This is a genomic window from Anaerobiospirillum sp. NML120449 (assembly GCF_023051105.1).
Classification (GTDB): Bacteria; Pseudomonadota; Gammaproteobacteria; order Enterobacterales; family Succinivibrionaceae; genus Anaerobiospirillum.
The window spans coordinates 1-57,671 of sequence record NZ_JALKIL010000002.1 but is presented as its reverse complement, the minus strand read 5'-3'; the positions used below and the strand labels follow the sequence as shown (position 1 = coordinate 57,671).

The following is a 57,671-nucleotide window of genomic DNA, read 5'->3' as shown; positions in this document are numbered from 1 at the left end:
CGGTAGCATGTGCTGATATCGGCCGCTGCTGTAGCTGCACTGATCTGCACTGCACTGAACAGCATTTAACTGTACAGCCACAGGTGCCCAGTCTTAAGGGACCTGCAGTACAGGAGGTAAGGGCAGCGTTGCTTATGCGGCCGGGGACGGCATGGCTGCCTGAATGTCTTCCATGCAGCTCAGTCCGGGCAGTCTGACTTGAAGTTTTTGATATGGCATGTGACCTGATTGTATCAGATAGCAATGTACATGGCCCATAAGAACGCCATTTGCGCACTGCAGGATGCAGACTGCTTCACAAAATCCCGTACCCCGGCACTATGAGCAGGCTTCCCCATCCTCAATGCCCCTGAGGCCGCAGACGCCGTCACGTCCTGACGCCTGGCTCCTGCCAGAGTGGAGCCGGGCGCAAGAGCGCCGGGGAGCCTTGCAGTTTTGGAGTCTGGCGCAAGGCGCCGTGGAGCCGGGGTGCATAGTATAATGACCGCAGCTGTGCCGCACTTGCCTGTCATGCCTGAGGCTCTGCGGCGCCAGGCTTTTTATCTGCGTATTAACCGGGCGTATTTATGGCTCAATTCAAGATCCTTCCGACTACCTGGCTGCTCTCTCCTCTGACCTGCTTTTCCCGTAAAAGGCTGTTTGAGGAGATTTGCTCCATGGTATCAACCATTACTGATATCAGTCCCAATGTTCTGCTCAAGGCTCTCAATGAGCGTGAGGCCATGGGATCAACTGTCTGTGCCCGTGGTATCAGCATTCCTCATGCTGTGGTCGAAGATCTCGAAAGCTCTTTGATGGTACTGACCATTTTGCACGACGAGGTGTCCTATAACCCTGTGGATACAGACTATATGGGTGTGGACATGGCTCTGGCCTTTTTCATCTCTCCCAAAGATGACTATGAAACAGTGGAGCAGATGCTGCGCCTTGTCAGCAAGGAGCTGAACAATACCGAGCTTGCCAACTCCATACGCCGTGTCTGGCAGGACAATGCCAAACTGATGCTGATGATGCAGAAGCTCGATTCCCTGCTCTATCAGGAGCTCAAGGACAGTGTGGCCGAAAAGCAGTCCTCCGCTCCATCAAGTGCCACCAATGTGATCATGCAGTTTATTTCTGATGCCATTAACAACTGACGCCAGGCTGGCACAGTCGCCGCTACAGCCACATCAACAGCTGTGGCTGCAGCAGCTGCTCCAGCTGCCCTGGCTGCGGTCGCAGCGGAAATACTGGCCGGTATGGCCCATCGGTAAGCCGGTGCAGCTGTTTCCTGCCGGCCGGTACTGCCTGGGTGAGCTGCAGTGGGGCGGGCTGCAGTGGGGCAGGCAGGGCTGGCTATTTTGGGGCAGATCGCTTTTTTAACTTACAGTGTGGGGCATATAACCTCTAATTAACCAGGCGCGCATACAATAGATATCAGTTAGAAACATGAGGTACTGATTATGAAGGGGACAAAGGTCAGACTGGTTATTATTTCCGGCCGTTCGGGCTCAGGAAAGACTGTGGCATTAAGGGCTCTTGAAGACCTTGGTTATTACTGCATCGATAATCTTCCTGTGGTCTTTTTAAAGGAGCTTACTGCCATAGCCCCTGATCGCTACCCGCGTCTGGCTGTGTCCATTGATATCCGCAATATCCCTGAGGACGACGGCTATCTGGATGACATTATTGGCGCCATCAAGATAGACCATGGCATCAAGTCCACAGTAATTTACTGCGATGCCGACGATGAGGTTCTGGTCAAGCGCTACTCTGAGACCCGCCGTCTGCACCCTCTGTCCAAAAACTCACTTTCCCTCAGTGAAGCCATTGTGCTCGAGCGTACCCGTCTGTCATCTTTAAGCGGCTACGCTGATCTGCGCATCGATACCTCAACTCTTTCCGTCCATGATTTAACCCGTGAGGTGGTAACAGCCATTTCCGGATCCCCTCAGCGCCGTCTGGTCATGGTCTTTGAATCCTTTGGCTTTAAAAACGGCATTGCCCGTGATGCTGACTTCGTTTTTGATGCCCGCTTCCTGCCTAACCCTTACTGGGAAAAGGAGCTGCGCAATTACACCGGCCTTGATCAGCCGGTCAAAGACTTCTTTGCCCGCTATGATTCAGTGGCTGCCTATGCCGATCAGATAGAGAATCTTATTGCCTCATGGCTTCGTGATATCGAGTCGAGCAACCGCAGCTACCTTACCGTCTCCATAGGATGCACCGGTGGCTGCCACCGCTCAGTATTTATCGCCCAGCTGCTGGCTGAGCGTTTCCACAGTCGTGGCATCAGCGTACAGGTGCGCCACCGCTCCCTGAACATCACCAGCAGCTACACAGTTGATGATGACGCCAGCTGTTCCCTTGACGGTCAGGCTCCACTGCATGGCGGCTGTTGCCCTGAGTAGCATGGGCAGCCCCGGCTCCACTGCATGGGGGCTGTTGCCCTGAATAGCATGGGCAGCCCCGGAACCGCAGCTTCCTTTGCCAGCGCTTTCAGGATCTCTGCCACCGGATGAGCGCAATGCATATGGGCAAAAAGCGCGCAGTTACGGGCTTTGAGCATGGATTTAACCAAAAATTAAAAAAAATTGGATTTTAGTGTTGACAGCATGGGGAGTCGACTGTAAAATGTGCATCGCTTTCAGGCACTAAGGTGTTTGCAGGCAATTTGTTTGATGAAGTTCCTCCTTAGTTCAGTCGGTAGAACGGCGGACTGTTAATCCGTATGTCGCTGGTTCAAGTCCAGTAGGAGGAGCCAAACAAACAAAGCACTTTTTATTTTGGAGTTCCTCCTTAGTTCAGTCGGTAGAACGGCGGACTGTTAATCCGTATGTCGCTGGTTCAAGTCCAGTAGGAGGAGCCAAAATAACCCCATCTGATAATCAGCCTCGAGCTGATTTTTTTGTTTTTGCGCCCTGCAAAAATAAAACAGGCCCCATCATGAGGCCATCCCCATCCTACCCATAAGCCACCTGCTTTGCACTCCCTTTCCCCATCAAAGTCTTTCTGCCCGCAAGTCCGGGATATGCCTTATTGTGCCCATTGTCTTTACACTAAGCCCAGGCTCCCCGTGCTCACGTGCTGAATCCGGCCTTATGGCCGGCCGCTGCGCGTGGCGACCGCTGCCTGTGCCGACCGCTGCGTATGGCGGCAGCCAGGTCTGGCAAGGCCTGCTGTCCCGGCCAGCTGCGCCGGGGCAGATGATGGCTGGCCTGGCATCAGGATGCTGTGTCTGAGCTTTGGGCCTCTTTGAAGTGGCTGCGGCGCTGGTACCAGTAGAAAATAACGGTGGCGATAAAACCGACCAGACACAGCCAGCCCTGGAAGAAGAAAGCGTTTTTGAGGTCTCCGCCATCAAGTTCGATAATGCGTCCGGCAATGACAGGGATAGCGGTCATGCCCGCTGCAAACAGAGCCTGGAACAGGCCTATGGCCGAGGATCGGCGATACTGCTCTACACCGACAATGGCCTCGCTGGTGGCTATGGAGAACACAAAGCCAAAGCTCCAGCCCAAAAAGACCTGAATGATGATGAGCAGGTAAATGTGGGTCACTATCACGGACAGGAAGCAGTAAAGTCCCAGCAGAGCCAGAGCCGAACTTACCATGAAACCCTGAGAGATACGGGTAAAGGGAGGTTTGCCTGAGTAGTAGCTTGAGACCACATTCATAAGAATAAAGACAATGGTCATAACGCCCATTTCATAGGAGGTACCGCCAATACGCAGGGCTGCCTCATTGGAAAAAGACATGATGGTGGTCATGGTTACGCCCTGCTGAATGGAGGCCAGAAAGGCAAAGAACCAGATGCGCTTGCGTGCTGCCACCATCAGCAGGTCTTTTACCGGTGGGCGTACCTTCTGTTCATCAGGCTTCTTAAGGTGAGCACAGGCAGGATCATCTTCCTTTAGAGTAAGGGAGAGCAGTACACCAAGACCGCCGGAAATGGCCGAGCACCAGCACAAAAAATCCATGCCCATGCTTTCAAAAGCCACAGCTGAGGTAATAAAGGCCAGCATGATGCCAAAGTTATTGGCTGCAAAGAGATATCCTATCTGAGTCTGCATGCGCTCAGGGCTGACGTATTTGGTGCTCAGAAGCATAAAGCTGACCCATAGCGATGAAGCCACGCCCGAGAGTACATTGGCAATAAGAAAGCCATTGCCGGTGCTTTCCATAATACGAACCAGAGAGGCGCTGCCAGAGAAGGCGCAGCCGGCCACAATAATAAGCTTGTGACGGCCCAGCCAGTCAGCCAGCATGCCCATAGGAAAGCGCAGACTCATCTGCACGCCGCCGTAGATACCCACAATAATGCCTACGAAATCGGCAGTTACTTTCTGGGCCAGCAGATATGGTGCGGTATTAGGCACATAAATGTACTGGGCAAACCAGAACAGGGCGATGATTATCAGCAATTTGGTGTTCTGACTCATTGGAACTCCCAGATCAGAGGACAGTATCCGCAGCAGGCTCAGAGGATGACAGTGAGCATCAGAGGGCGGCATGGAAGGCATGGGAGCACCAGGATCCCTTGCCGGCAATAGCCACAATGGTCAGGCCGGGCTCAGGGCCGCATGCCATAAGGGAGGATGTAAACGTGACGGTGCTCCGGCCTGTTACTGACAGTAACAGGCCAGGCAGCAGCACGCCCTGGTGCAGGCGCAGCTGATGACAGGGGCTCAAGTGCGGCTGACGCTGCAGTGAGCTGGTGAGGCTGACGACAGGGTGCGCAGGCGCAGGCGTGGCTGATGCCTGTGGTGAGCTGGCACCGGCGTCTGTCAGACGGCGGCCCCTTTGCGGCGCAGGTGGCGGCGGCGCATGTAGTAGACAGCTGTGGCAATGGCACCGCCTACGGCCAGGACAGACTGGAAGAAGAAGGCCGTATCAAGTGAGGATGTTTTGGCAAAGAGGTAGCCGGCCACAATAGGTACGCCTGTCATGCCAATGGCAAACATGGACTGGAAGATACCAAGGGCTGTGGAGCGTCGGTAGCTTTCAATCTGGCTTAAGGCCTCAGATGAACACCAGGAGAACACAAAGCCGCCTGTAGTGCCCAGCAGCAGCTGGACAGGGATGAGGGCATAGACATTATCAAGCGATACCATCAGCACGCAGTACAGCGCCATACAAAGCTGGGAGGCGGTCATGAGTATGCCAGGTCCGATTCTGATGGCAAAGTGGGTTGAGGACATAAAGCATGAGGCTGTGTAGCTTGCCGTCATGGTCATGGTCATAATGCCTATCTGCCAGGCTGAGGCTCCCAGAGAGTGAGCCACCTCATTGGAAAAGGACATGGCCGTGCCCATCAGAATGCCCTGCTGGATCATGCCTATGACGGAAAAGAACCACAGTCTTCTGTTCCATGCTACATGAAGCAGATCGCTTATCCTTGGTACGCTGATGGAAGTGTCATGATGCTCTTTCAGGGTAAGGGCAAGGACAGTAGCTGCAGTGCCGCCGCATACGGAGAGCAGGCACATGAGGAACATGCCATAGTCCTGATAAAGGGCGGCTGAGGCCAGAAAGCCCAGCAAAATACCGCTGTTACAGGCAGCCAGCACATAACCCATGCCGCGCTGGAGATTTTCCGAGGTCAGCATCTTGGTATGGAAGAGGATAAAGCACATCCACATGGAAGATGAGAAACCGGAAATGATATTGGCAATGAGGAAGCCCTCGCCTGTAGGCATGTACAGACGGATCATAGACGCCAGAGCTGCTGAGGCGCAGCCGGTAATAATCATGGGCTTGTAGACGCCTATTCTGTCAGAGAATATGCCTACAAAGATGCGGGTAAAGAAAGGAACGGCACCATAAAAGCCTACCACCAGACCTACAAAATCAGCGCTTATCTTCTGTGCCAGCAGGAAAGGGGTGGTATAAGGCACATATACGTATTGGGTAAACCAGAACAGTCCAATAATCAGCAAAAGACGAGCTGTCTGACTCATGATGACCTCTCGGGCGGCAGCCCTTATGAAGCATAGTTTGAAAATCCGCAGAAAATACGGCAGGTACCTGTTTTCAGGATGCCTAGACTAACAGCAAAATGGACAATAATCCATAGCGCTTATCATACCTTTCAATGACGCTTTATTCGTGGGCATGGATGCCCCCTTACGCATCAGGTAACGGACTGTGCAGGCGTAAAAATGGGGCAGCTGATGTGACGGGGCTGTGCGAGCCAGGCAGGCTATGAGTATTATGGCAGTCGCCGCTCGCCGCTCGAAGGGGCAGTGCATGCTGGCGGAGGAGCTCTGGCTCAGGCACAGGCGCGGGCTGGGCTGTCGGCGCGGGAGGGACCTGAGTTTTAGATGGTGGGCAGAAACGAAAAAACCCGCCTGCGGCGGGTTCTTTCCTCGAATATCAGGAGGCGGGGCCTCCTGCTGTGTATAAGGATGACTTTTTGCTGGTCCGGGATAGTTCCCGGATTTCCCGGCTGGGAAACTGTGGTCAGTCTCATCACCGCAGACATCGGTAACGGGAGTATCTGAGACCGTCCTGAAAGCTGGTCCTTACGGGGCCCTGGTGAATAACAGTGGTTGCTTTCCCTGAGAGGGTCTTTGGTACGCGGTACCCGGGGTGCTCAGCAGGGGTTACTGTCTGTCCGCTTCAGGTGGTGGCGGTATGCCCCGTTTTCCTAATGTCCGGGACGGTGCCGCTTCAGCCATTACTCTGAGCCGGAACTGTGTTTATTCGTGCTTTTCCTTATACTTGACAAGCTGACGATCAACCTTGTCAATTAAGGCATCGATGGCTGCATACATGCTCTCATCTTCTGCTTCGGCGTGAAGTGTGCCACCAGCTACACTGAGATCGGCTTTTGCAATCTGTAAGAGCTTCTCTACAGTTAAGGTAACAGAGATGGAAGTGATAACATCGCCCTTGCGCTCGAGCTTGTTGAATTTGTCGGTGACATATTCATGAAGAGCGTCTGTGACCTTGAGTCCTACACCTTGGATGTTAATCTGCATATTTTGATCCTTAATCCAAACTTGTTGGATACCGAAAGTGAGGCTGACGTCCACCGCTGTTATCATGCCTGAGCATTAAATAGTCCAGAGAAGATATGGTTGGGTGCAGTATGAAAAAGGACTATCCGTAACAGTGGTTCCTACTGCTGGAAACTATCACTCAAAGCGAAGCTTTAAGGCAGTTGGTTGCCTGGTATTCTCCCGTAGTCGCAAAACTGTTTGAAAAATCATAGTCAGCGACGGTGATACCGCAGGCTAATGGGCTCGTCGTGCCCTGGGGGTGTATTGCAACCTGTAAGTCCATATTAACCAAAATATGCACCTTGTGTACAAATATGTTCGCAAGATTTGATGTATGTCTCAATATGGTCAAATTGCCTGAAACTTTTGACGAGGCCCGCAGCTGCGCCTTTTGGCCCTCAACTGTGCCTTTGATATGCCAGTTATACCAGCAGTGATAACAGGCTCAGACCAGGAGGTGCGCTCCCGTGTTTTCCTGCAAATACAGTGATGCTCTCCAAAACAGAGCAGTCTGCACCAGTCCGGTCAGAGCAGGTGCCTGCCAGGCACAGCAGTCTGCATAGGGGGCAGGTGCCCATAGGGCAGAGCAGGTTCATTGGTCATAGCATGTACCCATAGCCTTAGCCTGAGTATGAGCGCAGCGGGCAAAGCTGGTACACGGGGTGGCAGCCGGATCAGGCAGCCACCAAAAACAAAGAGCGCCATAAAGGCGCTCTTTGTTTTAGGGTGGCAGGTCGGGATTTATACCAGACGCTTGCGCTGTGAGGATGAGCCAATACCCAGGGCCTCACGGTATTTGGCAATGGTACGGCGGGCTACGCAGAATCCTTTTTCCTTGAGCAGGCTTGCAATCTGGTTGTCCGAGTATGGACGGCGCGGATTTTCACTGCTGACAAGGGACTTGATCTCGGCACGGATAGCAGTTGAGGAGGCGGTACCGCCGCTTTCAGTGCTTACGTGGCTGGAGAAGAAGTACTTGAGCTCGAAAGTACCACGCATGGTGTACAGATATTTCTCTGTAGTCACACGGGAAATGGTGGACTCGTGCATGGAGATTTCCTGGGCAATATCATTGAGCACCAGCGGCTCCATACGGTGTTCACCATAATCAAGGAAAGCCTTCTGATGGTCAACAATACAGCGGGCTACCTTGAGCAGAGTGTCATTACGCTTGGCCATACTCTGGATGAACCAGTTGGCCTCCTGCAGATTGGACTTGAAGAACTCCTTTTCGCGCTCATTGCGGGCATAGCAGGCAAGGGAGCGGTACTGCTCGTTAAGGCGCACACGTGGCAGAGCATCAGGGTTGAGAATAACGTCGTAATCTCCGTCCTTGTCCTTTACTACCAGCACATCAGGCACGATGTAATCAGCCTTTTCTCTGATGGCGGTGCGTCCCGGGCGTGGAGTCAGGGACACAATGACGTCATTGACCTTCTTTAAGACATCTTCCTTGACGCCCAGCTTGGAGCACAGGGAGCGGTAATCGTGGTTGGACAGAAGATCAAGGTACTTGGAGACCACTTCATTGGCCATGCGTACCTCTTCGCTATGATCACGGGTCATCAGATCCTTGAGCTGAATGAGCAGACACTCCTGTACGGAGCGGGCGCCTACACCCAGAGGGTCGTAGTTCTGAATGAGCTTGAGGACGATATTGACGTCATCAATGGTGGCCTCTGGCCAGGTGACATTGATAAGAGCGAGCAGATCATCAAGGCTTTCAGTCAGATAGCCTGAGTCATCAATACCGTCAATGATAACTTCAGCAATATAGCGGTCACGGCCCTTAAGCGGAGAGCAGTCGAGCTGCCAGGTCAGGTGATCGTGCAGATTGATCTGAGTTTCACCCTCGTAGGCACCGTCATCGTCCATTACGGCACCCTTGCTGCGGGTGCGGGCGCTGTAATTGTCCTCACGGCTCAGATTATCAAGATTCTCCTGAGTGGAGGTGCTGCCCGGATCGATCTCAGGCATGGCCAGTTTGTCCGGCAGGTCACCGCCACCGGTATCAGTTACCTGGCTGTAATCGCCCATAGCTGCCAGATCAGCTGCCATATTATGGTCAGCAGATGAGAAGTCATCAAAATCGCCGCCACCATCGTGATCAGGAGCGTACTCGATGCTGCTGCTGCCACGCATGGTGCTGTCGCTGCCCATAAGCTCATTTACCGAGGCAATTTCGCTCTTACCGTCATAGCCGGCCATGTCGATATCAGCACCCTGGAAGGAGGCATCGTCGTTGAACGGGTCATAGACCTCACTGTCGTTCTCCATGCGCTCACGCTCAGCCATGGCATCAAGAGACTCCAGGTTGGCATTGGCAATGGACTCATCAATCTCCAGAAGGGGATTGGTTTCAACGGTCTGCTGAATCTCCTGACGCAGATCAAGAGTTGATAACTGCAGAAGACGGATAGCCTGCTGCAGCTGCGGTGTCATGGTTAAAGTATGGGTCTGGATTGCTCTTAACTGGAGCGAGTTTCTCAAACCGGCCATGGTTCTGATCCTATAAAGAGAAGTTCTTACCCAAGTAGACTTCCTGAACTTTCTTGTTGTTCAGTACTTCCTGTGCCGTACCCTGGGCAATAATTTCTCCAGCGTTCACTATATAAGCTTTGGCACATACGTCTAAAGTCTCGCGGACATTGTGGTCTGTGATGAGCACGCCAATGCCACGGTCTCTCAGGTGCTTGATAATATCTTTGATGTCGGAAATTGATATCGGGTCAACACCTGCAAAAGGCTCGTCCAGCAGGACGAATTTCGGGTTGGCTGCCAGGGCGCGGGCAATTTCCACGCGGCGGCGCTCGCCGCCTGACAGGGCCATACCTGAGCTCTTGCGGATATGCTCGATATGGAATTCTTCAAGCAGCTCGTCTACGCGCTTTTGCATTTCAAGACGACTCTGCTTTTTCTGCAGCTCCATTACACTGAGGAGATTCTCCTCAACGGTAAGTTTGCGAAAAATGGAGTTTTCCTGCGGCAGGTAACCAAGACCTGCCTGGGCTCTTTTGTGCATGGGCATGTGAGTGATATCGACGTCATCGATGGTCACATTGCCGTTTTCTGTAGAGATAATGCCCACAATGATGTAGAAAGAAGTGGTTTTACCGGCGCCATTTGGTCCAAGAAGACCGACAACACTGCCACTTTCGATGCTCAGACTTACATCATTGACCACCACACGGTCCTTGTAGGTTTTTTTGAGGTGATTGGCTTGAAGGAGACTCATAAACGACCTTTCTTGTAACAGGTTATGAGGCCCGCTGACCTTAGGCGGAGCGGGCTTTCAGGAAGGGTCCTTACTGTTTGTTCTTATCTCTGGAAAAATCAGCAGGTACGAAGGTACTTGAGACGCGTCCGCCCTGACTGTTGTTGTTTGATGCTCTCATTTTCTGAGTGCTGATATTATATTCGATACGCTCGCCTGTCATGCGCGACTCACCCTGCCAGATAGAGGCACGGCCAGCCAGAACAATGCGTGTTTCCTCAGGAATGTAGCTCAGCGTACTGGCGCGGGCTTTTATAACGCGTCCGTCATCCTGTTTCTGTTCAAAGGTGACCGGGTTGCCGTAAGCCACAATGGACTTGAGCGCCCCCTTGGGACTGCGTGTTACCTCTACCTTGTCTGCCTTGAGTTTGATTGAGCCCTGGGTGGCTTCCACGTCTCCGGAAAACAGCAGTTTATTGGCCTGAAGATCAGCACTCTGCTCTACTGACTGAACGTTGATAGGCTGAGTATGATCGCTTTTAAGAGCCCAGGCCGGGCTCAGACTTAACACGGCGGCAGCCAAAATAACCCTGCTGCTATGGGTAATAAACTGCATGAGGTCTGTCCTTGATCACAAAAGTCTTGCGGTTGAGATCCACTGAGTAGTCCGATCCTTCATTAACGAAGTTCTGACCTTTGATGGTAATTTTCGATGTCGAACTGATTACATTCTTCTCCATGTCAAAGTAGACATAGGGGGTAGTGATTTCCTTGATGGCAGCCGTAGGAAAGTTGGGCGTCATACGGATATTGCCGTGGAGTGAGGCCTTTTTGTTAAATATAACCTCTCCCTGGTCGGCCCTGAGCTGCCAGCCCTGGGAGACATTGTTCTTCTCGTTATTGTAGAAAAAGCCTATAAGACCGGTGGTCCTTACCAGATCACGGTTTTTGTAAAAACTTACACTGTGGGCAAATATGCTGTGGGTAATAGTACCCTTGTCCGTGTATACCTCGGCAGTGAAGTCACGGGCTTCGAAGGTAGGGTAGCGTACCTGAATTTCGGCATTGCTCAGCTGTCCTGTCAGGGCTGAGTAGCGGTACATGAGTCCGGCTACAATGGACAGCAGGGCGGCAATGATAATAGATCTGAGAGTAACGCTCATTAATGCTGCTCCTGGAGTACAGGTAAAGAACAGAAAAACAGGAGCTGTAAGGTGAGCTGCACGGCAAATGGGACATGGCCCGCATAAAAAGGGGCTCCTTATGATAACCGACCGTGATTTTCAGTCTCATCCTCGTGATATGACAGGATGGTTCATATTTCTCCAACAGGTCACTATTCTAGCTAAATTTGACAAATTTTTGGCCCAGAATTTGCCTTAATTTGGGAAATAAAATTGCCCCAACCATGCCTGAAATTCATCTAAACACGATAAATATCAGCTTTAATGCGATTTTTTGAACTTGCTGATACTTGATCCTCATCACCTTTTCTTTATGCTCTTTTCAGGCTCAAACCCCCACCCAACTCGTCATACGACTTCAATTTTGCTCCTTTAAGAGCTTTTGAATTGTGTTTTGATGCTTCCGAAAATAACAAAAGGGGGACGTTATGCTAACGTCCCCCTTTTGTATTGTATCTGCACCTGCAGAACCCTTAGCCCTTAGCCCTGCAGCCTCAGCTGCACCGGCTGCCCTGCGGCCGCAGTCGCTGAGCATCTGATGTCAATGCAGGAGCAAGACCGGCAGGCAGTGCTGCAGGTGTTTACTGGGCTGTGGGTTTGTCATCGCCTGTTTTGCCCAGCAGCAGGTCTGGACGGCCGTCAGTGCCCACATGGCCTTGAGCCATCAAAATGAGATCGCACAGTTCGCGGGCGGCACCCTTGCCACCACGGCGTGTCAGTCTGATATCGGCTTTACAGAGCATGTAGTGATAGCCATCTGACGGGCTGGCACTGATGGCGGCATTATCAAACAGAGGAATATCGTTGATATCGTCGCCCATAACGGCTGTCTGCAGGGAGCTGAGGCCGGTTTTTTCCCAGATCTGAGCCAGAGCTGTGGCCTTGTCATGAGAGCCCTGAATGATGTGGGCAATGCGCAGCTCACGGGCACGACGCTCGGTAAGAGGAGAGTTGCGTCCGGTAATGATGGCAACCTCAATGCCTGCCTTATTGAGCAGGGCTATACCCATACCGTCCTGACAGTTGAAGCATTTGAGCTCATTTTCACCGCGATCAAGGAAAATGCCGCCTTCGGTCAGGGTTCCGTCGACATCAAATACTACCAGTCTGATGTTCTTAAGTCTGGCAGCCACGGAGGCATCAATGGTCTGATAGAAGGTAACCAGCGGAGCCTGCTCAGTGCAGTTGTCTCCAGCATTACAGCATTCTTTACTCATCAGTCAGTCTCCTTACTTACATTTCAGGCCGGCCTTATGGCCGACGGGCAACAAAAAGCCATGTTCAGGCTCTGCATGCTGCCGGCCGCCACCTGCGTGACCATGGCAGCTGCCAGCAGTACTGGCTCAGCATGGCCAGCAGAGCTGGCGTGCAGCATGACGTTCGCGCCGCAGAGCTGGCGCATCATTGCAGGCGACCAGCTGGGGGCGCAGTGCCAGGGCAGCTGAGCCAGCTGGCGTCCGGAGGATTAGACCAGTCCGGCGCGCAGCAGATCGTGCATGTTAAAGGCGCCAGTTACACGGCCATCTTCATCGAGCACTATCATGGCAGAAATCTTTTTCTGCTGCATGATGTTCAGAGCATCGGCAGCCAGGCAGTCAGGGGCAACGCTTACGCCGCCGTGAGTCATTACGGCGCTGAGGCTGTCATGAACTGACACTTCCTTTTCCAGGGTACGGCGCAGATCGCCGTCGGTATAAACGCCCTTGAAGTGCATGTCCTCATCTACCACGGCTACCACACCAAGGTTCTTGGCTGTCATTTCCAGCAATGCTTCCTTGATGGTGACCTTTTCTGAGCACACTGGTATTTCATCGCCTGTGTGCATGATGTCGCGGCAGCGAACCAGAAGACGGCGGCCCAGTGCACCGCCTGGGTGGGACATGGCAAAATCTCTTTCAGTAAAGCCACGGGCCTCGAGCAGGGCAATGGCCAGAGCGTCACCAATGGCAAGTTCAGCTGTAGAGCTTGAGGTAGGAGCAAGGTTTAAAGGACAGGCTTCCTTGCTTACGTGGGCATTAAGGGCCACATCAGCGGCACGGGCCAGGGATGATTCCATCTTTCCGGTAATGGCGATAAGTGGAATGCTGCGACGGCGCAGCAGAGGGATCATCAGCTTGAGCTCTGAACCTTCACCTGAGTTGGAGATAGCGATAACCACATCGCTGTCGCCAATCATGCCAAGGTCGCCGTGAGCGGCTTCGCCAGCCTGAACAAAGAATGACTGGGTGCCTGTTGAAGCCATGGTAGAGGCTATCTTGGTGGCAATATGACCTGATTTGCCCACACCGGTTAAAATCACCTTGCCTTTGCAGTTGATCAGCAGTTCGCAGGCTTTGACAAAGCTGTCATCAATTGATGGTACCAGCTCCAGAATGGCTTCAGCCTCTTCTTTCAGCACCCTTTGACCAGCCTTAATACAAGTCTCTTTAAACATGACTTCCGCCTCAAATTAAAATGCTCATGCCGGGAATACATTTTATCGCCCCGGGTTTATAATGCTAAGCTTTGTCCGTCCGGAAGTCTCTGCCACCGTCCGGAAGCGCCCCATTATAATATTCACAGAATTAACTGTGGCCTTAAATGAGTAATATAGCCGCAAACAGACATCAAATAACAAGGCTGCTCTGCTGATGTCAACAGCAGCTTTATCCCAGGTTCCAGCCGCATTTTGTGCGCTATAATCGCAGCCCACGAACCGGGCTTACATCAACAGATTGCGTAATACTGCTCATTATGCGCATAAGGCCACCAGCCCACCAGCCCGTCAGACCAAACATCAAGAGGACCATAAATCAGGCTGAAAGGCCAAAGGTCCTCAAAGGCTCATAAAGCCGCAAGGCTGTAAGCCATGAGCCATAAGCCATAAGCCATAAGCCACAAGCAATCATGCCATCAATACTATGGCCCATATGCTCAGGTCTGTTCTCGATGAGCTTAATATAGACGTGAGTCTTATTCTTACCCCAGAATCAGGGCTGTATACTTGCTGCAGACCTGACAGCGGCCACAGTCAAGTACGGCACGGCCCGGGACCACATACACAAAACTTTTGCTCATACATTTCTGACTCAGCCAATATCAGCAAAGCAACGACGTACAGACTGCACGCTGAGATTATGACTGAGAACAATGCAGAATACATGGCAGCAAATGAGGACGGGCCTTAAGACACAATTGCAGACTGTGCGCTGTGCCTGATGCAGAGCATCAGACTGTCTGTAAGAGCTGAGTGCACAGAGGTGCATGCATTTCAGACCATCTTGTTCTGTCATGATTTTTGGCTAAGGCTGTATTTTCGGTTTTGTAAAGGATTTTTTATATTTCAAACTGATGCCCCCTCGTGCGACATGCGTTGCGCAGCTGTGCTCGCAACAGTGCGCACTGAATATGGCATGCAATATAAGGCGCACTGCTGACAGCAATGGTACTGTGAAGCGCTGTCAGTGTGCTTGCAGGCAGCTCTTCTGGGCATGGCTGCCGCGTTTTGATTATCAGATTTTTCCGGGAGTATTCCCGGTTTGTATGGTCTCTTTGAAAAGAGGAGACTGATTGATATAAGTCTTCCTGCCAGGGCTCATGAGTCTGCCTCATGGTGCAGATCTGTTTGTGAGTATGCAGGACAGTTGCGTGGAAAGCATTATGCTGGATATCAAAGGTGATGCACGTAAGGAAAGTGCCGGGGACGTTCTGATAGATGTCCAGGACGTGCACTTTTCCTATGGTGGACGCAAGATCTACAGGGGCATGTCTCTTACCGTTCCCCGGGGAAAAATCACCGCTATTCTGGGACCTTCAGGTACCGGTAAGACTACTTTGCTGCGTCTTATCGGCGGCCAGCTGCGCCCTGACAGCGGTACTATTCACTTTGACGGAATTGACGTTCACAAGCTGGTGCGCAGTGAGCTTTATGAGCTGCGCAAGCGCATGAGTATGCTTTTTCAGAGCGGTGCACTCTTTACCGATCTCAATGTTTTTGAAAATGTTGCCTTCCCGCTGCGCGAGCATACCAGGCTTCCAGAGGTTCTCATTCACGATCTGGTGATGATGAAGCTTGAGGCTGTAGGTCTGCGTGGTGCTGCTTATTTCTCACCAAATGAGCTTTCAGGTGGTATGGCCCGCCGTGCTGCTCTGGCCCGTTCCATTGCTCTTGACCCTGATCTCATCATGTACGATGAGCCTTTTGTAGGTCAGGATCCGATCACCATGGCCGTTCTGGTCAAGCTTATAGCTGAACTCAACGCTTCTCTGGGACTGACCTCCATCATCGTTACTCACGATGTCCAGGAGGTGCTTTCCATAGCCCATAATGTAGTGATTGTGGCTGACGGTCGTGTTATCGGCTCAGGTACCCCTGATGAGGTGCGCAACAGCTCTGATCCAAAGGTGGTTCAGTTCATTAACGGTGATTACGATGGCCCTTATGCCTTTAATCTCAAGGCTGAAAAGGATTATTTAGAGGATCTGTAATGTTCACTTTTGTAGGTCAGCTTGGCCGGTATGCGATTTCCAAGGTCACCTCTCTTGGTCGCTCCACAATCATGATGTACCACGCTCTGGTAGGTAAGCCTGATTTTGCCAAGCACTTTCCCCTGCTTATCAAGCAGATCTATTTTGTAGGCGTGCAGTCCATTGTCATTATCCTGGTATCAGGTCTTTTTATCGGCATGGTGCTGGGTCTGCAGGGCTTTAACATCCTGAAGGACTTCATGGCCACCAGTTCGCTGGGCCCTCTGGTAGCTCTGGCCATTATCCGTGAGCTTGGTCCTGTGGTAACAGCCCTGCTCTTTGCAGGTCGTGCCGGATCTGCGCTGACCGCTGAAATTGGTCAGCTCAAGGCATCCGAGCAGCTGTCCTCCATGGAGATGATGGCTGTTGACCCGCTGCGACGTATTATTTCCACCCGTTTCTGGGCCGGTGTTATTTCCATGCCGCTGCTGTCTATTCTTTTCTGTCTGGTAGGCATTTATGGCGGCAAGCTGGTCGGTGTTGACTGGCTGGGTCTTGATGACGGTACTTACTGGTCAGGTATGCAGGCATCCGTAGATCTCTTTGATGATCTGGGCTGCATGATGATCAAGTCAGTAATTTTCTCCATAGCCTGTGTATGGATTGCACTGTTTAACGGCTATGACTCCCGCCCTACTTCCGAGGGTATTTCCAGCGCCACTACGGCAACTGTAGTTCAGTCTTCCCTGGCTGTGCTGGGACTGGACTTCGTTCTTACCGCCCTGATGTTCTAAGGGCCAAAAGTTTTCTGTAATTCATGTTTCCCGGGGGTAACCGGGCAACCTGAGGTATTTTTAGATGAAATTTAGCAAGATTGAGTTTGGCGTTGGCCTTTTCATGGTGCTGGGCATCTGTGCTGCCGTAGTCATGTCCTTACGTGTTGCCGGTCTGGTGCTGGACAGTTCTTCAGACACTTATACCGTTCAGGCAAAGTTCGACAATATCGGCTCTTTGAAGTTACGTGCACCGGTACGTATTGGCGGTGTAGTTATTGGCCGTGTTGACGGTATTTCCCTTGATAAGGAAGACCTGGTTCCTGTTGTGACCATGTCCATTCAGAAGCGCTATGACAACCTGTCCTCCGAGTCCAAGGCTTCCATTCTGACCTCCGGTATTATCGGCGAGCAGTACATTGCCATTGCTCCGGGATTCTATGATGAGGAGCTGGGCTCCACCTACCTCAAGGACGGTGACTTCATTACCGATACCGGCTCTGCCGTAGTGCTTGAGGATCTGATTTCCAAGTTCCTGTACAACAGCAGCGTAGCTGATGCTGCCGACGCTGAGGATAAGGCCGGTGCCTCAGGTGATGACGATGCTGAGGGCGCCGCTGAGGAAGCTGCCCAGACTCAGGCTGCTGTGGACGCTGCCGACAGCGTTGACGCAGACGCCTAATCCCGTCAGCCGCAGCTGCAGCAGCCACATGGCAGCCGCAGCCGTAAAGCGGCCGCTGCCACCATCGACTGCCTGCAGCAGCAGCCGTAAGGCGGCCGCTGCCTGCAGCAACTGCCACCAGCGACTGCCTGCAGCAACTGCCACCAGCGACTGCCTGCAGCAACTGCCACCTTTGACAGCCGTGCTGCGTGGCTGCGTACAGCCGTTTTTAAAGTCAGTCACCGGACAATTACCAGGCGCAAATGCTCAGTCAATCCCTTAAATGAGCCATACAGCGCATCCTGTCCGGGACAATTTCCAGCTAAGTTTTCTCTGATAACCTGATACTGTCAGCAAGCCTGACAGCTATGCGAGGACCCGCCAATGAAAAAGTTTTTAGCCGCTGCCGTCCTGATGATGGCATCTGTATTTGCAGTCAGCTCCGTTCAGGCTGCCGATGTGGATCTTAAGGATCCATACAAGATGGTAACTGCCGTCGCTGATAACGCTTTCCAGAAGCTCAAGGCCAACAAGGACAAGATTTCTGACGTCAAGTTCCGCAAGGATCTGGTACGTAACGATCTGCTCCCTTATGTTGATACCCGTTATGCCGGTTTCAAGGTAATGGGCACCAATCTCAAGAAGGCCTCTGCTGCTGAGCGTGATGCCTTTGTTGACGCTTTTGCCGAGTACATCGTTGCTTCTTTTGCCGAGGCTCTGGCAATGTACAACAATCAGGATCTCGTAGCTCCTGAGTACAAGAAGGTTTCTGATTCTGCTACCCAGGTTAATGCCAAGTTCCTCATTCGTGAGGCAGGCAAGAAGGATCTGGAGCTGGTATTCAAGCTGCGCAAGAACACCAAGACCGGTGAGTGGCGTGCCTTTGACCTCGTATCTGAGGGTATCTCCATGCTGACCGCCAAGGAAAACGAGCTTTCCCCTCTTATCCGTGAGCGTGGCATCAAGGCCGTTACCGACCTTATCAACAAGCACAACCAGACCGGCAGCACCGAAGCTATCAAGTAAGCCTGTCTGATGGTCCTGTGCCTGAAAAAGACCCCTATCTCAGCCCTGTTCCGGCAGCGCCTGTAAGCGACAGGAGTATGCCGGTTCAGGGCTGAGCCCTGTTCAGGTGCTGTCAGGCTCAACTGCCGATACGTCCCGGAACAGGGGCATTACCTCAGCCGCCTGCCATGGAGCAATTAACAGCAAACTGTTCACGTTAACCTCACAGAGTGCAGGAGAAGCAGGCAAGTGCGGGGAATGCATATTATTTCGTTATCTTTGCGTAATGTTGAATATGGCTATTGATGTAAAGAAAATGACCCACGTTGAAGTGGCTCAGCTGTGGGAGCAGCGCTCTGAGATTTTCAAGAGCAGTGAAATTGATCTCAGGGATAATCAGGAGATTGATTCTTCAGGAATCGCCTTTCTGGTTCAGTGGGCCAAGAGCAATGGCAACAGGCTTACTGTCTACAATGCCTCAGAAAATGTGAAGTCACTGATTAAGACTTTCAAGCTCAGCCCTTTATTTGTTATTGCTGAGCGCTGATATTAAGTCGTTCTGACAGCTGTACTGCATTGCCCGGTAAAGCTGTCCGTGCAATGCAGGCAGGTCCTGATGTACTCAGGGCAGAGCGCCACACAATGGCGCATGGAAATCACAATCCTGGCACGGGCCAGGATTTTTTTTGTCATAAAATTCCGGGCTTTCAGGTCTATTATGTAGCACAGATTATCAGGTGCCTGATATTGATAAGAATCAGGGACCATGGCCTTAACTCAAAACAATGCGCATTGGCGGGAGAAAAACATGAGCAGGGAAGAAAAGCTGCAGGACCATGAGTCTGCAAGTCCTGACAGGACTGCACCACTGGCACAGGATGCTGCATCATCGCAGCGCACCGGCTCCGCCGCAGCCGCAGCCTCCGTAAGCGCAGCCGCTGCAGAACCAGCTCCGGCCGCCTCCACCGCCACCACACCAGCCCAGGCACAATCCGCCGCACCGGCTGCAGCGGCAGCTGCTCCTGCCACCATGACTGCCGGACAGCGCATCATGCGCCTTATCAAGCTCAATATCCTCTTTATCTCCATCAGCCTTGGCCTGAGCACCTACTTCATCTTCCACTATGTGAGCTTTTTACAGCCCATCAAATACCCGATCAAACACTTCTTTGACGGACTGGTGCCATATCTGATTTTTACCCTGCTGTTTCTGGCCTTTTCCAAGGTGGAGCTGCGTCGTATGAAGCCACGCCGCTGGCATCTTGTCCTGATTACTTTTCAGATAGGTGTGCCTTTCCTGACTGCTCTGTTGATGGTTTACTGGCCAGAGGGTGAGGCAAAGTATCGTCTGGAGCTTGAGGGTATTATTGTCTGTGTTATCACTCCTACAGCAGCTGCTGCCGCAGTTATCACAGGCAAGCTCGGAGGTGATGAGTCATCACTGACCACCTATACCCTGCTTAGCAATCTGGGTGCAGCTGTTGGTATACCTCTGATCTTTCCTCTTATCTCCGCCAATGCCCAGAATGGCTTTTTCCAGGAGTTCATGATCATCATGAACCGTGTTTTCCCTCTGATTGTTCTGCCTCTGATTCTGGCTCAGGGAATACGCTATCTGGTAAAGCCGCTCAATACCTTTATCTGTACCCGTCTTCGTGAGTTTAACTTCTATCTGTGGGCCTTTACCCTCAGTACCATTTCAGCAACTGCCATCTCAAATATGATGAACTCAGGTCAGAGCTCTGAAACTCTGACCAACCTTGCCCTGGTGGGACTGGTATTCACAGCCATACAGTTTGCTTTTGGCAAACTCACAGGCCATCTTGAGGGCCAGCGCATTACCGCAGGTCAGGCTCTGGGCCAGAAGAACATGGTGATAGGCATATGGATCACCCTGGCCTATCTGACCCCTGCTGCATCCATTGCTCCGGGCTGCTATATCCTCTGGCAGAATGTGGTTAACTCCTGGCAGCTGTACTGGCGTGAGTCACGCAAGCTTACTTACACCGACAAAATGTAGCGCATGCCCAAGTCCATAGCCATGCCCTGGCACATGGCCCTGACCATTGCCCTGACCATGGCTGACCGCGTCGCAATGCATCGTGTGGTGCTGAGTTCAGACGCAAAAGAAAAAGGGATGACCTGACGGTCATCCCTTTTTGTATGCTCATAACAGCGCAGTGCTGAACTTATTTGGTGTCTTCTTCAGTGAGCTTGTCGAGCTCGGCTGCGGCTTTGGCAGCGGCGTCTGCTGCGTTTTCATTTTCAAAGATGTCAGCAGCGCAGAAGTTGAAGTTCTTGTCCTGCTGGAGTGGCAGCAGAGCCAGAGCAATATTGTTCTGCTTTAAAGATGGAGCCCAGTCCTTTTTAAACAGGGCCAGAGGAAGCTCTACCATCTCGTACTTGCCCTGGTAGTCATCTGGTGCGTTTTCCAGATAGTACTCAACAAAACGTGGGTGGCACCAGACAGGCAGGAAAATGTGAGGGGAATTGCTGTCATCGCCTTCATCTGGCTGATCTTCAAACATCAGCGGCATGCCCTCATCGCCCTTTTCCTTTAACAGGTAGAGAGTAGCCTGCTCCTGGCAGTGCTTCAGACAGAAAAACTGGCGGTAGTCATCATCAAGAGTTAAGACAGCGTTATACATTTGCTCGGTCAGTTCTAACATCTCTAAACCTCTGAAAGAAGAAGTAACACATGTCAGCCTCTGACATAAAGTGCAGGGCTGGAGCCTGGCAGGTCCGTGAACTCACGGACGGAAAAACAGTGCCCATTATACTTAAGCGGCGAAAAAATTATGACTGTGCGGTGAAAGTTCCCCTGATTCTTTACAGAAAGACCATAAATTCGCTGCCGTTGTGGTGTCCGTTTTGTAAAGCGAAATCAGCGGTATGTTGGAGCCGGCTGTTGTAGTGAAATATTCAAATATGCATGATTTTATGTACGCCTCCTGGACACATCGCAGGTAAGCTTACGTTTCTTTTCTGTCAGAATGGAAAGCTGATGAAATAAGGCTTTTCAAATATTTCAACTGTGCCTTCCATATATTAATACAAGTAAATATGGAACTGTTTTAAGCAAAATTTGTCGCATCTAGTCTGATTATGATTTTGCATGTTTTTAATATGTTTATATTTCGATTACGCTCCATTGACAATCAATGTATTCGCCCGTTGGTCCTTAATGACAGTTGATTCCATGGGTACAAAAGCTCACGTGCAATCACTTTAACTATGCGAAATTTGAAGTAGAAAAAAGGACCTGATCATGGCTGTATATGTAAATACCAATGTGAGCTCACTCAACGGACGTCGCTATCTCAATAATGTCCAGAATCAGCTGACTACTACCTATCAAAGACTCTCTTCCGGCCTGAGAATTAACAGTGCCAAGGACGACGCAGCTGGCCTCCAGATCAGCTCCCGTCTGACCACTCAGATTAATGGCCTCAACCAGGGTAACCGTAACGCTTCTGACGGTATCGCTTTTGCCCAGACTGCTGAGGGTGCCATGGACGAAATCACCGGCATGCTTCAGAAGATCCGTACTCTGGCTGTTCAGGCCAGCAACGGCACCAATACCACCGAAGACCGTCAGGCTCTCGGTAAGGAAGCTACTGCTCTGGCTCAGGAAATCACCCGTATTGCCAAGCAGACCACCTTTGGTGGCAAGTCCATCCTCGACGGTGCAGGCGCCACTGCCATGCTGTCAAAGTCTGGTAATGCTAAAAACAATGAAATTGGTACTCTGGTATTACAGGTAGGTGCAAACAAGGGTGATACCATCCAGTTTGACGTTAACAGCATGAAGTTCTCCCATATTCTTTCTATGGGAAACGTTGTTGAAGCAGATCGTAAGGGATTCTGGTCTGCAGCTAACGGCGGTCTGATTTCATTTGACAGCGTAACTGAGGTTCAGAAAGCCATTACTGCTATGGACAAGATGATTGGCGCTGTAGATGCTCAGCGTGCCGGACTGGGCGCTATCCAAAACCGTTTGGAGAGCTCCATTAGAAATCAGGCAAACGTTTCTGCCAACCAGGCTGATGCCCGCAGCCGTATTCGTGACGCAGACTTCGCCGAAGAGTCTGCCAACCTGTCTCAGCAGTCCATCATTCAGCAGGCTGCTTCTTCCATGCTGATGCAGGCTAACACCCGCCCACAGCTCGGTCTGTCACTGTTAGGCTAATCTTTCATACAGAATAATGTATGAGGCTGCTCGCAGGAGTAGCCATAAAAAGGCCCTCAGGCATTTTGCCTTAGGGCCTTTTTGTTTCTGATGCGCTTATGTTCTGATCTGGTATGCACAGATCTGCTATGAGTTTGCGAGATACTGGGATGGTAAGAATCAGTAAATATACGGTATTTGTTAAAGAGTTTGTTATATCTATTGCGTTCTTTATTGTTGCATGTTTATAACTTTTTTATATTTGCTATTATCCATCTATGTGTCATGTTCATAAGCCCGTTGATTCTTAATGACAGTTGATTCCATGGGTACAAAAGCTCACGTGTAATCACTTCACTAAGCGAAATTTGAATTAGAAAAAAGGATCTGATTATGGCTGTATATGTAAATACCAATGTGAGCTCACTCAACGGACGTCGCTATCTCAATAATGTCCAGAATCAGCTGACTACAACCTATCAAAGACTCTCTTCCGGCCTGAGAATTAACAGTGCCAAGGATGACGCAGCAGGCCTCCAGATCAGCTCCCGTCTGACCACTCAGATTAATGGCCTCAACCAGGGTAACCGCAACGCCTCTGACGGTATCGCTTTTGCCCAGACTGCCGAAGGCGCCATGGACGAAATCACCGGCATGCTTCAGAAGATCCGTACTCTGGCAGTTCAGGCCAGCAACGGCACCAATACCTTAGAAGACCGTCAGGCTCTCGGCAAGGAAGCCACTGCAATGGCCAAAGAGATTACCCGTATCGCTGAGCAGACAAAGTTTGGCGGTTCACTGATTCTTGATGGTGCTGGAGCTAATTCTTTACTTACCAAGGGTGGAACTGGCCAGCAGGCAGTAGAGTATATTGGTAAATTAACTCTGCAGGTGGGCGCTAACAAGGGAGATACTATCGACTTTAATATCAACTCAATGAAGTTCTCCAGAATTCTTTCCATGGGTGGTGTTAAAGCTGATCAAGATGCTAAGGGATTCTGGTCAAAGGCAGGCGGTGGTCTGATTTCTTTTGATAACGTAGCTGAAGTTCAGAAAGCAATAGATATCATGGACAAGATGATTGGCGCTGTCGATGCACAGCGTGCAGGTCTGGGCGCTATCCAAAACCGTTTGGAGAGCTCTATTCGCAACCAGGCTAACGTTTCTGCCAATCAGGCTGACGCCCGCAGCCGCATTCGTGACGCAGACTTCGCCGAAGAGTCTGCCAACCTGTCTCAGCAGTCCATCATTCAGCAGGCAGCTACCTCTATGCTGATGCAGGCTAACACCCGCCCACAGCTTGGTCTGTCACTTCTTGGCTAAGGATTAATCACGTATTCATGGGAGACATGATGATGTCGATCTCCCTACATGTACTTGATCAAGAATTAAGATTTAAGAGGTACAACCATGGCTGTATATGTAAATACCAACATCAGCTCACTCAACGGACGTCGCTATCTCAATAATGTCCAGAATCAGCTGACTACTACCTATCAAAGACTCTCTTCCGGCCTGAGAATTAACAGTGCCAAGGATGACGCAGCAGGCCTCCAGATCAGCTCCCGTCTGACCACTCAGATTAATGGCCTCAACCAGGGTAACCGCAATGCCTCGGACGGTATTGCTCTGGCTCAGACTGTTGAAGGCGCCATGGACGAAGTCACAGGTATGCTTCAGAAGATCCGTACCCTGGCTGTCCAGTCCGCTAACGGCACCAATACCGCTGAGGACCGTGCTGCACTTAACAAGGAAGCAAACGCACTGGCCCAAGAGATTAACCGTATTGCCGGCCAGACCAAGTTTGGTGGTAAGACCGTCCTCGATGGCGCAGGCAACGGCGACGACATCTACGGTGCTCCTGCTGCTAACCCTCCTGGTGGTGCTGGTAATAAGACAGAGAAAGGTACTTTAACCCTGCAGGTAGGCGCCAATAAGGGTGATACCATCAGCTTCGAAGTTAATTCAATGCGTTTCTCTGCAATTGCTACTCTTGCAGGTGTTAAGGCTGATTTGGCCAATTTCTACGATAAGGACAAGCAGAATGTAAAAATCAGCACTGCTGAGAATGCCAACAAGCTGCTCGAGAACATTGATAAGCTTATTGGCGCTGTAGACGCTCAGCGTGCTGGCCTGGGTGCTATACAAAACCGTTTGGAGAGCTCCATCAGAAACCAGGCCAACGTTTCTGCCAACCAGGCTGATGCCCGTAGCCGTATTCGTGACGCAGACTTCGCCGAAGAGTCTGCCAACCTGTCCCAGCAGTCCATCATTCAGCAGGCTGCTACCTCCATGCTCATGCAGGCCAACACCCGTCCACAGCTTGGTCTGTCACTTCTTGGCTAAGGATTCATCACGTACTTATGGGAGACATGATTAGGCCGCTCTCCTTACAGATACTTGATATCCAGGATTAAGATTTAAGAGGTACAACCATGGCTGTATATGTAAATACCAACGTTAGCTCACTCAACGGACGTCGCTATCTCAATAATGTCCAGAATCAGCTTACTACTACCTATCAAAGACTCTCCTCTGGCCTGAGAATTAACAGTGCAAAGGATGATGCTGCAGGTCTGCAGATAAGCTCCCGTCTGACCACTCAGATAAATGGCCTTAACCAGGGCAACCGCAATGCCTCTGACGGTATTGCCCTTGCTCAGACTGTTGAAGGCGCAATGGACGAAGTCACCGGTATGCTTCAGAAGATCCGTACCCTGGCTGTTCAGTCCGCTAACGGCACCAATACCGCAGAGGACCGTGCTGCTCTTAACAAGGAAGCAAACGCACTGGCTCAGGAAATTAACCGTATCGCTGGCCAGACCAAGTTTGGTGGTAAGACCGTCCTCGATGGCGCTGGCAATGGTGACGACATCTACGGTGCTCCAGCTGGCGGTGCTCCGGGTGCTGGTGGTGGTAAAGCTGATAAGGGCACTTTAACTCTGCAGGTAGGCGCTAATAAAGGCGATACTATCAGTTTTGAAGTAAACTCAATGCGTTTCTCAGCAATTGCTACTCTTGCAGGTGTTCAGAATAAAATAACCGATTTCTATGATAAGACTACCCAGTCAGTAAAAATCAGTACTGCTGAGAATGCAACCAAGCTTCTTGAGCATATTGATAAGCTCATTGGCGCAGTCGATGGTCAGCGTGCAGGCCTGGGTGCTATACAAAACCGTTTGGAGAGCTCTATTCGCAACCAGGCTAACGTTTCTGCCAATCAGGCTGACGCCCGTAGCCGTATTCGTGACGCAGACTTCGCTGAAGAATCAGCCAATCTGTCTCAGCAGTCCATCATTCAGCAGGCTGCTACCTCTATGCTGATGCAGGCTAATACCCGTCCACAGCTCGGTCTGTCATTGTTAGGCTAATCTTTCGTACAGAATAATGTATGAGGCTGCTCGCAGGAGTAGCCATAAAAAGGCCCTCAGGCATTTTGCCTGAGGGCCTTTTTGCTGCAGCTAAGACATCCTGTTAAAGGAGTGGTTGAGCTGCATTCGTCTGATAGTGCTTATTCAGCCTTTTTGCGGGAGCGGCTGCCTGTTCTGGTTTTGGTTTTTGTCTTGCTCTCATTAACCTTAGCTGCTGCTTCATCATTTGCTGCAGTTTCCGCAGCATCGCTCTTCTTGCGGGTGCGGCGGACCGGCTTTTCAGCTGGCTCATCCTCAAGCTCCACAGCTGTCTTTACTTTCTTTCCAGACAGGGAGGTCTTCTTGCGGGGGCTGGCAGCTTTCTTTGCTTTAGCTGGAGCTGATGTTTCAGCCGCAGCTGCTGCGTCATCAGTATCTGAAGCGGCGGCATCTGAGGCGACAGCTTCTAATGCGACTGCATCTGCAGAGGGCTCAGTAGCCTTGGATGCTGGTGCCTTGGATGCAGGGGACCTGGATGCGGCGGCCTGGGTTGTGGTGGTGAATGCGGCCATGGCTTCCTGGTCGGCCATGGTGCCAGCCTTTTCCAGAATAGGCCTGAGGAACCGTCCGGTGAAGGACTGGCTCTGGCCGGCAACTGTTTCAGGAGTGCCGGTGGCAATGATCTGGCCACCGCCGCTTCCGCCCTCAGGTCCAATATCAATCAGGTAGTCAGCGCATTTGATGACATCAAGGTTGTGCTCAATCACGATAACGGTATTGCCGTCATCACGCAGGCGCAGCAGCATGTCCAGCAGCTGGCGTACATCGTGGAAGTGCAGGCCTGTGGTTGGCTCATCGAGCACATATAGTGTGTTCCTGGTTGAGACGCGGGAGAGTTCCTTGGCAAGCTTGATACGCTGAGCCTCACCGCCCGAGAAGGTCAATGCTGACTGACCAAGAGTGATATAGGAAAGACCGACATCCATAAGGGCCTGAAGCTTGCGCTTAATGCGTGGGATAGCCTCAAAGAAGGTGTAGGCCTCCTCCACTGTCATATTAAGCACTTCGCTGATGTTCTTGCCCTTGTAGGTGACCTCAAGTGTTTCACGGTTATAGCGCTTACCCTGGCAGTGCTCACACTGTACGTAGACATCAGGCAGGAAGTGCATTTCTACACGAATGGTACCATCGCCCTGACAGGCCTCACAGCGGCCGCCTTTGACGTTAAAAGAGAAGCGTCCTGCACTGTAGCCACGTGCTCTTGAGGTTTCAGTCTGAGCAAAGAGCTCACGTATGGAGGTGAAGAGATCGATATAGGTTGCCGGATTGGATCGCGGAGTACGGCCAATAGGGCTCTGGTCTATACAGATAAGCTTGTCAAAGTTCTCAAGGCCGGTGATTTCCTCACAGCCAAAACCGCTGTCCGGATCATCAACTCCAGTATTGCGGATATGAGCAGCAACGGCAGGCACCAGGGTGTCGTTAACCAGTGTTGATTTGCCTGATCCTGATACACCTGTGACTACAGTAAAACAGCCGGCCGGGAAAGATGCGGTGACGTTTTTGAGATTGTTGCCTTTACAGCCGCTGAGGGTCAGCCAGCCTTTAGGAGCATGACGGCGTCGTGGTACAGCAATGCTTTTGCGTCCATTGAGATAATCTGCAGTAAGGGAATCAGGACACTTCATAATATGTTCTGGAGAGCCTGCAGTTACAATGTTACCGCCATGGACACCGGCGCCTGGACCGATATCAATAATGTAATCAGCCTGTCTTATGGCATCTTCATCATGCTCTACCACAATGACGCTGTTGCCCAGATCACGAAGTCTCATCAGAGCATTGAGCAGGCGCTGATTGTCGCGCTGATGCAGGCCAATGCTTGGCTCATCAAGTACATACATAACGCCGGTAAGTCCTGCGCCAATCTGGCTGGCAAGACGGATACGCTGGGCTTCACCACCTGAAAGAGTGTCAGCAGATCGGGCCAGATTAAGATAGCCAAGACCTACATTCTTAAGGAACATGAGGCGCTCGCGAACCTCTTTTAAAATACGCTCTGCAATCTGACCATCCTGAACACCAAGGCTGAGCTCAGAAAAGAACTCATGGCACTGACTGATGGACATCTCATTGATTTCAGGCAGAGATTTACCGCCTACAAAGACATTGCAGTATTCCTTTTTCAGGCGGGCACCCTGACACTCAGGACAGATACGGGCTGTCATCAGACTCTGCAGCTGGCTCTGATATGACTCAGAGTCACTTTCACGTGCCTGGCGCTCAAAATAGTGGATTACACCCATAAAGCTGTGGCCATTGAGTGGCTCACCAGCTGTCTGTGCAGACTGTGAAGAGGCGGCTTTTTCCCTGTTACTATCCCCCTTAGCCTGAGAGCTGGTGCCGTTAATGCCTCCTGAGCTCTTTCCTGAGGTGCCGTAGAGCACCAGTTCCTGATGGCGGCGTGGCAGATCCTTAAAGGGAGCGTAGATATCAATGCCCCAGGCATCGCAGGCAGGAACGAGCAGACGGTAGAAAGACCAGGAACGCTTATCCCAGAGGGCAATGGCACCTTCTTCAATGGACTTTTCCGGATCCGGTACAACTTTGCTCTCTGAAAATACCATCAGCTTGCCCAGACCATCGCAGCATGGACAGGCTCCGTGAGGGCTGTTGAAGGAGAAGTTGCGAGGCTCAAGTTCAGAAATAGAGTAGCCACACTCAGGGCATGAGTACATGGATGAGAGGAGTACCTCATCTTCAGGACGGTGGTCGTCCATCGGTACTACCATGGCAAGACCGTTGGCAGTCTTAAGGGCTGTTTCAAATGATTCTGCAATACGCTGCTTAACATCAGGTCTGACCTTGAAACGGTCGACCACTACCTCAATAGTGTGCTTGATGTGCAGCTTGAGATCAGGAGGATCGCTTAAGTCGCAGATCTCACCGTCAACACGGGCGCGAACAAAACCCTGCTGGGATAGCTCAGCAAAGAGCTGACGGTACTCACCCTTACGTCCTCTTACCACCGGAGCCATAATCATGAGTTTGGTGCCCTCTGGCCAGGCAAGGGTCTGGTCTACCATTTCTGAAACAGTCTGAGCCTTGAGCACTGTGCCGTGCTCCGGACAACGTGCCTGACCAATGCGGGCAAAGAGCAGACGCAGATAATCGTTGATTTCGGTGATGGTACCTACAGTAGAGCGGGGATTGTGAGAGGTTGATTTCTGCTCAATGGAAATGGCAGGTGACAGACCATCAATAGAGTCCACGTCAGGCTTGTCCATAAGCTGCAGGAACTGACGGGCGTAAGATGAAAGTGACTCTACATAGCGGCGCTGACCTTCGGCATAAAGGGTATCAAAAGCAAGAGATGACTTGCCTGATCCTGACAGACCCGTGATAACGCAGAGCTGATCACGCGGTATGGAAACAGTAAGGTTCTTAAGATTGTGGGTGCGGGCTCCGCGAACAACTATTTTGTCCATATGTTCTACCTGTCAGGTAATTAAAGGCCCTGAAAAAGGCCGTCACTGCCATAGTAAGCACAGCAACTGCCCTTTCGGGCTTAAGGATGATGCCGTGTATGCGGTTAGTAATTTTAGGGCAAATATCATAAGGTATTGCATCCCTGGCAATACAGCTGATCAAAAAATGGCAGAGGTACCTCTTTTCAGTATTGATTCAGGCGTAAGCGTCCAAAGCTGATGCTAAGAATGATTCATCAATGATGGGCCCAAAATGATGAATGCTTCATAATCAGGCATTCAAGCTGGATGCATGCGGGAACGGCTATAGCAACCAGGAACAATGCGGGAGCGGCCATAGCCACCACGAACGGTGCGGGAGCGGCTATAGCAACCTGGAACGATGCGGGATCGGCCGTGGCAATATGCATTCATTTATGCAAGTTAGTCCTGGGCAACCTGGATGCGTCAGGTATGAATACCTGGGATGTCGGGAAGTGCCTGGAGAAAGACCAGGGGTTGCAATTAAGGATTTTCCAAAATGGGCATGACTTTGGCTGGGCAGGGCTGAATCATGCCTTATAAAGCTTGAATTTAAGGGATCTGACGTTAAAAAGATCCTGCTTTTTATCCCATGATATCCGAATTTGCCAGCTGTTTTTTGTCAAAAGCTTGCGCTAATATTGTTGCACGTTTGGCGGCCGCTCAACTGTCTTTACAGCTGTTGAAGACCAGTGTCAAAGCTTAACTTTGAGGCTCATCAGGACAGGTACTTCTGATGTACTTGTCGTCAGCTCTGCAGCAGCCGGACGTTTCCTTGGATAAGGAAGTGTTTCCTGGTTGTGCTGTATACAGCCGCCCGTTTGTAATCGCGCCTGTCAGGTGCTAAAAAAGGACATTCCCTATGGCAAAAAGTCTTAACAAAGTCATGATTATCGGCTACACCGCTGATGAGCCTACGATTCGTACTTTCCCAAGCGGAGGCAAGGTTGCTCATGTGACAATAGTAACCAATGAGTCCGTTCAGAACCGTGACACCGGTCAGTGGGAAGAAATTCCTGAGTGGCACCGTGTTACTTTCTGGAACAAGAGTGCCGACAGCATTGAGCGTTATGTCAACAAGGGCAAGCGCATGTATGTTGAAGGCCGCCTGAAAACCTCTTCTTATGTCGATAAGACTACCGGTACCAAGCGCTACTCTACTGAAATTATTGCCAATAATTTCCTTTTCCTCGACGGTGGCCGTCGTGATGATGGTCAGGGGGGCTATAACGGTGGCGGTCAGTATGGCGGTGGCCAGTACGGCGGCGGTCAGTATGGTGGCGGCGGCTACAATAATGGCGGCCAGTATGGATCCCAGGGAGGATATGGTCAGAACCGCGCTCAGTCAGCCAATCCTTATGGCAATGAGTGGGGACAGGATCAGGGAGGCGGAATGCAGCCTCAGGGGCCAGCTTCTCAGGGCTATGACAGCTTCGGTGGCGGCCAGCAAGCTCCGGCTGCTTCCCCATATGGCGCTCCATCTCAGCCAGCTGAGCCACCATACCAGCCATATAATGCAGGTTACGGTGCTGTAGCCGGTGCTGCAGCTGCTGCAGGCGGTGTTGCGGCAGGTGCAGCTCCAGCTTCACCTTATGGTGCCCCAACAGGCTCTCAATATGATGCTCCAGCAGGATCTCCTTATGCTGCACCAGCTGCCGACGGCGGTGTTCCACCAGCAGCTCCTGCCGGTGCTGCTCCAGCTGCCCCTGGTATGGAAACTGGCGGTGGTGAAGAAGATATTCCGTTTTAATAATCACTGTCTGACACACTGTTCAGACTTGCTGTAAAGACATAAATCGCCCTCAGCAGAACGCAATGCTGTTCTCTGAGGGCTTTTCTCGTCTGCTGTTCTGGAGTCTTTTTAACAAATGGATTAAGCCCAGGTACTTTTTTGAGAATATCTCTGCATCAGTGACCATATTCAGCTTTGATGCTGTGCAATTGAAACAGCCTCTGTCACTAAGTCCTGCTTCATATAATTCTCTACTCCCATCCCTCCCAAAGCCATCTCACCCCATCCAATCTCATCTGCCGCATACCATCTCACCCCATCCAATCCCATCTGCCGCATACCATCTCACCCCATCCAATCTCATCTGCCGCATACCATCTCACCCCATCCAATCCCATCTGACCCATACCATCTCATATCGCACCATTCCATCTCCTCATCATTGTATGGCTGATGCTTTTCGTATCTGTCGAGGGGTTACTAATAAATTTCCTGTTATAAATATTGTGTTGTGATGTGCAACTCTTGCAGGATGATGATGGTTCGGCATGGCCGTGCGCGCGGGCCTGGTGGGGACAGCTGTTATTTGGCGGGCTTATATTGTCATATATAAATGTTCTGCGCTCAGACAGTAGCAAGAGCGGCGCCTGTGCACCAGTTCAGCAAGCATTTTTATGTTTGTCGGTGCAAATGCGATAAATAAGCGGTAAGAATTATGAGTCATGCCCGCTATCTATTGTCAAATTTGTTGTGATAGTGCTAAGATCTTTGGTATTGCTAATATAGGGTCCAAGTGCCCCTGCAGCACGGATTTTTTATTAAATACCGTGCCTGTGTGCACCGACACTTCGCTGCAGAAAAGCACTGTGCCAGCAATGCCCGGAAGCTGATGTTTATGGGCGTGACTGCACGCGTGTGCTATACTTTGCAATTGCACCTGATCTTAATAAGTATGTGTAAGGTCGCTGATTATGGGCCTCCTGTCGGAGGGTGAGTTTTCAGCAGATATTACACAGCTGCATTTCAGTTCAGGGTGCGGCCTTTTTCTCATGAACACATCTGGTGGTGAGTACAGCCTCAGGCTGATATGTGCACCAGAGCACATCGAAGATGTGTGCAGATATGCCCGCAAGGGTGGTGATCTGGATGCCCGCTGGTTCGGGATGCTGGGAGGGAGAATATGGCTGGTGCCTGGGTGAAGTAATACAGGGTCATATGCATATGCCGGTACTGCAGGTATTGGCAAAGGGCACGACCAGCCCTGCCTGGAAGGAGCGCAAAGCACTTTCTGGCTCAATCCCGCAAGGGAATGTCGAATAAGTAAAACCTAAAGTAGATTGAAAGCATTCTTTGCTCAGCCTGACTCAAAGCAGTTTCAGTCTGAATGCGCTCATGCCTGAAAGCACAGAGCATGGAGCCGGCAGAGAGCTATTTATTTCGGATGCATCAGGTACTTATGTCTCCTGACTGCCGCCCGTTTATCCGTCATCATGATGCTGTTTGCAGACAGTTTGTTGCAGTGCATCTGCTCCGCATGGGATCGCGCAAGATGCGGAATGGTTTTACGGAACTGAATTTATCTGTGAAAAATGCTGCTTTAATCCGGCCTTATATATGAGCTGGTGTCCGGCAAGGTTCTGCTCGAGGGACGAACCTGCATCGCAGTTGGTGTAACCTTTCGTCTGTTTCATTTTATGAAGTGGATATGTGGTTAATGACGGATGTGGAGATTTGGGCTCGTCAGACAGCGTTCAGGATGGTACGGCCATGAGCAATGGACGGAAATAGGGCATGAAACAGGGAATTTATCGGATCCGGAAACCTTTCTGGTACTTGCAGGTCTGAAAGAGATCAGACACAGCTTGCAGATTGCAGAGCTTACAGGTACGTGTTGAGAGAACAACCGGTCGCCAGAGGTGTACATATGAGGCTGATCCTCACGAAGTAAAAGCCGCTTGCCCGCACATGTTATGCCTGCTGACAGAAATGTATGTGCAGAAGATGGAACTGGCTGTTGCATTCACCTGAGTGCAGATGCACAGCTCTACCGTTAGGAAGGGACGTGTTGAGGCCACCTTGCACTGTATCTGCCGGCAGCTGATGCTGCTGTTTATATGCAATGAAAGGAAGCCGCAGACTGCAGTTTAACTGTGGTATCCGTCAGCCGAGGTTCACTTGTATAACTTCTGATGCCGTATTGCCCGGTCTTCCAGGCTTTACGGCAACACGGAAAGCCATCAATACGAGGATTATTATTCAGAGGTTCACACCTGCCATGCTTGCGCATGGGGGACAATACAGCACAGCTTTAATCTTTATATATCTGTCCCACGTTGAGGTGAGCGACAGCTGCCCTGAAGGGCGAAATTCGATAAATCCGGCCTTTTAAAAGTATTTTTTTAAGGTGCAGGCATCCTTTTATCGTATGAAATCCTAAAGTGTCTCCTGGCAAGGCCATAAGGTCAAAAAGTTCGGGATCGGCGCTCGGATTTTCGTGTGTCCTGAGAACAACAAAACTCTTAGGTCTCACAGCTGTGTAAAGAGAACTTCTGTCTGTTATTCCAGACCCTGAATCTTCTGCACTGACTGTTCAGGCAGTTTCTCCTGTCAAGGGTTTCTCTCCCTGTAATTTCAAATCAATTCCGGCATAGCCAACTATCTTTCGATTTACCGGCCCAAGGTTTACACAAATGTTTAAAAAACTTCGCGCCATGTTCTCCAACGATCTCTCCATTGATCTTGGAACCGCAAACACACTGGTTTACGTTAAAAACAAGGGTATCGTTCTCAACGAACCTTCAGTAGTCGCCGTACGATTCGACAAGAACAGCGGTGCTCAGCGCAAAGTTGAAGCCGTAGGCAAAAGTGCCAAGGGCATGCTCGGTAAGAATCCTGACAATATCGAAGTAGTACGTCCAATGAAGGACGGTGTTATTGCCGACTTCCAGTACACCGCCATCATGCTCCAGCGCTTTATTGACAAGGTGCTGACCGGCTCTCACTTCTTCCCGTTCAAGCCTTCTCCACGTGTTCTGGTATGCGTACCATGTGGTGCTACTCAGGTTGAGCGTCGTGCTATTCGTGAGTCCGTTGAGGGTGCCGGTGCTTCTGAAGTATTCCTGATTACTGAGCCAATGGCTGCTGCCATCGGCGCCGGTCTGCCTGTATCTGAGGCTGCCGGTTCCATGATCGTTGATATTGGTGGTGGTACTACTGAGGTTGCCATTATCTCCCTCAACGGTGTGGTTTACTCAAGCTCAGTACGTATTGGTGGTGACCGTTTCGATCAGGCCATTATCAACTATGTACGTAACACCAAGCGTTACGAAATTGGTGAGGCAACTGCCGAGCAGGTCAAAATCGACATCGGTTCTGCCTATGCTGAGCAGGAAGTTCACGAGAAGGAAGTAAGAGGCCGTTCCGTTGTAGAAGGCGTACCTCGTTCCTTTACCCTGAACACCAACGAGATTCTTGAGGCATTAAGTGATCCTATCAAGGGCATCGTATCTGCCGTTCGTGTAGCTCTTGAGAAGTCTCCACCAGAGCTGGCTGCCGATATCGCCGAGCGCGGCATGATGCTCTCAGGCGGTGGCGCCCTGCTGCATAATCTCGACAAGCTGCTGCGTGAGGAGACCGGTATTCCGGTTATCGTTGCTGACGATCCTCTCACCTGCGTAGCCCGTGGTGGTGGTCGTGCTCTTGAGATGTACGACGCTCAGGACAATGAGATTTTCGACTAGGCCATGTATTTCAGGCAGTTAGCTGCCTGACAGTGATGTTGGGTACATCCTGCCGTGCCTTAAAAGCAAAAAGCCCGACCTGATTTTGTTAGGTTGGGCTGTTTTGTTTGATCGTACTGTATATGAGTTACGGTTAAGTGCGGGACAGGAGTGCGCTCAGGCATACAGTCGATACTGAGTTACAGGTAAGATAAAACCTGCTTTTCATAAAGCTTATGTCTGATCCTGAGGGCATATATGCCCCGATCCTTAGGGCATATATGCACTGTCCTAAAGGCATGCAGGTGCCGATCCCAAGGGACTGCATGCACTGATCTTCAGGCCATGCAGGCACTGAACCTCAGGGCCGCTCAATCCTCAGTGCAGGCATTCCCTGTCCTCAAGTTGCGCATCCGTAGCCGCAATTCAGCTTATCGCTGTTTCAGCTTGCCGCTGATACTTGATAAAGCCGGTTTAAGATGCTTAAGCCATGGGCCATGGCTGGCCTTGCTCGGGTGTCATGCTGTATCGCAGGTCACAGCCCTGACATCGTTGGGCTATCATGCCAGCCTCCTTCGGTCACTACGCTGTCAGCGCTCAGTTATCACTCAGACCATCAGTCAGATTGCGGAATTTTCAGCCCCCACAGAGGTGGATAATTTGAACAGAGCAGAAACTCCGACCTTGTTTATCACCATGCGTTTCCTGCTGGTAATGGTGCTTTCAATTGTGCTCATCTTTCTTGATGTGCGCATGAAGTTGCTCAGTGATTTCCGCTACTACATTGAAACCGCACTCTATCCTGTTCTGGTCTTTGCTGAGGCCCCGCAGACAGTATCTGAAGCTGTTTCCACACAGATTAAGACCCGTGCTGACCTCATAGAGGAGAATGAGCGCCTGTCCAATGAGAACTATCTGCAGCGCGTTGATATCATGCGTCTTCAGACTCTTGAGCAGGAAAACGCTGCCATGCGCAAGCTGCTCAACTCCCCTGTCCAGTCCAGCTCCCGCCGCATGTTTGCTGAGGTGATCAGCGTCGACAGTGACCCTTATCTGCAGCGTATTGTAGTTAACCGTGGCACCAGCAGTGGTGTCTATGAGGGCATGCCTGTTATTACCGATGAGGGCCTTGTAGGTCAGGTGGTAAGTGTGGCCTATGCCAGTTCCCGTGTACTGCTCTTTTCTGATCCTTCCAGTGCCATACCTGTGGTTAATATCCGCAATCAGGTTCGCTCCATTGTCTCAGGTACAGGTATGCACGATGAGCTTATCATCGATAACATGCCACGTTCCGTAGATATCAAGGAAGGCGATCTGCTGGTAACCTCAGGCCTAGGTGGCATTTATCCTGAGGGATACCCTGTAGCCATTGTCAGCTCTGTTGGATTCTCCGATGATCAGCCTTTTGCTCAGATCAAGGCAAGACCGGTAGTAGACAGTGACAAGATCCGTTATGTGCTGATGTACTTCTATCAGACCAGTCAGAACAAGGACACTGAGGAGCTTCAGCCTAAGGAGCAGACTGACAGCAAGCGCAAGCTCAGACAGGAACGCATCAGACGTCTTATCGACAGTCTTACCGATGTGGACCGTACTACAGGATACCGCCCGGCTGAGAAGAAAAATGACAGCAAACAGCAGCTGGGAATGCTTTATAAAACTAAAAGGTTTACTGTTGAGCACAGAGTGCATGACAGTATGAATGATTCTGCATCTGGTCTGTACAGCGGACTTGTGCATATGGCACTACCTGGCCATGCTGCAGGGCAGGGGCATTATTTCTTAAGTGAAGGCAAGACTGCTTCTGTGATGGGTATTTCACCAATGGACAATAGTATTGTGGAGGTTGGTCGTGGCCGCTAATAAAAAGGTCAGTTACCGCAGCTCCTACATGCTGTTCTTTCCGCTGGTTTTCGTCATGATGATCCTGGAAATCATGCGTCTTCCGGCCATCATCGCCGCTTACCGCCCTGATTTTACCGGCATGCTGCTTATATTCTTTGCCGTAGCCGATCCACGTCGCATCAATGTAGGTGCTGCATGGCTCACCGGTCTGGCAGTTGATCTTCTTACCGGCGCACCGCTTGGCATCAACGGTCTGGTACTGGCCTTACAGGTTTACATCATAGTAGCTCACTTCAAGACCTTTTCCACCTTCCTTATCTGGCAGCAGATGCTGGTTATAGGCCTGGTGAACTTCCTCAGTAATGTATGCGTAAACTGGTTTGGTCATCTTATTGGTCAGGGCAGCTACGGCACCAATTTCGCCTGGCAGACTCTGATTACCATACTTACCTGGCCGCTCATGTGTATCTTCTTCAGAATGCTCTGGGATCGCCTGCGCATTTCAAGCTTTACTACCCGCTCAGAGCAGGAGCTGTAGTTTAAGTTTCAGTGCCTGATTTATGAGCATCTCCTGTCATGGAGAGTATCCACATGTGTATTAACTTCGGGGCCCAAACTTAGCTGCATGCTGAGCTTATCAGGCGGCCATTGACAAGAGATCACATGGTGAGCGGTAAAGTTGGGCGCGCCCATTGATATGAGCTCACATGCTGAGCGGTAAAGTTGGGCGCGGCATGCTGACATTCTTTATGATGATGCGTGGTGATTTTGCATACACTGCCGGGCCGGATGTTCACAGCGGCGCTAAGAGATTTATACAAGGCAGTCACTTGCCTGCCTTTACAGGCAGGTGATTGGCTGCTTTGATCTGTCTGCCGGATCCAGATAACTGTTAAAACGGATTTACAAATGTCCAAAACCCATGATTTGATTCTTGCCTCCAGTTCCCCACGTCGTAAGGACTTTATCAGCAAGCTGGGCCTGAGCTTTGAAATTATCAAGCCTGATGCTGATGAAAGTGTCATCATAGGTGAGAAGGCAAGCGATTATGTAAAGCGTATTGCTGCAGACAAGGCTCATATCGTTTCCGAGCTGCGCCCTGATGAGGTGGTTCTGGCAGCTGATACTGTAGTGGTATGCGATGATCGCATTATTGGCAAGCCATCCAGCCGTGATGATGCCCGTAAGATCCTGCGCATGCTATCAGGACGTACCCATGAGGTCATGACTGCCGTATGCATCATGCGTGGACATGAGGTAAGTGAGATTTTTGAATCTACTCGTGTGACTTTTGCTCAGCTGAGCGATGAGTTAATTAACACCTATGTAGATTCAGGTGAGTGTGATGACAAGTCAGGTGCCTATGCAGTACAGGGTATTGGCTCCATGCTCATTGAAAAAGTAGAAGGTTCTGTAAGCTCTGTGGTCGGTCTGCCTGTATGTCAGGTACGTATCGCCCTGGAGAAATTTGGTATTTTCCCACGCACTGTTGCAGCTGAATAAAGTGCCTGCAGCTGAATACAGCATGCTGGCTGGCAGTAATGTATGCATGCTGCTGCCTGCTGTCTGCTGCCTTATGTCTGCTGAGTCCTGACTGCAGGCAGCGCAGTCTCTGTGTTTGAGCTCTGTACATTCAGTTTTATAAAGCGTCACTCATGGTGCTGTTTTTTATAGCAGGCAGCCTTGCGATGTGGCGCCTGTGGTATGCATCTGCAGTGAGTTGTAACCTGCGGGGCACATGTGGTCCTGTGTTATGACTGGCACATATCAGGTACAAAGTGGGCAAAGTGCAGCCCCTGAGGTTAAAAAGATGGATAATTTAGCTTTTGTTAAAGAATATCTGCTGAAAAAGGCCGGAATTGATGATGCTTTCCTGGCTGAAAGTCTGGCTGTCCTGCAGGAGCGCAAGCTTGATTTTGGCGATATCTTCTTTGAACACACTGTAAGTGAATCTTTCTATCTTGAAGAAGGTATTGTCAAAGATGGCAGCTACCGCATCTCTTCAGGTGTAGGCGTACGTGGTCTGAGCGGCGAAAAGACCGGCTTTGCTTTTTCTGATGTCATTGAGAAAAACGCCATTCTTGATGCCTGTCGTGCAGCCCGAACCATCAGCAATGGCCACAGCATGTCACCTGCCGGCATCAATCTCACTCCAAATCACCTGCGTCCTCTTTATGTTCAGGATAATCCGCTGGAGTCATTTACCCGTGATCAGAAAATTGCACTGATGAATCGTGCCAATGAAGTTGCCCGCAGTGCCGATCCACGAGTAGATCAGGTTGAAATCAGCCTTGGTCAGGTACACAGACTGATGCTGGTAGCCAATACCGACGGCTCTGTCAGTGCTGACGTCAAGCCTGTAGTTCAGTTCAATGTCAACGTGGTCATGAAAAAGGGAGACCGCCTCGAGGCAGGCAGCTCAGCAATGGGCGGTGCATGGCTTATGGACGAGCTGACACGCGATAACGCTTTTGAAAAGGTAGCCCTTGATGCTGTCCGTATGGCCTCAGTAAATATGGATGCCATTCCGGCTCCAGCCGGCACCATGCCGGTAGTTCTGGGTGCAGGCTGGCCAGCCGTGCTGATTCACGAGGCTGTAGGTCATGGACTGGAGGGTGATGGCAATTACAACCGCACCTCTGCATACTGGGACAAGATGGGACAGAAAGTAGCATCAGATGTCTGTACCATCATTGATGACGGTACCATTGAGGGCCGTCGCGGCTCGCAGAGCTGTGATGATGAGGGTACTGCCAGTGCTCACAATGTGCTTATTGAAAATGGTGTACTCAGGTCCTTCATGCACGATCGCCGCAGCGCCATGCTCATGAATGTAAGCCCTACTGGTAATGGTCGTCGTCAGAACTACTCCAGTCTGACCATACCGCGTATGACCAACACCTACATGATGCCAGGCCAGTACAAAAAAGAAGAGCTTATTGAGTCCATCGATCGTGGTATTTATGCCGTAAACTTCAGTGGCGGTCAGGTTGATACCACCTCAGGACGTTTTGTGTTCTCAGCCTCTGAGGCCTACCTGGTAGAAAAGGGCCGAATTGTTGCCCCAATCAAGGGTGCCACCCTGATTGGTACCGGCTCAGAGACCATGAAGAAAGTTTGCATGGTAGCTGATGATCTGGAGTTTGACCGTGGTATTGGCTGGTGCGGCAAGGCCGGTCAGAGCGTACGCGTAGGCATAGGTCAGCCTACCATCAAGATCAGCGATATCACCGTAGGCGGCTCCAACGCCGAATAATCAGGTCTGACAGCTGGCCTCAAGTAACGACATCACCCCCACGCTGCCCGCATTACCGCTTTGAGCACAGGCAGCTACAGCAGCAGGGCCGCCCCATGCGGCGCAGCCCCGTGCGGTGCTCCCCATGTGGCGAGGCAGGCTGCATGAGGCACGCATGATGCGAGAGACAGGCTGCATGAGGCACGCATGATGCGAGAGACAGGCATAATGCCTTACTGTGGTGATGCCCCCATACCGATTAAGTGATGAATCCCGAGAGGAATACAATGGCAGTACAGGAGCATTTTGAGGGTTTTGATACTGAGCCGGATGAACTCAGTCGCTCTGCCCATAAGCGTGAAGCACAGGCTATCAGAAAGCTGGCCGATCGTATCGCCCAGCTTGGCGATCAGGCCTTTTCCCGTCTGAGCTTTCCTGATGAAGAGGTCAAGGAAGCCTTCGTAAAGGCCCGTTCCCTGCGCCGTAATTCTGATGAGCGCCGTCGTCAGCTGCAGTTTGCAGCCAAGCTGATGCGTTCATTTGGTCATGAAGAGCTCGAAAGTCAGCTTGAAGGCATGAACAATACCTCAAGTGTAGACCCACGTGCCATGCGCCTTGAAATGCTGCGCGAGTTCCTGATTCATGGCGGCATCAAGGGCGTTAATGCCATGGTTGAGCTTATTCCGTCCATCGACCGCAACAAGCTGCGTACCCTGGTAAAGCGTGCTCATGACGAGCTGTCATCAACTCTGCCAGATCGTCCTGCAGCCCGCGCTCTGTATCAGTTTATCAAGGCTGAGACAGCCCGCGCCGGTGTTGAAATTCCTGACACCATGCTCCGCGCCAGGAGCAACGGCTCATAATTTGTGCCGCTGTTGCCACAGGATTAGCGCTTTCTAAAACAGGAAAGTTTGCATTTCATGGGGCGTCCTGGAATGAGGCATTCCTTTTTATGCACGCGCTCATGTCAGTGACATGTACCCATGTCAGAGGCGTAGCTCATTCCCAGGACGTGGGCTCATGTCTGAGGCGGGGCCCATGTCCTGGACATGGACTAATGTCCTGATTATGTGGTAATGCCCATGGCGGTGCAGTGGGCTGTGGTGCCCATTATGGAAAGTGCTTTCCATAATGGTAAGTAGAGATTTATTTCTGGAAGTAATTTTTCATACCTGGAAGTAACGGACAGTTCTCAGGTTACAAACCTGTCAGCAGCTAGAAGAGATTTTTCCCATGTCATATTTTGCTCAGTTGAAACAGCATCAGCAGCGTTATGAGGAACTGGCAGTCAAGGCTGTAGAAATGGCCCGTGCCCGTGGTGCTGATGAGGTCCGCATCAAGATCAGTGCCGGTAAGGGACTTGATATCTCCTCCCGTCACTGTGAGATTGAAAACATCGAGTTCAATCAGATGCAGGGAATGGGTGTGAGCGTCTTTAAGGACAAGCATGCCGGCAGTGCTACTACCAGTGATTTCTCTGAGGAGAGCATTTCTGCTGCTGTCGACTCTGCTCTCAATCTGTGTGAGTACACCTCACGCGATGAGTGTTCCGGCCTTTGTGAGGATTCTGATCTCTACAAGGGTGATATGGACCTGGAGATGCTTTATGAGCTCGAAGAGGAGCCTGATGAGATTGCCCGTCGTGCGGTAAACCTGGACAAGATGGGTGCTGACAGTGCTGAGCGTCTTCGTGAAAAGGGCCTTAAAGAGTCCGATGGCAGCTCCTGGGGCATGATCTATACCTTAAGAACTCTGGCTACCTCCCAGGGATTCTGCCGCTCTTCCATTGACTCTGATTTCTCCAAGTATCTGTCTCTGGTAGGTGAGCGTGATGGTGTCATGCAGCGCTCAGCCGGCTATTACAGCGGCATTAATCCAGCCCTTGAGTGGTCTGATGAGAAGGTGCTTGATGAGGCTGTTACCAGAACTCTCAACAAGCTCGGTGCCCGCAAGGTCAAGACCGGTCGTTACACCGTTATCCTTTCTGAAAGTGCTGCCAACTCTCTTATCAGCAACTTCATCAGTGCTGCCAGCGGCATGCTCATTTACCAGAACTCATCCTTCCTCAAGGACATGCTCAATGAGCGTATCTTCCCTGAGTTCCTGAGCATTTACGAAGATCCGTGGATTAAGGGCGGTATTGCTTCTGCTGCCTTTGACAGCGAGGGTGTGGCTACCCGTCCGCTTAACATTGTTACAGACGGTGTGCTCAGAGAGTATTTCATCGACTCCTACTCAGCCCGCAAGCTCAAGATGGCCTGCAATGGTCATAATGACCCATGCTATAACCTCTTTATCAATGCTGATGATGCTCACACCTGCTCTCTTGAGGAGATGATGAAGCAGGCCGGCAGTGGTCTGGTTATCAACACTCTTATGGGGCAGGGTGTAAACATGGTCAACGGTAACTTAAGCCGTGGTGCCAGTGGTTTCTATTTTGAAAATGGCGAGCGCGTTCATGCTGTAGACGAGATCACTATTGCCGGTAATCTCAAGGATATCTTCGCCTCCATTGCCATGATTGGTACCGATCGCGATGAGCGTCGCCGCATTCAGACCGGTTCCATCATGCTCCCTGAAATCACCGTTTCAGGTATCTAAGGAACAGCCCGTGCGCCGGCCGGCAGCCAGCGCGGCGGCAACCGCACCTGGCAGGCCACATCTGCCGCGCTGCAGCCGCAGCGGACAGGACCATGATTGCACCATGTGCAAAGATGAAAAAAGGGACAGCGCATCTGGGCGCTGTCCCTTTTTTTCATCACAGCCCGGGATAAATCCCGGGAAGTGTCATTACTTGAGGGTAATGATGGACTTGCCGGTCATCTCGGCTGGAATCTCCATGCCCATGAGGTAAAGCATGGTAGGAGCGATATCGCACAGACGGCCACCCTCACGCATTTCAGCGGCACGGCCCATGTAGATAAATGGAACTGGCAGGTTGGTGTGGGCGGTAAATGGCTGACCTGTAACCTCGTCCTTCATCTTCTCGCAGTTGCCGTGGTCAGCAGTGATAAGGCACTCGCCGCCTACCTTCTTGAGGGACTCAACTACGCGGCCAATGCAGTGATCAACGGCCTCAACAGCCTTGATGGCAGCCTCGTAAACGCCGGTGTGACCAACCATGTCGCCGTTAGGGTAGTTACAGATAACTACGTCGTACTTGCCAGACTCAATGGCCTCACAGAGCTTGTCAGTAAGCTCGGTGGAGCTCATCTCAGGCTGCAGGTCGTAGGTGGCAACAGCAGGGCTCTTAACCAGGATGCGATCCTCACCTGGGAATACGGTCTCAACACCACCGTTGAAGAAGAAGGTGACGTGAGCGTACTTCTCGGTCTCGGAGATACGCAGCTGAGTTTTGTCGTGAGAGGACAGCCACTCGCCCAGGGTGTTCTTGAGGGACTCTGGTGGGAAGGCACAGGCAGTCTTGATATCAGCAGCATACTGGGTCAGCATGACAAAGCTGGAGAACTTAGGAGTGTGCTTGCGCGCAAAGCCGTCAAAGTCAGGGTTAATGAAGGTGCGGGTCAGCTGACGGGCACGGTCGGCACGGAAGTTCATGAAGATCATGGCGTCGCCGTCTTCAATAACCACCTTCTCGCCAATTACGGAAGCCTTTACGAACTCGTCGTTCTCATCACGGGCGTAAGCAGCCTCGATGGCATCCTTGATGGTTGGGAAGGATGGGAACTGGCTGATACCCTGGGTAATAACGTCATAGGCCTGCTCTACACGGTCCCAGCGGTTGTCACGGTCCATGGCGAAGTAACGGCCTACTACGGTAGCAAAACGGCCCTTGCCAAGCTCTTTGAAGAGGTCTTCAAACTTGCCAATGAACTCCAGAGCTGAACGTGGAGCAACGTCACGGCCGTCGAGGAATGGATGGAAATAGATCTTCTCAGCACCGCGCTGGGCAGCCAGACGGATCATGGCAAGGATGTGGTCTTCATGGCTGTGTACGCCACCTGGGGACATAAGGCCCATGATGTGAACGGCCTTACCGGCAGCAACAGCCTTGTCTACGGCATCACATAAAACCTGGTTCTTGTAGAACTCGCCGTCCTCAATGGCCTTACCGATACGGGTCAGCTCCTGATAAACGATGCGGCCGGCACCGATATTGGTGTGACCTACTTCGGAGTTACCCATCTGACCGTCAGGCAGACCTACATCGACGCCGGAGGCAGCGATGTCAACATGAGCGTAATCAGCGCACAGGCCATCAAGTACAGGGGTCTTGGCATTGGTAACAGCGTTGAAATTGTTATCTGGGTTTTCACCCCATCCGTCCATGATAATAAGGGCAAGAGTCTTCTTTTGTGCCATTTTTAATATCTCTACCTAAACTTGATCTCTGACCAGTTCAACCATGACCCGCTCTGACTCTGCAAGCTGTTATGCAGAGTATAACCGTTGCCCTGGGCAACAGCTTCCCGCTCCCCGGGAGCAGCAGGTTCCGGCTGGATTTTCGGTACGGTTGCATGCCTGGGGCCTTGCCCAAAGCTCTGCAGTATCCTGATAAAGGGCTGTACCTGAGACTGAAAAGCCTTATGTCTGGTCGGATTTGCCAATGTGAAGTTCACACACACACAATTCAGCTCCTGATGGCGGCCATCAGGACCTGATATCAGAACTGCATACAAGTGTATGCTGATGGATAATTTTATCAGAAAAGCACCCTGAATGGCTTAAATTTGACGCTTGCAGGCAAATATAGTTGGTCATGCAGCCATATGAAAATATCCTGATTTTTCCGCCCACAAACTGACTTTTTACTGTCTTTTCAGTCCTGTCCCAGCCCGCGCTTTTCAACATCTATAAAGATATGACTAAGACCATAGAGCGCCCCCCGGTGTTGAGTCACTCAACATATTTGCAGTAAACCCCGTCCCGCCCTGTCTTACCCTCCCACCATACTTCGATCACCTGGCTCCACCCGGCAGGCATCGTCCTCAGGCGCCACCGCCGTGCACAGCTCCCAGTACTGACACACCAGGCAGTGCAGCCCAGCCAGCCCCAGTCCCATTAAGCCTCTGTCCCATTAAGCCCAGGTCAAAATCAGCCCCATTCCAGGGCTGACGGCGCTCAGAGCTGTCTGACAGTTGCCTGGCGTCAGGCAGCTCTGGCAGTGCAGCTGCGACAGTCAGGATGGCTGACTGTGAGTGCTGCTGTGGCGGAGCATAATTATGATGATTTTGCTGTGACTTACTTCAAAATTCATGAGAACACTCACAAAATCACGTGGTCATGGCCTTAAATTGCGTATTTTCAGTTAAAAGCTGATAAATTGTCGGATGCGGTTGTATGAGCAGCTGTTGCTGCGATTACAGTCGCCAGCTGTCAGAAAGATTTTCCTGATAAGGGTACATTGACTTATCATAGTTCCCCAGGTCATGGAAAGGCGTGGAAATCAAAGTATTCTTAACAAAAGAATGCTTTATGCTAGAATAATCCACTATTTGCAGACCGGAGCGAAATCCGGGTGTTTTGAGGTAAAAAATCGTGGATTTCATTTCCGAGTTCATCAACGAGTTTCCTGGATTCTTTCAGCGCCACTACTTTATGGTAGGCGCATGGGCAGTTGTCTTAGTTTTGCTGATTGCAGTTCAGTTCAAGCTGTTAACTGCACGTATTCCAAAGGCCACCTCAAATCATGCTGTAACCCTGGTCAACAGACAGGATGGTGTCTTCCTGGACATCCGCAGCGCCGAAGCCTTTAACAATGGCCATATTGCCAACGCATTACACGTAACTGCTGCCGACATCAAGGCCGGTAAGATTGCCCGTATTGAGAGCATGCGTGAACGTCCGGTAATCATCGTAGGCAAGGACAAGTTTGACAGTGAATGCTTCAACAGTGGTCGCTTCCTGAAGAAGCAGGGCTTTACTAAAGTATTTATTCTTGAGGGTGGAGTCATGGACTGGACTGCTGCCAACCTGCCTCTGTCCAAGAAGAAATAATCTAACGAATTCCAAAAAGACCAAATTTAAGGACACAAGCAATGTCAGAGAATGCAAATGAGCAGGCACAAGCCGCTGCCACTCGTCCTCTTTTCGATTTAATCCGTGTATATGCCAAGGACTCTTCCTTAGAGACCCCACACAGCCCTGTTGTTTTCCAGAGCCAGTGGAAGCCTGAGCTGCAGGTCAAGTTCGATACCAAGACCACCAAGATCGCTGATGATCAGTTCGAGGTTGCCTTACGTATCACCGTTACCTGCAACAACGAAGGCAAGACCGCTTTTATCTGTGAGGTAACTCAGGCCGGTGTCTTCTTATTACGTAACATCCCTGGCGACGCAGGTGAGTTCTTATTAGGCGGCACCGCTCCTAATATCCTCTTCCCATATGCCCGTGAGTTCATCGCCAGCCTGGTATCACGTGCTACCTTCCCTCAGTTAAACCTCGCCCCAATCAACTTTGAGGCCCTGTTCCGTGCCCGCAAGGCCCAGCAGGATGCTCAGTCTGGCGAAGCTGCCAAGGAAGAAGGCGAGGACAAGTAATTTTCCTCTGACCATACCATCAGGTATGGTTCCTGGCACATGGTCTTTTCAGGACCTGACACAACGGCGCTCCAGGTATTTGCCTGAGCGTCGTTTTGCATTATGGGCCCCTCAAAGTGGCTGGTCCCAGCCCGCCCTCAGGGCCTTTCTTGCAGAGTGCATGGCCGCCTTGCATGCTGCCAGGGCGGTCATGCTGCTCTCAGTTGCCTTTTATCATGGGCAGAGGCCGCACCGTCAGTGCAGACCTGGCCGCATCTGCACCTTGCATCGCACCTGCTTATTGCACCGCACCTGACTCTTGCACCGCAGCTGCACCTTGCCCCGCAGCTGCCCATTGCACAGCATCTGCACCTTGCACCGCACCTGACTCTTGCACCGCAGCTGCCCATTGCACAGCATCTGCACCTTGCACCGCACCTGTCAATTGCACTGCATCTGACCCAGGCAGTGCTTTTGGAGCGGAGCGGCGCTGCTGAAATATGGGCGGCTGTCAGAGGCCTTATTGTGCTATTTTTTGTCGAATGATCTTTTTGGAGCGCCCGGCAGGGCGGCAATTGACTTATACTAACCGGGCTGTGCGTACCTCTGCAGGAGTATGAATCCTGGAGGGCGTATACCAGGGTAAACCTGGCAGAATTTTCAGCCGCTGAAGTTACGGCCCTGTGGGCTTACTCAGGGCAATTTGGATTTTTCCGATATCAAACTGGAATCTATTAATGAGCAAGATCACTGTTAGTTCAGAAGCCCAGGCATATTTACTCAGCATCATTGAGAAGCAGAAGATCGATGGCCTTGCCATTCGTCTTACTGTTAACAATCCTGGTACTCCTGGTGTTGAGAGCGGTATCCTGTACTGTCCAAAAGAGTACATCACCACTAACGACCTTCACTTCAAGATGGAGGGTTTTGAGGTGGTAATGGACAGTGACATTGCTGATTTCCTCGATGAAACCGTGATTGAGCTGTCCAAGGATGATTCAGGTGAGGATCTGCTGACCCTGCACGCTCCAAACCTCAAGCGCAAGCTGCTGGGCGACGATGCTTCCTTAAAGGATCAGGTAGCCTACTACATTGAGCGCTTTGTCAGCCCTTCACTGGCAGGCCATGGCGGTGCTGTAAAGCTTGTCGAGCTTACCGATGACGGTATTGCCCGCGTTGAGTTCTCCGGCGGCTGCAACGGCTGCTCCCTCGTTGGTGCCACCCTGCACGACGGTATTGAAAAGCAGCTCAAGGTTGCCTTCCCTGGCCAGATTAACGGCGTAGAAGACGCTACCGACCACACCAAGACCGAAGAGAGCTTTGCTTAAGTTCTGACTTCGTTTCTGGTCAGTTATCTGACTGGACACCGTACCGGTTTCAGGCATGGAGCCGACGATGCGGTCCTTGCTGCAGCCGCATCATGCTGCATTTAAGAAAAAGGGCATGTCACTTGTGACATGCCCTTTTTCTATTGCTGCTGTCTGCAGCCACTATTCGGTGGTGATCTGGCGGCTTAGCAGATCATAGGCGGCCTGAGGGCCTGGTTTGTGATTAATAAGCACCTCATAGAGCTCAAAACAGATAGGCATTTCAACCTGGAGTCTGCGGGCCAGATCTGCAACTACGCTGACCATGTGACAGCCCTCTACTACCTGTCCTATTTCTCTGAGGGCCTCATCTATTTTCATGCCTTTGCCCAGCATATAGCCCAGACGGCGGTTACGGGACTGATTGTCAGTACAGGTAAGCATGAGATCGCCCAGTCCCGACAGGCCCATAAAGCCCCGTTCGCTGGCACCCAGAGCCGTACCCAGACGAATTATTTCAGCAAGGCCACGGGAAATAAGAGCGGTACGGGCATTGGCACCAAAGCCCAGACCATCGGACATGCCTGCACCAATAGCAATTACATTCTTTACGGCGCCGCCCAGCTGCAGCGCGGTCAGATCATGGCTCTTGTATACACGGAAGGTCTTGGTATGCATGAGCTGACACAGCTCGGTGACGAAGTTTTCATCATTGCCGGCACAGGCTATGGCGGTAGGCATGCCTGAGGCCAGCTCTTTGGCAAAGGTAGGGCCGGACAGTGAGGCAATAGGCAGGACAGGGTAATCAGGTGAGGTCATATGTTTCATGATGACCTTGGAGAGCAGCTCTCCTGAGCTGTCCAGGCCCTTGGTGGCCCATGCAAGGCGCTGATGGGGCTGCCAGAAAGGTTTGATTGCCAGAAGGGTATCGACAAAGGCACTGGATGGCACGACCAGCAGAACATCGCGGGCAAAGCTCAGTGCTTCCTGCAGTGAGGCTGTGACATGCAGACTTTCAGGAAAGGTAATGCCAGGAAGATAGCGCTCATTCTGGCGTGACTGCTCCATGTGACTGGCCTTTTGCCCGTCACGGGCATGCAGCATGACCGGAAATCCTTTGGAAGCGACAGCCATGGCAAGGGCGGTTCCGTAGGATCCCGCGCCAATGACGGTCAGTGCTTGCGATAGGTGCATAAAATGCCTCTTGATTTGTTTGAAGTTACCGTAGCTGTAAGACCGGCCGGCAGCACCGCCGCTGCCCCATCCCCATGAGCCAGAACAGTACGGCTTATGGCAGCGGCCACAGGGCCTTGATGCCATGATGCCATGTGGCTATGCCTGCCATGAGGCCATCAGGCCATGCCTGCTACGTTGCTCATGCTGTCAGCAGCGCATTGCGGTGACAGTATTGCTCTTTGAGGGCAGTCATGCCCTTTAAGGGCTGCGATGCCTGCTGTGTCAGCCCAGATGCGGCTACGCTGTCCTGTGCTGCGGCACTGTGCCTGTACACAGGGCGCTGATCATGGTTCTCACATGCTCCGGTTGCAGCTGCGCCGCCTTTGGTGCTGCACTATTTTAGCGGCAAAGTTTACAAGTCCATACAAAAGGCCGCGCTTTTGTGCGCACCGTCCCGCATCTGAGGTCGTGCTGCCCCATAAAGGCACGGTCTTACTGACTGAGCGCCGCTGCATGATTCCTGTTGCTGTTGCAGTTGCGTATTTTTAGGCGCACTCAGGTGGAGCAGTCTGAGCATGCTGAGCAGGTGGTCCATGTTGAGCCGGGGGCTCAGGCGGGGTGGGTGGGTGGCGTGTTTTGCAGCGCTGAGTTCAGCAGGCAGGATTGTGGTGCGCAAAGAGTTATTTAGATGTATACATGATGGTTTGTGCGCATCAATATGAGGCTGTCCTGTATCCAGGTGGTATGACATCCAGGGGATATAAGGCGTCTGTCATACATGTGCAATTTTCATCAAGGACTGCCCGGCAGGTCTCTGAGCAGCTGTAGTTTATGGGGTAAGTTTCAGGTGGTGGGACGGGATGCCTGAGGGCTGAAATTGCGCTGTGGCGCGGTATTGGGTCGACTGTGAAGAGACGTGGTCGGGAGGCTGATGTCGGCAGCGCGATCCGGCTTTGGGTATGTATCTTGGTATTTGCCTGGACAAAATACGCAAACCCTGCACAGATTTGGGGTCTTTTATTTTTCAAATAAGATGATCAAGTTCTATCAATTAAGGATTTTTTTAGGCTAAAATAGCTTTGGTTCAAAAGTATTGTTAGAAATGGCTTCTAACACTCATTCGTGGAGAAAAAAATGAGCTTAATTGAAAGTTTAGCCAAGTACGGTATCACCGGTGCTACCGAGATTGTCCACAACCCATCTCACGAGACTCTGTTTGCTGAGGAGACCAAGGACTCCTTACAGGGCTTTGAGAAGGGTGTTGTCACCGAGATGGGTGCAGTCAACGTAATGACTGGTATCTACACTGGCCGCTCTCCAAAGGATAAGTTCATTGTAAAGAACGAGGCCTCCAAGGAAATCTGGTGGACCTCTGACGAGTTCAAGAATGACAACAAGCCTGTAACTGAAGAAGCCTGGGCCCAGTTAAAGTCCCTGGCTGGCAAGGAGCTCTCCAACAAGCGTTTATTCGTTGTTGATCTCTTCTGCGGCGCCAACGAGAACACCCGTCTGAAGATCCGTTTCGTTATGGAAGTAGCTTGGCAGGCTCACTTTGTTACCAACATGTTCATCCGTCCTACCGAGGAAGAGTTAAAGAACTTCGAGCCTGACTTCGTTGTTCTGAACGCCTCCAAGACTAAGGTTGAGAACTACAAGGAGCTGGGCCTCAACTCCGAGACCGCCGTTGTATTCAACCTTGCTGAGAAGATGCAGGTCATCATCAACACCTGGTACGGTGGTGAGATGAAGAAGGGCATGTTCTCCATGATGAACTTCTACCTCCCATTAAAGGGCATTGCTGCCATGCACTGCTCCGCCAACACCGATCTCGAAGGCCAGAACACTGCCATCTTCTTCGGTCTGTCCGGCACTGGTAAGACCACCCTGTCCACCGATCCTAAGCGTCTGTTAATCGGCGACGACGAGCACGGCTGGGATGACGACGGCGTATTCAACTTCGAAGGCGGCTGCTATGCCAAGGTTATCAACCTCTCCAAGGAGAATGAGCCTGACATCTGGGGTGCCATCAAGCGCAACGCCTTATTAGAGAACGTAACTGTTGATGCTTCCGGCAAGATTGACTTCAGCGACAAGTCCGTAACCGAGAACACCCGTGTTTCTTACCCAATCTACCACATCAACAACATCGTTAAGCCAGTTTCCAAGGCTCCAGCTGCCAAGCGTGTAATCTTCTTATCCGCTGACGCTTTCGGTGTATTACCACCAGTATCCATCCTCTCCAAGGAGCAGACCAAGTACTACTTCCTCTCCGGCTTCACCGCCAAGTTAGCTGGTACTGAGCGTGGTATTACCGAGCCTACCCCAACCTTCTCCTCCTGCTTCGGTGCTGCTTTCTTAACCTTACCTCCAACCAAGTACGCTGAAGTTCTGGTTAAGAGAATGGAAGCTTCCGGCGCTAAGGCTTACCTCGTTAACACCGGCTGGAACGGCAGTGGCAAGCGTATCTCCATTAAGGATACCCGTGGCATCATCGACGCCATCCTCGACGGCTCTATCGATACCGCTTCTACCGCTACCATTCCTTACTTCAACTTCACCGTACCTACCGAGCTCAAGGGTGTTGATACCAAGATTCTGGATCCACGTAACACCTACGCTGATGCCTCTGAGTGGGAAGTTAAGGCCAAGGATCTGGCTGAGCGCTTCCAGAAGAACTTCAAGAAGTTCGAGAGCCTCGGTGGCGACCTGGTTAAGGCCGGCCCACAGCTCTAATCTGCTTTCAGCTTAGTCAGGGGCTGCAACCTCTGATACTTTGAAAGTTAAGATAAAAAAAGCCCGGGAGACTTTGTTTCCCGGGCTTTTTTTATCTCTGATTTCCGCGCACAGACACCTGCAGGCTTCCAGGGGCCCGTCCAGCCTCCACCGCAACCTCTTTCACTAGCTGTCGGGTACGTACTAAATTTATGTGGGGTGTATATATTTCTGCAAAACCCTATAATTAAGCCATTCCTGATGACAGTAGACTTTCTGCTGAAAGAGCCTTCATTGCGATCTGATTGCGACACCATACTTCTACCGGTTTTTATTAAGGAAGTATGTTTCAGAGGGGCAAAAAGAGCTCAAAAACAGCAAATTATAAGTGCATGCACAAGAAAACAGTAAATTTAAGCGATAAAGCCCCTACCACATTCAAGTGGCTTTTTATACAATGGGCTGACTTTTTACTATAGATAAGCTTAGCGTTAGCTAAGATAATCGTATCGACCCATACCTATATATTAGGTGTGGGTTTTTTTTCGTCTTATCTCGCTTACCTATAGTGTTAGCTGGGGTCTGGCTCTTGCTCAAGGACTGAACGGTTAAGCATTGGTTCGCTCTCCCCAACAGGCTGTAATCCTTCAGTATGCTCTTGCACGGCACAAACACTGTAACGGCTTTCATGGCCGGGTCGCCCCGACTGTACGTTTTGAGTTGAGCGTGAGTCTGAGTTGCTTTCTGGACAGGCTGGCTTTGACTCATGGTCGGGGGCAGGGCAGGATTGCTTTCCTTTCTGGCTGTGGACTGGGCTGTGATCTGTGACTTCAGCGATTGCTTTATCTTGTTCCGTACTAACGGTTGAGGTGGATTCGGAGTCGGTCCGCACTTTGACTTCTGATGACTTTGAGAAACCATGCGAATCAGCAGAAGATAATCCGTTTCCCCTCATCTTCCGCTTATAAACATAAGGATTGAAGACATCAACATTGATATATTTGAGAATAAATGTTGACGGGTTAACAGGATCAGAAAGCTCACGTACAACTTTAATCATGAGGCCTGTTTCAGGATCCGGAACAATCTGAGTGCGTCTTCCTGGCATGAGCCACATCTCATCTCGTATATCAAAGTCTTCAAGCCCAGACAGTTCTCTGTAATCTGAATTAATCTGCTCAATCAGCTCCTCATCCTTGAAGATCTCCTGTCGAGCCTTAATGTACTCAAGCAGTACATACTCAATGAAGTGCTTAAGATCTACTCCAGCATAAATACAGTTCTGTTTAGCTGTAATGAGATTGGCAAAGGCCTGGCTGCCCCCCACTGTATTCATGTAGTGGAAGTGATTGTAGGAGACAACGAGACCTCTATGAGCTCTCTCAATAGCATTGGTGCTGAGCTCAACTTCTGGATTCTCCAAGAAGTTTTTCAGGTTATTCCTGTGGTTCATCCAGTAAACAACAGCATTTGAAAAATAGCTGCAATTGCACAACTCTTCTGACTGCCTGTAGCTTTTACCATCGCTGGTACGTACTGCAAGGCCGTGGACATCGGCAAGCTCTGTAATTATGCTGTCAGCCAGAAAGAATAAAATGCTTGAGGTATCCTGCCTCTGTTTGCTGAGCTTCTCCATAAACTCAGGGGCGCGGAACTTATTAACCTCATTGGCAGGAGTATCTGATATAAAGATTTTCTCCATTGAGAACAGCATACGAATCAGATGTACAAACATCAATATCAGTTTCTGAACTTCTGAAATGGTATTGTCATCAAAGGCCCGCTCAATAGCCATCAATATGCCTGTGTTTGTTTGTTCCTCGACTTCAAGAAGTGATTCATAAACAGCCATAAGACCACTGTCTTTCATGGCTCTTACGAATGCACGACGGGCGTGAGAGATGCATTGGCAGTGTGTTATTCCCAATGTCTTTGCAACCTTGCGGATGAACTTTTTGTAGCCAATGAATCCGTCAGTATGAAGTACGACTGCACTAAAACCAGCCGCATTCGCATTAAGCAGAGCAACGATATGCCGAAACTCTCTTGAGCCTGTATAGCATATGCATACATGACGCTCCTTAGAGGCTCTTCCATTCATAAGAGAAAAGTTGTATTTAACTCGGGCAGCGCCATCTTCAAGCAGTTTTGAAGTCACCTCATCCATCATGATCAGTTTAGAATCTCGAATGACTTTGAGGCTGGCATTAGAGCTGAGGGACATAATCATGCCTACAGCATTAATCAGGTTTACTACATGAGGTTGCGAGATATATGACTCGTTGCCCTGCTTTGAGTGTTGGTAAACAGCATTCTTGGAGGTGTTAAAGCCCACGAAGGAAGAAACAGCACTGCTTATAAGACCTACTGATACAGAGCTCTTGTACCATACAGTACTGAAGCTGCTGAAAAGCGTGTTTGCCATTAACTCTGCCCCTTGTCCTGACGCACCTGAAACCATGGTGCGAGCATGCCCGCTGAACAGAACTAATGGAGCTGAAGGCTGAACAACCGCTGATTCAAGCCTGCCATACTTGCAAATCTGTTTGTACTTTACCTTTAGAAGCTCATTGACAACTGACCCCAGGGCCTTTTTGTCATTATGATAGATTGCCTCATAAATGCGGTTGTAGAACTGCTCTCTGATCTGGACACTTTCTCTGCGCAGCTCCCGGACAGCCGTCAGACCAGCAAAGTTGTTTTCAACGAAATCTTTGCTGACATTTTGAGAGATTTCGCTTATTTTCTCATCAGATAAATCAAGCAGGCAGTCAAACTCAGGACCAGTTCTGCTTAACCTGAAAATGAATTTGCTTCCACTTATGTTGTTGGCGCTTAACGAGAGTCTTTCAGGATCAGAGGACTCATAATCGCAGTCTGGATTTACATAGCTGTACTCAGGAACCAGGACCAGTGACTTATGCTCAATACTGGATGCGTTTATTATCTTCACCCTGTGCAGTCCCTTTGAGTGAAGACTCTTGGGGGTGCCTGCTTCGTCAATGATTTGTACACCAGTACTGCTCAGCATAATGGCATATTCAATACCGTCGATTTTCTCGATGAGGTCGAAAGTCTTTTGCTCAGCAATTTCTCTGTGCATCTGCTCAGAATCATTGTTTAAGCTGTATACGTCACCATCAGGATCAGAGCCTGTCTTAAAATCAAAAATGTCTTTTTGAGGACTATTATTCAAGATGTCCAGAATAGTCATGCCCTGTCTGCGACATGATGTAACATGCTCATAATGATTTCCCACCTCCTTGTTTTCGAATGAAAAGACCGTATTGTCCTGTTTTGGAAGAGTGGCCTCATCTTCCTGATCATTTGTGTCGAGCTGACTGGCAGCATCAGCGTCAGCTATGGCGCGAGCACGGTTTTTTGCAGCCTCTCCTTTAGAAACAGCACCCAACCCCTCAGCTCTGCTTCTTCTTTCGGATTGATTTTTGAACCTGACAATGTCTTTAATTCTGACAAGCAACTCTTCTGGGGATGCCTTGCCTTTTAACATCAGTTTGATTAGTTTGGATATTTCTTTACCGATTAATTTTAAGAAGCTGTTGCTGCTGAAAAGGTCTTCATAGAAGTTGATTGTCTTGTTTAGCAGCTCAATCTTACTGTGTTTGGCAGCTAACTCGTTGTTGAGCTCGATTTTGTCTTGTTTGAGCTCATAAACCTGGTTTGCAAGTTCATGGTTCATCCTGACAACCTTAAGATGCTGCTCAATAGGTACCTGTACAGGGGCGTCATGACGTGAGCCAGGGGATGGGGTAATATCAGACAATTAAATGATCTCCAAAAATAAAGGGAATCATAATCGCTATGATTCCCTTAATTCATCTCATAATGCAACTAAAAACGCTGTCTGTTGAATCTTTTTATTGTTCCTTCCTGAAGAAGAGCCTCAAGCTCATGCCTTTTTATGCTTGTTGGCATCAGCTCATGTCGCAGCATATACTGAAAACGCCCTCGCCTTAGAACCCGGCTGGAACAGGTAATGCCTGAATCGTCAACAGTCAGGATTTTACATATACGCTGCTTCAAATTAAATGTAACAACTGTTATGGGCTCCACACCATCCCAAAACAGGCCTAAAGAGTTACTGAACAGCAGATTCATCATACCCGGGATGCCAAGCCTTGCATTTACAGGTTTGTTGATGATTATGATTCTGGTATGTTTAGGAAGAAGCATTGCCGCCTCCTATCAGAAATCTACAAATTGAAAGGATTGACTCCTCAGGTTCTTTGCTTGTCGTATAGGAAATTTCAAAGTCCAGATACTTCAGATTGATCCTGTTTGCCCCCATATCTGGAAGCTCATACTCCTCATGCTGGTCCTCGTCATCATCCACAACACATATGCCATCAGTGGCTCTGGTGAAAGACTCAGCCTGCATTATTGATAGCTGTCTAAATGCGTGTCCTGATATGCCACACTCCCTTGCCGCCTCGCTTTGAGATCTTCCAGCAAGGAGGAGTTCACCAATCTTGCTGCGCAGCCTGGCAAGAGCCTCTTTTTCCATGCTGCAGAAAGCGTCTTCGCCAAGGTTCTTTATTGCCAGACTGCATACATATGACGGTGCAACGCCATACATGAACCCGATTTGGAAAGAGCTGAGTCCGGAGTTGATTACTGCTCCCATGAGGATATCCTCTGTAACCCCTTGTCGTTTACAAGAAGCTACTGGTGTTTCATTTTTAACACCCATATAAGTCTCCTGCTTGTTAATAAACATGCAGAAATCTTAAAGAAATCAGGTCCAGCATCACACCCCACATAAATTTAGTACGTACGCTGTCGGCTGCTGGCCCTTTGCCCTGGCTGCCGCCGGCAGCTGCCAAATGCAGCCGCCTGTGCCATTCAGGCCCTGGATCCAGGCTAATAATCAAGACAAGCCACACGACGTTGTGCATACCCGGCACAGGCATGCTTGCAAGAGCCATCTGTTGATGATGCTGCAGTCGCACGGCGCGCCGCACAGATGCGCTGCCGGCCTTTATAAAGATGCAGATGGGAGCACTGGGTCAATGGCGTGTGAACGGCGGCGCACAGGCAGGCTGGCACCTGAATGATTGTGCACAGGCAGGCCTGCATCTACATGGCTAAGTACAGGCAGGCCTGCATCTGAATGCAGATAGCGGGAATGATGCTGGTGGGGATGGCAATGACAGGATGGGGGCTTATAATGCAAGGGGCAGCTTATAACTGTAAAGCTGCGCCAGTATCCAGGTAAGCCGGAGATCTCAACCATGGCTAAAAAGCCTTACATCACTGCTCAGGGATATGAGCTTCTCAAGAAAGAACTTGACTATCTGTGGCTGGAAAAGCGCCCGGATGTAACTGCCAAAGTATCATGGGCAGCAAGTCTTGGTGACCGCTCTGAGAATGCTGATTATCAGTACAACAAGCGTCTGCTGGCTCAGATCGATCGCCGCATTCGCTATCTACGCCGTGTGCTCAATGATATTCAGGTGGTCGAGTTCAATATCCAGCAGGAAGGCAGGGTCTTTTTTGGAGCCTATGTTGAAATTGAAGCTGATGATGACGAATCGATCATGCAGATCCGCATTGTAGGTGGTGAGGAGATCTTTGGCCGCAGCAACTACATTTCGGTAGATGCTCCTATGGCAAAGGCCCTGCTGGGCAAGTCTGAGGGGGATGATGCCGTGGTGCATACCCCTAAGGGCAATCGCACCTGGTATGTCAACAAAATCAGCTACAAGTGCCCTCAGTGGTTTACCGAACAGCCTCCAGTGATTAACGATCATGACACCATGGACGATGAGGATGATGCTGCCGGGGCAGAGGAGCTCAGCCCCGAGGATCTCAAGAAGCTTGAGCAAAGCTATATGAGTACCCTGGTCAAATAGCACACTGACACAGCCGTCCCGTATGACGCGGTCGCCTGCATGGGCCGCATGCCCCAGTGCGCAGGGCGTGTCCTGCATTGGCGTCGCGAGACTGTCTGTCAGACGAGGGGCCTGCACGGCAGTCATGCAACTGCCTGTCAGGATACGTGTCCGCCGCAGGAGGCATGCGAGCACCTGTCAGGATACGTGTCCGCCGCAGGAGGCATGCGAGCACCTGTCAGGATACGTGTCCGCCGCAGGAGGCATGCGAGCACCTGTCAGGATACGTGTCCGCCGCAGGAGGCATGCGAGCACCTGTCA

40 protein-coding genes, 2 tRNA genes and 3 pseudogenes are annotated in these 57,671 nt (G+C 50.8%); 27 read left to right on the top strand and 18 right to left on the bottom strand.

Features of this window, described 5'->3' with window-relative positions; all coding sequences use genetic code 11:
- Nucleotides 1-566: 566 nt before the first annotated feature.
- The 4 genes from MXE41_RS01000 (at nt 567) to MXE41_RS00985 (ending at nt 2,848) form a co-directional block, all read left to right on the top strand.
- A complete protein-coding gene (locus tag MXE41_RS01000; protein WP_246977008.1) occupies nt 567-1,136 on the top strand; it encodes a PTS sugar transporter subunit IIA in 570 nt (189 codons plus the stop codon).
- Between the two features lie 306 nt (nt 1,137-1,442).
- Nucleotides 1,443-2,390 carry an RNase adapter RapZ gene (gene rapZ, locus MXE41_RS00995; RefSeq protein WP_246977006.1) on the top strand — a complete coding sequence of 316 codons (948 nt, stop codon included), beginning with the start codon at nt 1,443-1,445 and terminating at the stop codon, nt 2,388-2,390.
- A gap of 277 nt (nt 2,391-2,667) precedes the next feature.
- Nucleotides 2,668-2,743: transfer RNA gene (locus tag MXE41_RS00990), tRNA-Asn, on the top strand.
- Nucleotides 2,744-2,772: 29 nt separating this feature from the next.
- Nucleotides 2,773-2,848, top strand: a tRNA-Asn gene (locus MXE41_RS00985).
- A gap of 355 nt (nt 2,849-3,203) precedes the next feature.
- On the opposite strand, the gene MXE41_RS00980 is transcribed toward MXE41_RS00985, so the two are convergent.
- The 9 genes from MXE41_RS00980 to MXE41_RS00940 form a co-directional block, all read right to left on the bottom strand.
- The gene (locus MXE41_RS00980; protein ID WP_247099048.1) at nt 3,204-4,421 is read right to left on the bottom strand and encodes an MFS transporter; all 1,218 of its coding nucleotides are present in this window, start codon (nt 4,419-4,421) and stop codon (nt 3,204-3,206) included.
- A 345-nt stretch (nt 4,422-4,766) separates the two neighbouring features.
- Nucleotides 4,767-5,939: an MFS transporter gene (locus MXE41_RS00975; protein WP_246977002.1), complete on the bottom strand. Its 1,173-nt coding sequence runs from the start codon at nt 5,937-5,939 to the stop codon at nt 4,767-4,769.
- Between the two features lie 741 nt (nt 5,940-6,680).
- Nucleotides 6,681-6,962: a ribosome-associated translation inhibitor RaiA gene (raiA, locus tag MXE41_RS00970; protein ID WP_246977000.1), complete on the bottom strand. Its 282-nt coding sequence runs from the start codon at nt 6,960-6,962 to the stop codon at nt 6,681-6,683.
- Nucleotides 6,963-7,724: 762 nt separating this feature from the next.
- Nucleotides 7,725-9,473 carry an RNA polymerase factor sigma-54 gene (rpoN, locus tag MXE41_RS00965; RefSeq protein WP_348647405.1) on the bottom strand — a complete coding sequence of 583 codons (1,749 nt, stop codon included), beginning with the start codon at nt 9,471-9,473 and terminating at the stop codon, nt 7,725-7,727.
- Between the two features lie 19 nt (nt 9,474-9,492).
- The gene (gene lptB / locus MXE41_RS00960) at nt 9,493-10,218 is read right to left on the bottom strand and encodes an LPS export ABC transporter ATP-binding protein (protein ID WP_246976996.1); all 726 of its coding nucleotides are present in this window, start codon (nt 10,216-10,218) and stop codon (nt 9,493-9,495) included.
- Between the two features lie 70 nt (nt 10,219-10,288).
- Nucleotides 10,289-10,813: a lipopolysaccharide transport periplasmic protein LptA gene (gene lptA, locus MXE41_RS00955; protein ID WP_246976994.1), complete on the bottom strand. Its 525-nt coding sequence runs from the start codon at nt 10,811-10,813 to the stop codon at nt 10,289-10,291.
- Nucleotides 10,794-11,360 (bottom strand): LPS export ABC transporter periplasmic protein LptC, encoded by a 567-nt coding sequence (lptC, locus tag MXE41_RS00950; protein WP_246976992.1) that lies wholly within the window; start codon nt 11,358-11,360, stop codon nt 10,794-10,796. The genes lptA and lptC overlap by 20 nt, the downstream gene beginning before the upstream one ends.
- 602 nt (nt 11,361-11,962) lie before the next feature.
- Nucleotides 11,963-12,598, bottom strand: coding sequence for an HAD hydrolase family protein (locus MXE41_RS00945; RefSeq protein ID WP_246976989.1), 636 nt, complete (start codon nt 12,596-12,598; stop codon nt 11,963-11,965).
- Nucleotides 12,599-12,846: 248 nt separating this feature from the next.
- The gene (locus MXE41_RS00940; RefSeq protein ID WP_246976988.1) at nt 12,847-13,815 is read right to left on the bottom strand and encodes a KpsF/GutQ family sugar-phosphate isomerase; all 969 of its coding nucleotides are present in this window, start codon (nt 13,813-13,815) and stop codon (nt 12,847-12,849) included.
- Nucleotides 13,816-15,020: 1,205 nt separating this feature from the next.
- Here MXE41_RS00940 and MXE41_RS00935 point away from each other — a divergent pair.
- From MXE41_RS00935 to MXE41_RS00910, 6 genes and pseudogenes are all read left to right on the top strand, one after another.
- Nucleotides 15,021-15,848 carry an ATP-binding cassette domain-containing protein gene (locus MXE41_RS00935; RefSeq protein ID WP_246976986.1) on the top strand — a complete coding sequence of 276 codons (828 nt, stop codon included), beginning with the start codon at nt 15,021-15,023 and terminating at the stop codon, nt 15,846-15,848.
- Complete coding sequence (mlaE, locus tag MXE41_RS00930; protein WP_246976984.1) at nt 15,848-16,621, top strand: lipid asymmetry maintenance ABC transporter permease subunit MlaE; 774 nt, start codon at nt 15,848-15,850, stop codon at nt 16,619-16,621. The genes MXE41_RS00935 and mlaE overlap by 1 nt, the downstream gene beginning before the upstream one ends.
- A gap of 64 nt (nt 16,622-16,685) precedes the next feature.
- A pseudogene (mlaD, locus tag MXE41_RS00925) lies at nt 16,686-17,174 on the top strand (outer membrane lipid asymmetry maintenance protein MlaD); the annotation flags it as partial.
- Nucleotides 17,175-17,645: 471 nt separating this feature from the next.
- Nucleotides 17,646-18,287, top strand: a complete 642-nt coding sequence (locus tag MXE41_RS00920) for an ABC transporter substrate-binding protein (RefSeq protein ID WP_246976982.1) — start codon at nt 17,646-17,648, stop codon at nt 18,285-18,287.
- Between the two features lie 274 nt (nt 18,288-18,561).
- Nucleotides 18,562-18,813, top strand: coding sequence for an STAS domain-containing protein (locus MXE41_RS00915; protein WP_247099047.1), 252 nt, complete (start codon nt 18,562-18,564; stop codon nt 18,811-18,813).
- A 261-nt stretch (nt 18,814-19,074) separates the two neighbouring features.
- On the top strand, nt 19,075-20,286 hold the full coding sequence (locus tag MXE41_RS00910) for a hypothetical protein (RefSeq protein WP_247099046.1): 1,212 nt from the start codon (nt 19,075-19,077) through the stop codon (nt 20,284-20,286).
- Between the two features lie 169 nt (nt 20,287-20,455).
- Here the strand turns inward: MXE41_RS00910 and MXE41_RS00905 are convergent, their stop codons facing one another.
- Nucleotides 20,456-20,935 carry a DUF2750 domain-containing protein gene (locus MXE41_RS00905; protein WP_247099045.1) on the bottom strand — a complete coding sequence of 160 codons (480 nt, stop codon included), beginning with the start codon at nt 20,933-20,935 and terminating at the stop codon, nt 20,456-20,458.
- A gap of 599 nt (nt 20,936-21,534) precedes the next feature.
- On the opposite strand from MXE41_RS00905, the gene MXE41_RS00900 reads away from it, so the two are divergent.
- The 4 genes from MXE41_RS00900 to MXE41_RS00885 all read left to right on the top strand — a co-directional run bounded on the left by MXE41_RS00900 (nt 21,535) and on the right by MXE41_RS00885 (nt 25,805).
- Nucleotides 21,535-22,455 (top strand): flagellin, encoded by a 921-nt coding sequence (locus MXE41_RS00900; RefSeq protein ID WP_247099044.1) that lies wholly within the window; start codon nt 21,535-21,537, stop codon nt 22,453-22,455.
- Nucleotides 22,456-22,827: 372 nt separating this feature from the next.
- On the top strand, nt 22,828-23,757 hold the full coding sequence (locus MXE41_RS00895) for a flagellin (RefSeq protein ID WP_247099043.1): 930 nt from the start codon (nt 22,828-22,830) through the stop codon (nt 23,755-23,757).
- An 87-nt stretch (nt 23,758-23,844) separates the two neighbouring features.
- Nucleotides 23,845-24,780, top strand: a complete 936-nt coding sequence (locus MXE41_RS00890; RefSeq protein WP_247099042.1) for a flagellin — start codon at nt 23,845-23,847, stop codon at nt 24,778-24,780.
- A gap of 89 nt (nt 24,781-24,869) precedes the next feature.
- Nucleotides 24,870-25,805: a flagellin gene (locus MXE41_RS00885; protein WP_247099041.1), complete on the top strand. Its 936-nt coding sequence runs from the start codon at nt 24,870-24,872 to the stop codon at nt 25,803-25,805.
- Nucleotides 25,806-26,383: 578 nt separating this feature from the next.
- On the opposite strand, the pseudogene uvrA reads toward MXE41_RS00885, so the two are convergent.
- Both uvrA and MXE41_RS13015 read right to left on the bottom strand, forming a co-directional pair.
- A pseudogene (uvrA, locus tag MXE41_RS00880) lies at nt 26,384-29,272 on the bottom strand (excinuclease ABC subunit UvrA); the annotation flags it as partial.
- Between the two features lie 279 nt (nt 29,273-29,551).
- Entirely contained in the window at nt 29,552-29,686 is a 135-nt protein-coding gene (locus MXE41_RS13015; protein ID WP_281503515.1) for a hypothetical protein, read from the bottom strand.
- A gap of 469 nt (nt 29,687-30,155) precedes the next feature.
- Between MXE41_RS13015 and MXE41_RS00875 the strand changes: the two genes are divergently transcribed.
- The 8 genes from MXE41_RS00875 (at nt 30,156) to MXE41_RS00840 (ending at nt 42,425) form a co-directional block, all read left to right on the top strand.
- Nucleotides 30,156-31,043 carry a single-stranded DNA-binding protein gene (locus MXE41_RS00875; RefSeq protein WP_247099040.1) on the top strand — a complete coding sequence of 296 codons (888 nt, stop codon included), beginning with the start codon at nt 30,156-30,158 and terminating at the stop codon, nt 31,041-31,043.
- Nucleotides 31,044-33,715: 2,672 nt separating this feature from the next.
- Nucleotides 33,716-34,765: a rod shape-determining protein gene (locus MXE41_RS00870; protein ID WP_246976962.1), complete on the top strand. Its 1,050-nt coding sequence runs from the start codon at nt 33,716-33,718 to the stop codon at nt 34,763-34,765.
- Between the two features lie 639 nt (nt 34,766-35,404).
- Nucleotides 35,405-36,607 carry a rod shape-determining protein MreC gene (gene mreC, locus MXE41_RS00865; protein WP_246976960.1) on the top strand — a complete coding sequence of 401 codons (1,203 nt, stop codon included), beginning with the start codon at nt 35,405-35,407 and terminating at the stop codon, nt 36,605-36,607.
- A complete protein-coding gene (gene mreD / locus MXE41_RS00860) occupies nt 36,597-37,127 on the top strand; it encodes a rod shape-determining protein MreD (protein ID WP_246976958.1) in 531 nt (176 codons plus the stop codon). The genes mreC and mreD overlap by 11 nt, the downstream gene beginning before the upstream one ends.
- Before the next feature lie 371 nt (nt 37,128-37,498).
- Entirely contained in the window at nt 37,499-38,092 is a 594-nt protein-coding gene (locus tag MXE41_RS00855; protein WP_247099039.1) for a Maf family protein, read from the top strand.
- 307 nt (nt 38,093-38,399) lie between these two features.
- Nucleotides 38,400-39,845, top strand: coding sequence for a metalloprotease TldD (tldD, locus tag MXE41_RS00850; protein ID WP_247099038.1), 1,446 nt, complete (start codon nt 38,400-38,402; stop codon nt 39,843-39,845).
- A 266-nt stretch (nt 39,846-40,111) separates the two neighbouring features.
- Nucleotides 40,112-40,687 (top strand): ribosome biogenesis factor YjgA, encoded by a 576-nt coding sequence (yjgA, locus tag MXE41_RS00845; RefSeq protein WP_246976951.1) that lies wholly within the window; start codon nt 40,112-40,114, stop codon nt 40,685-40,687.
- A 370-nt stretch (nt 40,688-41,057) separates the two neighbouring features.
- Nucleotides 41,058-42,425 carry a metallopeptidase TldD-related protein gene (locus tag MXE41_RS00840; RefSeq protein ID WP_246976949.1) on the top strand — a complete coding sequence of 456 codons (1,368 nt, stop codon included), beginning with the start codon at nt 41,058-41,060 and terminating at the stop codon, nt 42,423-42,425.
- A gap of 189 nt (nt 42,426-42,614) precedes the next feature.
- Here MXE41_RS00840 and gpmM read toward each other — a convergent pair whose 3' ends face one another.
- A complete protein-coding gene (gpmM, locus tag MXE41_RS00835; RefSeq protein ID WP_246976947.1) occupies nt 42,615-44,147 on the bottom strand; it encodes a 2,3-bisphosphoglycerate-independent phosphoglycerate mutase in 1,533 nt (510 codons plus the stop codon).
- A 1,176-nt stretch (nt 44,148-45,323) separates the two neighbouring features.
- Here gpmM and MXE41_RS00830 point away from each other — a divergent pair.
- The 3 genes from MXE41_RS00830 to MXE41_RS00820 all read left to right on the top strand — a co-directional run bounded on the left by MXE41_RS00830 (nt 45,324) and on the right by MXE41_RS00820 (nt 47,631).
- On the top strand, nt 45,324-45,782 hold the full coding sequence (locus MXE41_RS00830) for a rhodanese-like domain-containing protein (protein ID WP_247099037.1): 459 nt from the start codon (nt 45,324-45,326) through the stop codon (nt 45,780-45,782).
- A gap of 41 nt (nt 45,783-45,823) precedes the next feature.
- Nucleotides 45,824-46,324, top strand: a complete 501-nt coding sequence (secB, locus tag MXE41_RS00825; RefSeq protein ID WP_246976943.1) for a protein-export chaperone SecB — start codon at nt 45,824-45,826, stop codon at nt 46,322-46,324.
- 716 nt (nt 46,325-47,040) lie between these two features.
- Nucleotides 47,041-47,631 carry a NifU family protein gene (locus tag MXE41_RS00820; protein ID WP_246976941.1) on the top strand — a complete coding sequence of 197 codons (591 nt, stop codon included), beginning with the start codon at nt 47,041-47,043 and terminating at the stop codon, nt 47,629-47,631.
- Between the two features lie 162 nt (nt 47,632-47,793).
- Here the strand turns inward: MXE41_RS00820 and MXE41_RS00815 are convergent, their stop codons facing one another.
- The gene (locus MXE41_RS00815; RefSeq protein WP_247099036.1) at nt 47,794-48,804 is read right to left on the bottom strand and encodes an NAD(P)H-dependent glycerol-3-phosphate dehydrogenase; all 1,011 of its coding nucleotides are present in this window, start codon (nt 48,802-48,804) and stop codon (nt 47,794-47,796) included.
- 1,116 nt (nt 48,805-49,920) lie between these two features.
- Here MXE41_RS00815 and pckA point away from each other — a divergent pair.
- Nucleotides 49,921-51,519, top strand: a complete 1,599-nt coding sequence (gene pckA / locus MXE41_RS00810; RefSeq protein WP_246976937.1) for a phosphoenolpyruvate carboxykinase (ATP) — start codon at nt 49,921-49,923, stop codon at nt 51,517-51,519.
- Nucleotides 51,520-52,069: 550 nt separating this feature from the next.
- On the opposite strand, the gene MXE41_RS00805 is transcribed toward pckA, so the two are convergent.
- The 4 genes from MXE41_RS00805 to MXE41_RS00790 form a co-directional block, all read right to left on the bottom strand.
- A complete protein-coding gene (locus MXE41_RS00805; protein WP_247099035.1) occupies nt 52,070-55,198 on the bottom strand; it encodes an IS66 family transposase in 3,129 nt (1,042 codons plus the stop codon).
- A 152-nt stretch (nt 55,199-55,350) separates the two neighbouring features.
- Nucleotides 55,351-55,692 carry an IS66 family insertion sequence element accessory protein TnpB gene (gene tnpB, locus MXE41_RS00800; protein WP_246977157.1) on the bottom strand — a complete coding sequence of 114 codons (342 nt, stop codon included), beginning with the start codon at nt 55,690-55,692 and terminating at the stop codon, nt 55,351-55,353.
- Nucleotides 55,679-56,209, bottom strand: a complete 531-nt coding sequence (locus MXE41_RS00795; RefSeq protein ID WP_246977156.1) for a hypothetical protein — start codon at nt 56,207-56,209, stop codon at nt 55,679-55,681. Before MXE41_RS00795 ends, tnpB begins: the two co-directional genes overlap by 14 nt.
- A 16-nt stretch (nt 56,210-56,225) precedes the next feature.
- On the bottom strand, nt 56,226-56,444 hold the full coding sequence (locus MXE41_RS00790) for a hypothetical protein (RefSeq protein ID WP_247099034.1): 219 nt from the start codon (nt 56,442-56,444) through the stop codon (nt 56,226-56,228).
- 306 nt (nt 56,445-56,750) lie between these two features.
- Between MXE41_RS00790 and greB the strand changes: the two are divergent.
- Nucleotides 56,751-57,233 (top strand): annotated as a pseudogene (gene greB / locus MXE41_RS00785) (transcription elongation factor GreB); the annotation flags it as partial.
- Nucleotides 57,234-57,671 lie beyond the last annotated feature (438 nt).

What these genes read in the sequence shown, in the direction of transcription:
- MXE41_RS00795 (WP_246977156.1), bottom strand. Translation starts at nt 56,209, where the DNA reads ATGGGTGTTAAAAATGAAACACCAGTAGCTTCTTGTAAACGACAAGGG.
- MXE41_RS01000 (WP_246977008.1), top strand. Translation starts at nt 567, where the DNA reads ATGGCTCAATTCAAGATCCTTCCGACTACCTGGCTGCTCTCTCCTCTG.
- MXE41_RS00910 (WP_247099046.1), top strand. Translation starts at nt 19,075, where the DNA reads ATGAGCAGGGAAGAAAAGCTGCAGGACCATGAGTCTGCAAGTCCTGAC.
- MXE41_RS00945 (WP_246976989.1), bottom strand. Translation starts at nt 12,598, where the DNA reads ATGAGTAAAGAATGCTGTAATGCTGGAGACAACTGCACTGAGCAGGCT.
- MXE41_RS00870 (WP_246976962.1), top strand. Translation starts at nt 33,716, where the DNA reads ATGTTTAAAAAACTTCGCGCCATGTTCTCCAACGATCTCTCCATTGAT.
- rapZ (WP_246977006.1), top strand. Translation starts at nt 1,443, where the DNA reads ATGAAGGGGACAAAGGTCAGACTGGTTATTATTTCCGGCCGTTCGGGC.
- tnpB (WP_246977157.1), bottom strand. Translation starts at nt 55,692, where the DNA reads ATGCTTCTTCCTAAACATACCAGAATCATAATCATCAACAAACCTGTA.
- MXE41_RS00920 (WP_246976982.1), top strand. Translation starts at nt 17,646, where the DNA reads ATGAAAAAGTTTTTAGCCGCTGCCGTCCTGATGATGGCATCTGTATTT.
- MXE41_RS00840 (WP_246976949.1), top strand. Translation starts at nt 41,058, where the DNA reads ATGTCATATTTTGCTCAGTTGAAACAGCATCAGCAGCGTTATGAGGAA.
- MXE41_RS00805 (WP_247099035.1), bottom strand. Translation starts at nt 55,198, where the DNA reads ATGAACCATGAACTTGCAAACCAGGTTTATGAGCTCAAACAAGACAAA.
- MXE41_RS00900 (WP_247099044.1), top strand. Translation starts at nt 21,535, where the DNA reads ATGGCTGTATATGTAAATACCAATGTGAGCTCACTCAACGGACGTCGC.
- mlaE (WP_246976984.1), top strand. Translation starts at nt 15,848, where the DNA reads ATGTTCACTTTTGTAGGTCAGCTTGGCCGGTATGCGATTTCCAAGGTC.
- tldD (WP_247099038.1), top strand. Translation starts at nt 38,400, where the DNA reads ATGGATAATTTAGCTTTTGTTAAAGAATATCTGCTGAAAAAGGCCGGA.
- gpmM (WP_246976947.1), bottom strand. Translation starts at nt 44,147, where the DNA reads ATGGCACAAAAGAAGACTCTTGCCCTTATTATCATGGACGGATGGGGT.
- MXE41_RS00915 (WP_247099047.1), top strand. Translation starts at nt 18,562, where the DNA reads ATGGCTATTGATGTAAAGAAAATGACCCACGTTGAAGTGGCTCAGCTG.
- lptA (WP_246976994.1), bottom strand. Translation starts at nt 10,813, where the DNA reads ATGCAGTTTATTACCCATAGCAGCAGGGTTATTTTGGCTGCCGCCGTG.
- MXE41_RS00975 (WP_246977002.1), bottom strand. Translation starts at nt 5,939, where the DNA reads ATGAGTCAGACAGCTCGTCTTTTGCTGATTATTGGACTGTTCTGGTTT.
- lptB (WP_246976996.1), bottom strand. Translation starts at nt 10,218, where the DNA reads ATGAGTCTCCTTCAAGCCAATCACCTCAAAAAAACCTACAAGGACCGT.
- MXE41_RS00890 (WP_247099042.1), top strand. Translation starts at nt 23,845, where the DNA reads ATGGCTGTATATGTAAATACCAACATCAGCTCACTCAACGGACGTCGC.
- MXE41_RS00790 (WP_247099034.1), bottom strand. Translation starts at nt 56,444, where the DNA reads ATGGCTCTTGCAAGCATGCCTGTGCCGGGTATGCACAACGTCGTGTGG.
- secB (WP_246976943.1), top strand. Translation starts at nt 45,824, where the DNA reads ATGTCAGAGAATGCAAATGAGCAGGCACAAGCCGCTGCCACTCGTCCT.
- MXE41_RS00980 (WP_247099048.1), bottom strand. Translation starts at nt 4,421, where the DNA reads ATGAGTCAGAACACCAAATTGCTGATAATCATCGCCCTGTTCTGGTTT.
- lptC (WP_246976992.1), bottom strand. Translation starts at nt 11,360, where the DNA reads ATGAGCGTTACTCTCAGATCTATTATCATTGCCGCCCTGCTGTCCATT.
- MXE41_RS00815 (WP_247099036.1), bottom strand. Translation starts at nt 48,804, where the DNA reads ATGCACCTATCGCAAGCACTGACCGTCATTGGCGCGGGATCCTACGGA.
- MXE41_RS00820 (WP_246976941.1), top strand. Translation starts at nt 47,041, where the DNA reads ATGAGCAAGATCACTGTTAGTTCAGAAGCCCAGGCATATTTACTCAGC.
- MXE41_RS13015 (WP_281503515.1), bottom strand. Translation starts at nt 29,686, where the DNA reads ATGAATGCATATTGCCACGGCCGATCCCGCATCGTTCCAGGTTGCTAT.
- MXE41_RS00905 (WP_247099045.1), bottom strand. Translation starts at nt 20,935, where the DNA reads ATGTTAGAACTGACCGAGCAAATGTATAACGCTGTCTTAACTCTTGAT.
- MXE41_RS00855 (WP_247099039.1), top strand. Translation starts at nt 37,499, where the DNA reads ATGTCCAAAACCCATGATTTGATTCTTGCCTCCAGTTCCCCACGTCGT.
- MXE41_RS00875 (WP_247099040.1), top strand. Translation starts at nt 30,156, where the DNA reads ATGGCAAAAAGTCTTAACAAAGTCATGATTATCGGCTACACCGCTGAT.
- pckA (WP_246976937.1), top strand. Translation starts at nt 49,921, where the DNA reads ATGAGCTTAATTGAAAGTTTAGCCAAGTACGGTATCACCGGTGCTACC.
- MXE41_RS00895 (WP_247099043.1), top strand. Translation starts at nt 22,828, where the DNA reads ATGGCTGTATATGTAAATACCAATGTGAGCTCACTCAACGGACGTCGC.
- MXE41_RS00940 (WP_246976988.1), bottom strand. Translation starts at nt 13,815, where the DNA reads ATGTTTAAAGAGACTTGTATTAAGGCTGGTCAAAGGGTGCTGAAAGAA.
- MXE41_RS00885 (WP_247099041.1), top strand. Translation starts at nt 24,870, where the DNA reads ATGGCTGTATATGTAAATACCAACGTTAGCTCACTCAACGGACGTCGC.
- yjgA (WP_246976951.1), top strand. Translation starts at nt 40,112, where the DNA reads ATGGCAGTACAGGAGCATTTTGAGGGTTTTGATACTGAGCCGGATGAA.
- MXE41_RS00935 (WP_246976986.1), top strand. Translation starts at nt 15,021, where the DNA reads ATGCTGGATATCAAAGGTGATGCACGTAAGGAAAGTGCCGGGGACGTT.
- raiA (WP_246977000.1), bottom strand. Translation starts at nt 6,962, where the DNA reads ATGCAGATTAACATCCAAGGTGTAGGACTCAAGGTCACAGACGCTCTT.